Source organism: Bacteroides sp. AF20-13LB (assembly GCF_003603065.1).
Lineage (GTDB): Bacteria > Bacteroidota > Bacteroidia > Bacteroidales > Bacteroidaceae > Bacteroides > Bacteroides uniformis.
The window spans coordinates 134,543-192,213 of sequence record NZ_QTMH01000006.1 but is presented as its reverse complement, the minus strand read 5'-3'; the positions used below and the strand labels follow the sequence as shown (position 1 = coordinate 192,213).

The following is a 57,671-nucleotide window of genomic DNA, read 5'->3' as shown; positions in this document are numbered from 1 at the left end:
GTGTTATGGGAAATTCAACGCCAGACGGATTTTACTTTCATTTATAGTACAAATGACGTAAAGAATGTCAAGGTACGTAATTTGAGGGTCACGAATGGAAAAATCGCAGCAGTGCTGGATGAATGTCTTAAGAATAGCGGATTGGCTTATGTCGTAAAAGACGGGGCCATTGCTATCCGTCCAGCCAATGAAGTGAATGCTGTGAAGGCAGTAGAACAAGCTAATGTTATTTCCGGAACAGTGGTGGATGAGACCGGTGAGCCCGTCATTGGAGCCAATGTTTTGGTCAAAGGTACTACAAACGGTCAGATTACCGATTTGAATGGAGGTTTCTCTATCAAGGTGGAGCATGCATCGGCTACCTTGCTTGTCTCTTATGTCGGCTATGTTCGTCAGGAAGTGAAAGCTACTTCGGGTAAGATATTGAAGATTGTATTGGTGCCGGATGCAAATATGATGGAAGAGGTGGTTGTAACTGGTTACGGTACATTCAAGAAATCTGCTTATGCGGGTTCGGCTGCCAGTGTGAAGAATGAAAAGATTGCCGATGTGCCTTCCGTTTCTTTCCAGGATTTGTTGCAGGGAAATGCTACGGGTGTACAGTTTACTTCTGCTTCCGGCCAGCCGGGTTCTTCAGCTTCTTTGAGTATTCGTGGTATGGGCTCTTTCAATGCCTCCAACTCTCCGCTGTATGTTATTGATGGAGTGCCCGTTACTTCCGGTTCGATAAACTCCATCAGTTCGGATGGTGGTCTGGATGCCATGTCAACCGTCAACACTTCGGATATTGAGAATATTACGATTATCAAGGATGCCGCTGCTGCATCACTCTACGGTTCGCGCGCTGCGAATGGTGTGGTTCTGATTACGACGAAGAAAGGTAAAACCGGTAAGGCTTCTATCAGTTTGAAAGCCGATTGGGGATTCAGTGACTTTGCTATGGATTATCGTCCTACTTTAAGCGGAGCAGAACGTCGCGAATACATATACAATGGTATGGTGCTTGGACAACAGCGCAGCGGCAAATCGGATGCGGATGCCATAGCTTATGCTGATAAGAATATCGACAAATATGCTCCGGTTCCCTGGTGCGGCTATACGGATTGGGGAGATTATCTGTTCAAGAAAGGAAACCATTCCAGTTATGAGGCTTCCATATCCGGAGGAACCGACAAATTCAAATACTATTCTTCATTGTCCTATCTCAACCAAGAGGGCATTGTAAAAACATCGGGTCTGGAAAGAATTACCGGACGTTTGAATGTTGATTTTCAGGCTACGGATAAATTGAAATTCGGTGCCAACATCATGTTTACCAATCTGAATCAGGATGTATATAGTGAAGGAACCGGTTATACTGCTCCTTTCTACTCCAGCGTAAGCAAATTGACGCCTTCAGATCCGGTTTACAATGAAGATGGAAGCTATAACCAGGACTTGATTTCGTTGTCAAGAAGAAATCCCGTTCTTGCCCAGGAGTACAATTACCAGCGTGAGTATGTTACCCGTATGTTCAATACGATTAATGCCGAATATGAATTTATCAAGGACTTGAAGTTAAAGTCTATTTTGAGCTATGACTATAACATCAGTAAGGGTAAGGAATGGAAAGACTCCCGTACCTCCGACGGTGAGAAGAATAATGGTGGAGCCGAAAAGGCATATAGTGAATATAACAAGTTGGTGTGGTCAAACCAGTTGACTTACAAGACTACTATCCAAAAGGACCACAATTTAGATGCCCTTGTCGGATATGAAATCGATTCCAAGTACAATGATTTCTTGTCGGGATATGCTACTAACTTCCTGACTCCGATAAAGAATGACATTGCCAACGGGCAGACTTTGGAGAGCATAGATGGTTCTTCCAAGAGGTCAAGAATGGTTTCTTACATCACCCGTCTCAACTATGACTACAAGAACAAGTATTATCTGGGTGGGAGCTATCGTATGGATGGCAGTTCACGCTTGCACAGAGATAATCGCTGGGGAAGTTTCTGGTCTGTTTCAGGAGCATGGCGTATTATCGAAGAGGATTTCATGAAACCCACGTCCAAATGGCTGACCGATTTGAAACTCCGTGCATCCTACGGTGTGAATGGTACGTTGCCCTCCGACTTATACGGCTATATGGGCTTGACGAGCCTTAGTGGCGGCTATATGGAGAATCCCGCATTGATTCAGTCGCAGATTGAAAATAGGGATTTGGAATGGGAAACGAATTACAACTTGAATATCGGTCTGGACTTCGGCTTCTTCAGCCGTTTGAACTTCACTTTGGAGTACTATACCCGTACCACTAAGAACCTTTTGATGGACTGTCCCGTATCTATGACTACCGGTTTCAGTTCCTATCTGATGAATATCGGTGAGGTGAAGAACCAGGGTGTGGAATTGGAAATCAATTCCAAGAACATTGTGTCCAAAGACTTTGACTGGTCTACCTCTTTCACCCTTTCGCACAACAAGAATAAGATTGTGAAACTGGACGGCGAACAGACCCAGATTATCAGCGGCTCGCAGATTCACATGATTGGCAAGTCCTACCGTACATTCTACATGATAGAATTTGCCGGAATCAACCCCGAGACCGGTGCACCTCAGTTCTATACCAACGACGTGGACGAGAATGGAAACTATATCAAGGAAATCACAGAGAATAACAAGGATGCCAAAGCCATTCCTCTGAAGAAACATGCCGAGCCCAATGTGACCGGTGGTCTCTCTAATACTTTGCGTTACAAGTGGTTCGATTTGAGCTTCATGTTCTCTTATCAGTTCGGTGCTTATGGATATGATAACTGGGCACAGAAAACAGAACATGGCGGCAAGGACTTTACTCTTAATATTCCGGCCTATTATCGTGACAATTGGAAGCAACCGGGAGATATCAGTAAATATGAAGTGTTTATAGAGAAGCCGGCGGTAGCCATGAATGGCGTTACCACTACCCGCCGCTTGCACAGCACGGACTTTATCCGTCTGAAAACGTTGACTTTCGGTGTGACCGTTCCTAAAACATGGACCCGGAAAATCGGCGTAAACAGCCTGCGCCTTTACGCATCTGCCAACAACTTGTGGACTTGGGCCGCTTACGATTTCTATGATCCGGAATCAGTCAGTGCAGGTACAGCCGGCTGGGGAACACCTCCTTTGAAAACAGTAACTTTCGGTCTTAATTTGAATTTCTAACCTCATAATAAAGAAACACAATGAAAGCATTAAAATATATGATGATGGGGATGTTGGTCAGCCTGACCGCCTCCTGTGGCAATGACTGGCTTGATGTTGAATCCAGTACAAAGATTCCGACTGAAACCGCCATACAGAATCTGGATGATGTGGAATATAGCTTGAACGGTATCTACGACGTGATGCGCAGTACCAACTATTACTCGGGCCGTATGATTTATTACGGAGACGTGACGGGTGACGATACGCAGTCCATAAAGACCGGAAAGCGTACCACCAGCTACTATATGCTGGACTATACAAAGGATTCCGGTCCGTCTTCCCACTGGTCTTATGCCTATAAGATTATCCAGAATTGTAATATCATTTTGTCTCAAATAGACGGATTGGATGTCAGTGAGGATGATACGGAATACTTCAACGACCTGAAAGGCCAGACCTTGGCTCTCCGTGGATTTGCCTTGTTCGACCTGACCCGTTTCTTCGGCTATCCGTATGCCAAGGATGGAGGAGCTTCTTTGGGAGTGCCTATTGTGACCGAAGTATCCAATACGGAAAACAAGCCGTCGCGCAATACCGTTGCCCAGTGTTATGAGGCAATCATCAAGGATTTGAAGGAAGGTGCTGACCTGCTGGATGAAGAATTCAACAAGGGTAAGATTAATAAGTGGGCGGCAATGCTGTTGCTGAGTAGAGCCTATTTGTATATGGAAGATAATCAGAATGCCTTGATTACGGCTGAAGCTGCCATTGCGGGAGCGGAAAAGAATAAGTACCGTTTGTGGACCAATGATGAGTATGGCACGATATGGGGAACTGATTTTGCCTCTTCCGATCCGGGAGAAGTCTTGTTTGAGTTGGTGAATCTGACAGTGGACGGCGTTGGCAAAGAAAGTGTGGCTTACCTTTGTTGGCAGGCGGGTTATGATGATTATTGCCTGACCAGTTCTTTCTATGAACTGATGCAGGAAGATCCGGATGATGTCAGGAATCAGGCATATACGGTTGTTCCTAAGACAAAGAGAGCTTACATAGCCAAGTATCAGCCGCAAAGCGGCAAGGCTGTGGAAGATTCCAATATTCCAGTACTTCGTCTGTCCGAACTTTATCTGATTGCTGCCGAAGCGGCTGTAAAGCTCAATAACAATGACAAGGCTGTAAAGTATCTGGATGCTATTGTCAGCCGTGCCAATCCGGAAAAGACCGTGCAGGGTAAGACGGTGACGTTGGATGATGTTCTGTTGGAACGCCGTAAAGAGTTGTTCGGTGAAGGACACCGTTTCTTCGACGCCCTTCGTAATCATCAGACTATCGTGCGCAAGGAGTCGACCAAGGAATTTCCGGAAATAGCCGAGACTTCACATCTGAAGATGGTGGATGAGAGCGTATCTTTTGATTGGAACTATTATCGTGTAGTATTGCCCATTCCTAAGGCGGAGATGAATTCCAATCCGAATATGCAGCAGAATCCGACTTATGGTGATTAATTCCAAAAAAGCGAGAATATGAAGTATCAGACTACTATTGTAAAGTCTTTTTTTACTGTATTTATTCTAACCTTCATCAGTTCCGGCCTAAGTGCCGGAACTCTTGGTTTAGACGGTAAGAAGAAGGATAAGGAGAAGAAGGAGGAATTGTCGGCAGACGGACCTTATGTGATTTATGAACCGGACGGCAAGGTGCGCGTCATAAGCGTTACAGCCCAAGGGCAGATAGAAGATACGACTTATACGGTGCTTCCTCAGGATTTCACCCTTCATGTCACGGACCACAAAGGGCGTTATCCGTTTGATGTGAAGCTGCATCCGGTCAAACGTCCGGAATGGCAATACAGACAACCGGATAAAGTGTTTGTGATGTCTGACCCCCATGGCAAGTTGAATTGCGTGATGAGCTTGCTGCGAGGCAACAATGTCATTGATAAAGACTACCATTGGAGTTTTGGAACCAACCATCTGGTGGTTATCGGTGATATATTTGACCGTGGCAAAGATGTGCCGCAGATATTTTGGCTGTTCTATAAATTGGAGAAGGAGGCGGCAGATGCAGGTGGTCATGTTTCGTTTCTGTTGGGTAACCATGAACCGCTTGTGACGGCAAATGATTTGCGTTATACCAAAGAAAAGTACAAGACATTGGCCCGAAAACTGGGTATGGATTATCCGGCATTGTTCGGTCCGGACACAGAACTTGGCAAATGGCTTGGTACCCGTAATACGATGCAGACCATCGGACCTAATCTGTATGTGCACGCAGGTTTGGGAAAGGAGTTTTATGACCGTGACTTGAATATTCCCACAGTGAATGAGGAAATGAGCCGTGCATTGTTCATGAGCAAGAAGGAACGTAAGGCCTTATCGCCTCTCACGGCTTTCCTATATGGTAATAGCGGACCTATCTGGTATCGTGGATTGGTACGGACGGATGCAAAATGCCATCCATTGGCACAAGATTCCCTGCAACTGATGTTGAAACGTTATGACGTCGAACATATTATTGTGGGGCATACTATCTTTAAGGATATTTCCACTTTCTATGATGGACAGGTGATTGGAGTGAATGTGGATAACGAGGAAAACCGAAAGAAGAAACGTGGACGCGCTTTACTGATTGACGGGAATACCTATCTTGTGGTAGGAGATAAAGGAGCGATGCGAAAATTGTTCTGAGGCTGTTCTCTTTCTGATTATTTTTTAGGCGTGGAAGTACGTGGATTTCACGGAGAGACAAAGAAAAACTCCGTGTTTTTCGCGTAATCCGCGCCTAAAAAATATCATAATGTAAATATGCACTCTCGGATAACTGGGGGAGGGAGTGCCCTCTCAAAGAGCGGCGATAACGGCAATGTCCGTAGCATTGTCTACGATATGTGCCGGATGAAACTCTTCCAGTTCTGTGCGGGGACGGAATCCCCAGGTGACTCCGCAGGCAGTGACTCCGGCATTGGCGGCCGTCTGCATATCCACTCCGGAGTCTCCCACATATAGCACGTCTTCACGGGATATCCGGGTGATGTCCAGAATGTCATGCACCACTGTTGGGTCGGGCTTCACGTTGACCCCTTCCCGTTGTCCGAAGACGGCGGTAAAACGTATGTTGGGGAAATAATGTGAAATCAGCTTCACGGTAGCCGATTGATATTTGTTGGAAGCCACTGCCAATATCATCCCTTTCTCCTGCAACTGTTCCAGTAGTTCGGGGATGCCGGGGTAAGGGCAGCTTTTATCAGCATTGTGCACGTCATAATAAGGCACAAACTCCTTGCGGACGCGCAGGACGTTTTCTTCGCTCTTTTCCCCTTCCGGGAGGGCGCGCTCGAACAGTTTGTTGATTCCGTTGCCAACCATGAAGTTATAGGCCGATTCCGGGTGAGTGGGATAGCCAAGCGCTTGCAGGGCATGGTTTGTACTTTGTGCCAAATCGGCTATTGTATTCAGTAAAGTTCCGTCCAGGTCAAATATAATCAACTTCTTCATTGCCTTCTCTATTTTTTAGTTTGCTGCAAATATAGGGCTTTTTGCGCTCATGTTCAAATGCTGTCTCGGGTTTCATCAGGTATTTGCAGAATAGGAAGCCCTGGGCTGATAATCAGTGCGTTATTACTGCATTCCTGCTGCATGCGTTTTGCAGTAGTACTGCAGATGGAGTGCAGCGTTACTGCAAATATGTTTGCAGTGATACTGCAACTGTATTGCAGTGGTACTGCACAAGCGTTGCAGTAGTTTTGCAGTGGGTGATCGGTATATTTTTTGCCGTTCTTCCCTTTTCTTTGCACACTTTCGGGCTTTTTATGCAAAAACTTCCTATCTTTGCAGCCGAATTTTACTAAAAATAGGTATGAGTTACAATTTGTTGAAAGGAAAAAGAGGCATTATTTTCGGTGCTCTGAATGAGCAGTCCATTGCCTGGAAAGTAGCAGAAAAAGCAGTAAAAGAAGGTGCAACCATCACTTTATCGAATACACCGGTTGCTGTCCGTATGGGCGAAGTGTCCGCTCTTTCGGAGAAACTGAACTGCGAGGTGATTCCCGCAGATGCTACAAGTGTAGAAGATTTGGAAAATGTATTCAAACGCTCTATGGAAGTATTGGGTGGCCCGGTTGACTTCGTGCTGCACTCCATTGGTATGTCTCCCAATGTGCGTAAGAAACGTACATATGATGATTTGGATTACGATATGTTGGAAAAGACGCTGGACATCTCCGCTGTCTCTTTCCACAAGATGATACAAGCTGCCAAGAAACTCAACGCCATTGCCGACTACGGTTCAATTCTGGCTTTGAGTTATGTGGCTGCGCAACGTACGTTCTACGGTTACAACGATATGGCAGATGCCAAGGCACTGCTGGAATCCATTGCCCGCAGCTTCGGTTACATCTACGGACGTGAACACCATGTACGTGTCAACACCATTTCCCAGTCTCCCACGATGACCACTGCCGGTTCCGGTGTGAAGGGTATGGACAAACTGTTCGACTTCGCCAACCGCATGTCTCCTCTGGGTAATGCTTCTGCCGATGAGTGTGCGGACTACTGTATCGTGATGTTTTCCGACCTCACCCGCAAGGTCACTATGCAGAACTTGTTCCACGATGGAGGTTTCTCCAGCGTAGGTATGAGCCTTCGCGCCATGGCTACTTACGAGAAGGGACTGGATGAGTATAAGGACGAAAACGGAAATATCATTTACGGCTAATGGAACTCGCACTTTATCTTTTGCCAGTCACGCTGGGCGATACGCCTATTGAAACGGTGTTGCCGCCTTATAATAAGGAGATAATACTGGGAATCCGCTATTTCATCGTGGAGGATGTGCGCTCGGCACGCCGTTTTTTGAAAAAGGTGGACAAGGGAATAGATATTGATGCGCTGACATTCTATACGTTGAACAAGCATACGTCGCCCGAAGACATCTCCGGCTATCTGAAGCCGCTGGTGGAGGGGCATCCGATGGGCGTGATCTCCGAAGCCGGTTGTCCGGCTGTGGCCGACCCGGGAGCGGACGTAGTGGCTATTGCACAACGGAAAAACTTGAGAGTGGTCCCCTTGGTGGGGCCCTCTTCCATTATCCTCTCCGTCATGGGTTCCGGCTTCAACGGTCAGAGCTTTGCCTTCCATGGTTATCTTCCCATTGAACCGGCAGAGCGTGCCAAAAAGCTGAAAATGCTGGAACAACGCGTCTATAATGAACATCAGACTCAGCTTTTCATTGAAACGCCTTATCGCAATAATAAGATGATAGAGGATATTCTTCATAACTGCCGTCCGCAGACCAAGCTCTGCATTGCGGCGAACATTACTTGTGAAGGGGAGTATATCAAAACCAAGACCGTGAGGGAGTGGCAGGGCAAGACTCCCGACCTTTCTAAGATTCCTTGTATTTTTCTCTTGTATAAATAATAGCTTCCAGGTGCTCGAATTCATATTCTAGGCAACTGCTGAAGAAGTTCCGTCCCAGGTTGTGTTCCATTTGCTGGAACGTCCATAGCTTTCCCCCCTTGAAATTCTTATTGCATAGGATGGAGTCATCGTCCAGGTCTAGCGTGAAGAGATAGACCAGGCGGTTGGTGGCTTCATTCTCAAAATGATAGATGAAGTTGAAGTGCAAATGGTCTAATGGGGCGGTGGGAAGCGTTTGTCGTAAAATTCTGTGTGCGCCTTGTTCCAATGTTTCTCCATATATCAGGTAACCCTCCATCAGCAAGTCGATTTTATCTTTCTCGAAAACGTTGCATTTGGGGCGGGGGAGGAGAAACAGCATGCCGTGTGAGGCAACGGCAATCCGGATGACCGGATTGATATAGTCGTTTTTCCGGTTGATGGCTTCTGAGGCGATGGCTTTCCCCATGACATCTCCTTTGGTATTGACTATCGGTACGAAAACCGTGTGGTTCATCACTATATTGAAATAGAAAATGCCGAACTGATTGAACAGAATGCCTGATATAAAGACGAGGGGAGGCGCCACATAAAACAGAATGTGGCGGGTAGTGTCTCCCAAAGGGTAACTGACCAGAACCGCCAAGAAGATAATCAGAAAATGCAGCAGGCTTATGATAAGGATTACGCGTGAGGATACGATGGCGGCTTCTGCCCCTTGTGCAAAAAGCTGCTTGCAGCATTTCTGTGTCTGAGACATGTGGTAGTCCAGATATTTTCTCCTATTGAGGTAGATGACGAATGGGGGAATGATGGCACTGATTTCCAGCGTGAACGGAAGCATGAAACGGGGACAGTAGTTTACGAGGAATAGGGTTGTTACCGATAACAGCAGTAACATTCCGGTAGTACAGTAAAGTATGATTTGCGGAACATGCGTTCCTCTATGCCTCACCGAATAGATGCTAAACAAGAGTCCTACACCTGCACCGATGTAGATGGACATGTCCTGCGTTATAAACTCGCATAATATGATGGATATTATAACGGGGATGAATCCCAGCGACATATTGAATCTTGATGATAAAATTCTTTGATGGCTCATTATCCGTATTATGATTTTGTCGTTTACATCATAACAACTGGGAAATTTAAATGTTTCCTATTTTACTTCTTTTTTGTATAAAATGGATCTGTTTTTCCGCATGATAAGAGGAGCGTACCAATGGAGCGCTTTCCACTTGCTGAAACCCTTTTTTCAATCCTTTCTCTCTGTAGAGTGCAAATTGTTCGGGAGTAATATATGCTGCTACCGGATAATGCTTGTGTGTGGGTTGAAGGTATTGGCCTATAGTCAGTATGTGGCAGTCCACCCGGCGGAGGTCGTCCATCAGTTCTTCCACTTCTTCCGGAGTCTCGCCCAATCCCACCATAATGCCGGACTTGGTGGTAGTATTGCTTTCTGCAATTTGCCGCAACACTTCCAGGCTTGTTTCATACTTGGCGGCACTGCGTACGAGGGGGCTGATGCGACGGACAGTCTCCATGTTGTGCGAAATGATTTCCGGTTGTGCATCGATGACTTGTGCCACGAGTTCCTTTCTTCCCTGGAAGTCGGGAATCAGCACTTCGACGGTGGTGTCAGGGTTGAGCCGCTTGATTTCCCGGATGGTACGTACCCAGTGTGACGCGCCTAAGTCGGGCAGGTCGTCACGGTCTACGGAGGTGACGACTGCATGGGAGAGTTTCATCAAGGCAATGGACTCTGCCACATGTGTAGGCTCATCGGCATCCAGTGGCAAGGGCTTCCCGCTTGCCGTGTTGCAGAACTTACAGCACCGGGTGCAGATATTTCCCCCAATCATGAAGGTTGCGGTGCCTTTCCCCCAACATTCCCCCATATTGGGGCAACGGCCGCTGCTACAGATGGTATGTAGGCAATGCGATTCGACAATGCGTTTGGTCTCGGTATAGCGCTCGTTGGCACCGATGCTTATTTTGAGCCACTCAGGCTTACGTACTCTTTCGGGCATTATTTCAATTCTTTGTTGAAGAAGTTGGTCAACCGCGTGTATAGGTGTAACCGGGTATTTCCTCCGTAGATACTGTGGTTGCGGTTGGTGTAAACCTGCATATCGAACTGTTTGCCGAGTTGTACCAGTTGTTCGGCATATTCGGCACAGTTCTGGAAGTGTACATTGTCGTCTGCCATGCCGTGTACCAGCAGCAGGTTGCCGTGAAGCTTGTCGGCACGGGTAAAGGTGGAACTGGCCTTATAGCCTTCGGCGTTTTCTTTCGGTGTGCGCATAAAGCGTTCGCCATAAACGGTGTCGTAGTAGTTCCAGTCGGTAACGGCAGCTACGGCTACTCCGGCCTTGAATACCGGTGTTCCTTCACTCATACTCATAATGGTCATGTATCCACCGTAACTCCATCCCCAGATTCCGATGCGGTTTTTGTCCACATAAGGCTGGTTGCCCATGTAGAGGGCGGTTTCCACCTGGTCTTTGGCTTCCTTGATACCCAGGTTCAGATAGGTGCATTTGGCGAATTCGGCACCCCGTCCTCCGGTGCCACGCCCGTCTACGCAAACCACGATATAGCCTTGTGATGCCATGTAGGTTTCCCAGCTTACACTGAACTTGTCAAGCACTTGCTGTGAACCGGGGCCGCTGTACTGGTACATCAGTACCGGGTATTTCTTGCCGGCAGAGAAGTCGGCAGGTTTCATCATCCAGCCATTCAATGTGGTTCCGTCGGAAGTCTGGAAAGTGAAGAATTCCTTCCGTGGCATGTCATAGCCGCTGATTTCCTGCTTCAATGCCGCATTGTCCATCAGGGTGGCAAGAGTCTTGCCGGTATTGTCGTTCAGCGTAATGACGGTCGGAGTGTCCAGATTGGAATAACGGTTCATATAGTACTTCATGTTCGCACTGAACTGCGCACTGTTTGTTCCGGCTTGTGACGATAGTCTGGTCTTTTTACCTTTCCGGTCAATCTTGTAGATGGCACTGCGCATGGGGCTTTCCTCGTTGCTGCTGAAGTAGAAGCTTCCTTCTTCGGGGTCGTAACCCAGGAACTCCTGCACTTCATATTGTCCGGCTGTCACTTGTTTCAGCAGATTGCCGCCTATGCTATACCAGTACAGATGGTTGTATCCGCTCTTTTCGCTGACAAAACTGAAATTTTCCGGATAGAAGACGATGTTGTCGAATACATTCTCGCGGATATAGGTATCGCTTTCATCACGCAGAGCCAGTTTGGCTACCGTGCTGCGAGGGTCGGCAAAGTATAGGTCGAACCGGTTCTGATGGCGGTTCAGTGTCATGACGGCAAGTTTGTTGGGGTCTTGGGTAAAGCGGATGCGGGGAATATAGCCGTCTGCATCTACCGGCACGTTTATCTTGCGGGTCACTTTCGACTTGATGTCGAAGGTGTGTACGGACACTTTGGAATTTACTTCTCCCGTTTTAGGATATTTGTAAGTATACTCTCCCGGATACTTCTCGAAAGGGGTGAAGTGGGGGGCTTGTCCGGCAAAAAGAGGGAAAGAGTAGGAGGGAACATCTTTCTCGTCGAAGCGGATGAAAGCCAGCATCTGGCTGTCGGCACTGAATTCCAGCGCACGGTTGAAGGAGAACTCCTCTTCGTAAACCCAGTCGGGGATGCCGTTCAGCACCTCGTTCTGTTTCCCGTCTTCCGTCACCTGGCTTTCGCTGTTGCCGTAGAGCAGTTTTACAAGGAAGATGTTGTTGTCGCGTACAAAAGCCACCTGGTTGCCGTCCGGTGAAAATACGGGCACCTGTTGCGGGCCGCCGTCCGAAAGCTTTTCCACAATGTTGTTGATTTTACCGTCCAGATTGCGCTTTAGGCTGTAGATGTAATGCACAGCCGTATAGGAATGACGGTAGATGGGAGTTGTTTCGGTGGCAATGAGCAGCTTACTGCCGTCCGGAGCAAAGCTGTAGCTGTCGAATGTCTTGAACGTGCATTCGCGTGCGGTAGCGGCATCAAACAGCACTTCCACGGGTTTTCCCGTTTTGAAGGAGTACTTGATGATTTGTGTCCTGTCCGCATTCATCTGCGAATAATGTTCCCCGTCTCCCGGGATGGGGATAACGCCGGAAATATTCTTCGGAGTGAACTTGCCCGATACGATTTCTTTCAAATCGAGTGCCTTGCCACTTTGGGCGAAACCTGCCAGCGTACAGAGGCAGAGGAGAAGTGCGATGCTTATCTGTTTCATATCTATCTTTTATGCTTATCTGTTTCCATCTTTTTTCTGGGGAACAAATATACAACAAAGGGAAGATTTATCGAAGCAGTGGGCCGATTTTATTCTTTTTGAACAGAAAAAGCCCGTCCTGCTCCTTGGGGGCGAAGCAGGGACGGGCCTCCGTCACTCATAGATGATGATTGGATGAGATGATGATTGGAATATCTTTCGTTACAAGCACTTGACTTTTCTTTGATATTCTGCAATGGCTGCATCCAGTCGTTCGTGGGCGGTTGTGTCACCCGGAACGTTGTGCGACGGATGAATGTACAAGTGTACGCCACGGTCGGCAAGGATTTCGGCAACGGTAGTGATGGTCATCCATACCATGGTGACGAAACTCAATGTAGACAACGGACCTACCTTGTCGAAGTGGTTCTTCAAGGGTACGGAGGCGTCTACCAGGGGAACGCAGGAATCCACTACGATATCTGCCAGCTGGAAGAGGTTCTTTCCGCTGGAGTGGCGGCTGGCCTTGTCGCCCGTTTCGCTGGCCGAACCGTATACGATAACTTTCATGCCGCGCTTCTTGGCTTCCAATGCCATGTCTATATTGACGGCATTGATACCGGTATGTGAGAAAATCCACATACAGTCTTTGGAATCAAAATCATAATTCTTCATGATTTCCTGGCCGTAGCCTTCTGCCCGTTCCAGGAAGAGGAACTGATGAATACCCATCTGGCCGATAATCTGTGTGAAGAATGTCAGAGGCAATTCGCAAAGTGGGTGGAATCCTACAAAGCTGCCGATACGCGGATACATTTCTTCTACGGGAATTGTTGCGTGGCCGCAACCAAACGTGTGGACCCAACGACCGGCTTCGATGGAGTCTGCCATAACAGTGGCTGCTTTTTTGATGTTTTCCAACTGGGTAGCCTCCAGTTTTTCCATAATGCCATGGGCATTCTTTAACCATTCGAGTGCTAACATAACTTTTTTGTTTTTTAAGAAGTTAATAAATTTATTTGAGTGAGCGTTTATACAAAAGGAGCATGACGGCAAGTGAGGCAATCATCAGATAAGGATAAAGCCCGATGCCATTGGTGTATTGGGAAACCATTCCCATCAGGCCGTTCATTGCAGTCTGGCCAATGAGGGCTATGGCAAGCGCCACGCTGAATGCTGTTCCCGATAAGGACGGGTACCGGCTTCCAAGAATGCTGAGTATCACGGGATACGTGGCCGACAGCCCCATACCTACCAGCACCATGCCGACTGCCGCGCGTGCAAAACCCGGCGAGAACATAAGGAAACAGAAGCCTATGGCAGTGAGTGCAAGGCTGTAGGGCAGCACGGTTTCCGGTTTTATCTTCTTGAATATCGCAACTTGCATCATACGTGCCACGGTCAGTCCCGCTACCATGCAGGTCAGTGCAATCAATGCCTGATTGGCCGGAATATCCGTCATCTGCCCAAAGTAACTCGTGGACCAGTTGTTGCAGACACCCTCGATGCCGCTTTGGAAAAAAAGAATGAAGCTGAGTAGCAGTAAGCTGCTTTCTTTCAGCAGTCCCAATCCCTCTTTTACCGGGAAACCTTGCGCCTGCTTAGGGGCGGGGAAGCGTACGGGGATGCAGAATATAATGCCCGCAAGCATCACTACACCAATTCCCAGCAAGATGGTTTCGAATGAATAATGCCTGGAAAGGGAGCCCAGCAACATCGGTATGCCCAATGCGCCCAGTCCGTAGAACATGCCCAGAAAGCTGAGGCGTGAGCCTTTTTCGGATTCTCCTGAGATGTCGGATACCAATGCATTGGTTTCTCCGTTGAGGATGCCTCCGCCCAGGCCGATGCCGACGATGGAAGCTTGCAGCAGTGGCACGCTTTCAAAGAAGGCAAGCCCTTCCATCCCCAGCAGTACGATGATGCAGCTGGGCACCAGCAGGGCTTTATGTCCGAACCGGTCTACGATGGGACCGAAAATCAGGGAACCGGCCAGCATGCCCAGAGGCAGGAAAGTGACCAGTGAGGTTGTCTGCAACCCGCTCAGATTCAGCTTGGCTATGAGGGATGGCAGCACTGCTCCCAATGTAATCATGGAGACTCCGAAGAAACACATCCCGATGCACGCTGCCGTGAATACGAGATTCTTGTGATAACTGTTACTCATACAAGTGATTTTTGATGGCAAGAAACGCTGCTCCTATCAGTCCGGCATTACCGGACAACTGAGAAGGTACAAATTCCACCTGCTTGATGCTGAGCGGCTGCGCCCATTTGCAGGCTTCCTTGTAAATGTCATCTATAAAGATACCGGCAGGGCCGAAGACGCCTCCGCCCCAAATTATCTTCTGCGGGTTGAGTAGGCTGACCAGATTTGCGGAAGCCATGCCCCACATCTCGACAGCTTTGTGCAATACGGAGATGGCAATAGGGTCTTTTTCATTATAGGCACTGAACACATCATAGGTCGATATGCGACAGATGGGTTTCTGGCGCAGTTTTCCTTTATATGACTTGTTGGCGCGTACGGCATCGCGTACCCGTGCCCCGATACCATTGCCGGAAGCGTAATATTCGAAACATCCGCATGCGTCATACTCTTCCCGGTAGGGAGGTTGCAGGGCCATCCAGCCGGTGGCGCCGATAATGTCGTTGGCTCCGTGCAACACGTGCCCGTCGATGATGATGCCGGCACCGATACCGGTTCCCACGGCAATGAATATGGCACTGTGACATTCTTTGGCGGCACCTTGCCACATCTCTCCATACATATAGCAGGTACGGTCGCTGTCGATGTATATCTCGATGCCCGGAGGCGTTACACTGCGCAGCTCCTCATAGAGGGGGTAGTTGTCCCAGCCCGGTATGTTGGGGGCCCATACCCGGTTGGTTTGGGAGTAAACGATACCGGGGATGCAGACACCTATTCCGTCGACGTGTATACGGCTTCTGCGTGCTACGGTAAGAAGTTTGGCGAGGATATCCGCGGCGAGCTTGCCCACTTCGTGACCGGTTCTTCCTTTCAGGAGCCGTTTGCGGTTAAACATCATGCTTCCGTCCGGAAAGAAAATGGCGCTGGCTATTTTTGTGCCGCCTATGTCCAATGCGATTGTTGCCATGGTGTTATAGTATTTATAGGTTGATTCATTAAGGTTGTATGCAAAGCTATGAATTTATTTCATTCTTGAGGTGTATAAACTGAGGAAATTGTGTGTAAAAAGAGTGTCTAATCACTAAATTGTGTTTAATGTAATTGCGCTTGGATGTACTCTTTCTCAATTAATTAGTTATATATCAGTGGATGAAACATTTTTTAGTGCAGGTGGAAATTCTTTGTTTTATGTTCGTTAACAAATCGGGTGGAAAGTATTCTTGTTTTTGCAGGTTCATCCCACGGAAAAATCCTATATTTGCCACTTACATAAGGAATATGTATGGAAACCAAATCTACGCTCTATAATGAGTTCCCTCTTTTTCTGAAGCGATATTTTTCCTATAAGGTACAGAAAATATCGCTGAATGCCGGTTTTACGTGCCCCAACCGGGATGGAAACAAAGGAGTCGGCGGTTGCACCTATTGTAACAACCAGACCTTCAACCCCGATTATTGCCGTACGGAGAAATCCATTACCCGCCAGCTGGAAGAGGGCAAGCAGTTCTTTGCACACAAATATCCGGAGATGAAGTATCTCGCCTATTTCCAGGCCTATACCAACACGTATGGTGAATTGGAAGACTTGAAGCGGAAATACGAGGAGGCCTTGTCGGCAGACGGGGTGGTGGGCCTGGTTATCGGCACCCGTCCGGACTGTATGCCCGACAGCCTGCTGGACTATCTGGAGGAGATGAACCGGCATACATTCCTCTTAGTGGAGTACGGCATAGAGAGTACCGACGACAAGACACTTTGCCGCATCAACCGCGGGCATACTTTTCATGCCGCCGCCGATGCGGTGGAAAGAACCGCTTCACGCGGAATCCTGACCGGTGGGCATGTCATACTCGGACTGCCGGGCGAGACGCACGAAAGCATCGTGGCACAAGCCGGTGTATTGTCCCGCCTGCCACTCACTACCTTGAAGATGCACCAGTTGCAACTGATAAGGGGTACCCGCATGGCTCTGGAGTACCGGCAGCATCCTGAAGATTTTCATCTGTTTGATGTGGAGGAATATATCGGCCTCGTGATAGACTATATCGAGCATCTGCGGCCGGACTTGGTGCTGGAGCGTTTCGTCTCCCAGTCTCCTAAGGAACTGCTCATTGCACCCGACTGGGGACTGAAAAATTATGAATTTAATCATCGGGTTCAAAAAAGAATGAAAGAACTCGGTGCATATCAGGGAAAGAAGTATGAAATGTGAGAAAAAAGAATTATTTTTGCCGCAACTTTAAATATGGAATCAATCTAAATAAAGAATAATTATGAACCCAAAAACAGTGATAAAAGGAAAAATCCACTACGTGGGAGTGAATGACCGCAATAAGCATTTGTTTGAAGGTATGTGGCCGTTGCCGTATGGGGTTTCCTACAACTCTTACCTGATAGATGATGAGACGGTCGCTTTGGTCGATACGGTAGACATCTGCTATTTCGAGGTGTATCTGCGCAAGATAAAGAATATCATCGGCGAGCGCCCCATCCAATATCTCATCATCAACCATATGGAACCGGACCATTCGGGTTCTATCCGTCTGATAAAGCAGCATTACCCCGACATCATCATTGTGGGCAACAAGCAGACTTTCGGCATGATAGAGGGCTTTTATGGCGTGACGGGCGAACAGTACATGGTGAAGGACGAGGATTTTCTGGCTTTGGGACATCATAAGCTCCGTTTCTATATGACCCCGATGGTGCACTGGCCCGAGACGATGATGACTTTTGACGAAACGGAAGGAGTCCTTTTCGCCGGTGACGGCTTCGGCTGTTTCGGTACGTTGGACGGAGGGTTCCTGGATACCCGCATCAATCTGGACAGATACTGGGACGAGATGGTGCGCTACTATTCCAACATCGTGGGCAAGTACGGCTCTCCGGTGCAGAAGGCACTTGCCAAGCTGGGCGGTCTGCCCATTTCCACCATCTGCTCCACGCACGGGCCGGTGTGGACGGAGAATATAGCCAAGGTTATCGGCATCTACGACAAGCTGAGCCGTTATGCCGCCGACGAGGGCGTGGTCATTGCATACGGTTCCATGTACGGCAACACGGAGCAGATGGCGGAAGCCATTGCGGCGGAACTTTCTGCACAGGGCATCAGGAACATCGTGATGCACAATGTGAGCAAGAGCAATCCTTCTTATATCATTGCCGACATATTCAAGTATCGCGGACTTATCATCGGCAGCCCCACCTACAGCAACCAGATTTATCCTGAGATAGAATCCTTGCTCTCCAAGATTCTGGTACGCGAAGTGAAGGGACGCTATCTGGGATACTTCGGCTCCTTCTGCTGGGCGGGTGCCGCCGTGAAGCGCATGGGCGAGTTTGCCGAAAAGAGCAAGTTCGAGATTGTGGGCGACCCGGTAGAGATGAAGCAGGCCATGAAGGACATTACTTACGAACAATGCGAAAACCTGGCACGTGCCATGGCAGAGCGTTTGAAGAAGGATAGGAAGTAGTTGAAAATTACCCCTAATTTATTAACCTAATAAAACAATCACAATGAGACTAATCATTCAACCGGATTATCAATCCGTATCAAAGTGGGCGGCACATTATGTGGCTGCCAAAATCAAGGCCGCTCATCCGACACCTGAAAAACCGTTTGTATTGGGATGCCCCACCGGTTCTTCTCCGTTGGGCATGTACAAGGAACTTATCGACCTGAACAAGAAAGGCATCGTGTCTTTCCAGAACGTAGTGACTTTCAATATGGACGAGTATGTAGGTTTGCCCAAGGAACATCCCGAAAGCTACTATTCCTTTATGTGGAACAACTTCTTCAGCCATATAGACATCAAGCCGGAGAACACCAATATCCTGAACGGCAACGCTGCCGACCTGGATGCCGAGTGTGCACGCTATGAAGAAAAAATCAAGTCCTACGGCGGCATCGACCTCTTCATGGGCGGTATCGGCCCCGACGGACATATCGCTTTCAACGAGCCGGGTTCTTCCCTTTCGTCACGCACCCGCCAGAAGACATTGACTACCGATACCATCATTGCCAACTCCCGTTTCTTTGACAACGACGTGAACAAGGTGCCCAAGACTGCCCTGACCGTCGGTGTGGGTACTGTGCTTAGCGCCCGCGAGGTAATGATTATCGTAAACGGACACAACAAGGCACGTGCCCTCTATCATGCAGTCGAGGGTCCCGTGATGCAGATGTGGACTATCAGCGCCTTGCAGATGCACGAAAAGGGTATCATCGTTTGTGACGATGCGGCTACCGAAGAATTGAAGGTGGGTACTTACCGCTACTTCAAGGATATTGAGGCAGAGCACCTGGATGCGGAAAGCTTGCTGAAATAAGCAAACTAATAAAAGTTTTGCAATTCCACCCTCACCACCCTCACCGCTTGTCTGCATCTGCTTGTTCATCGGTGTTTCAGGGGTGAGTGAGAGCAATTTAAAAGGGTGAGGGCAAATTTTGCCCTCACCCTTTTTGTTCTCCTGATTTTGGTTGACTGTTTTCAGGACAGGGCGTTATGTGATGAAAACGGGCTCTGCTCCGCTGTAAGGCTTTGGGTGCCAATGTTAAAGATACCAAATACTCACTGCAAAACCAGTGCATCGTTTTTGCAGTGCCGCTGCAACATAGATGCAGTGCCACTGCAACTGTTTTGCAGTGCTACTGCAACGCCTTTGCAGTGTTACTGCAAAAGATGTGCAGTAGGTTTGCAGTGAGGGCTTGTGATGAAAAAGCCATGGGCGTGCTTTCTTTTTTGCGGAATATGTGCTATCTTTGTCATACTTGTAATTTAAACAGTAGCAGCTATGGAATTGAGTGGCAGACGCTATCCGATAGGGATACAGAATTTTGAGCAACTGCGTACGCGGAATTGTGTGTATGTGGATAAGACGGAGCTGGTGTACAAATTGGTGAATACAGACCAAATTTATTTCTTCAGCCGCCCCCGTCGGTTTGGCAAAAGCTTGCTCGTGTCTACGCTGGAGGCCTATTTCCAGGGGAAAAAGGAACTTTTCGAAGGGCTGGCTATGGAACGTCTGGAGCAGGAATGGGAGGTTTGCCCGGTGCTGCACGTTGATTTCAGCTTGACGAAATATACTGAGCTGCGTGACTTGACGGGGCAATTGAATTTGTTTTTATCCCGTTGGGAAGAAATTTACGGAAAAAAGGAAGAGGAAGAGGGGGCGGCAGAGCGTCTGCAAGGCATCATCCTGCGTGCCTACGCCAAGACCGGAAAGCCGGTTGTAGTGCTGATTGACGAGTACGATGCTCCTCTGCTTGACAGTAATTCCGATGCCCTTTTGCAACAACAGCTTCGCAACGAGATGCGCAAGTTCTTCAGTCCTCTCAAGGGGCTGGGGCAATATCTCCGTTTTCTTTTTATCACGGGTATCAGCAAGTTCAGCCAGCTGAGCATCTTCAGCGAACTGAACAATTTGCAAAATATCAGTATGCGCGATGACTTCAGTGCCCTCTGCGGCATCACCGAGGAGGAACTGCTGACGCAGTTGAAACCCGATATTGAGCGGATGGCCGAGGCTAATGATGAGACTTACGAGGAGGCATGCTTGCATTTGAAGCGGCAATATGACGGTTATCATTTCAGTAAGGCTTGTGCGGATATTTACAACCCGTTCAGCCTGTTCAATGCTTTCAATTCCAAAGAATACAAGAACTATTGGTTCTCCACGGGCACGCCTACTTTCCTGATAGATATTCTGCGCCATGCAGACTTCGATGTGCGTGCGCTGGAAGGTGTTGAGGCTACCGATGAGCAGTTTGATGCGCCTACGGAACAGATAACGAGTCCCATCCCGGTGCTCTACCAGAGCGGTTATCTGACCATTAAGGGCTATGACCGTAATTTCCAAATCTATCGTTTGGCCTATCCCAACGGTGAGGTCCGTAAAGGGTTCATTGAATCCCTGCTTCCCTCTTACGTGCACTTGCCTGCCCAGAACAACACCTTCTACGTCGTCTCTTTCCTTCGCGACTTGATGAAGGGTGATGTGGAGAGCTGCCTGGAGCGTACCCGTTCCTTCTTTGCCTCCATTCCCAATGATTTGGAGAACAAGACCGAAAAGCATTATCAGACCATTTTCTATTTGCTGTTCCGGTTGATGGGGCAATATGTGGAGTCGGAAGTGAAGAGTTCCGTAGGCCGTGCGGATGTGGTGGTGCAGTTGCAGGATGTCGTTTATGTCTTCGAGTTCAAATACGACGGTACCCCGGAAGAGGCGTTGGCTCAGATTGACAGCAAGCAGTATGCCATCCCTTACCGGGCGGACGGCAGGCGTGTGGTCAAGATTGGCGTGAATTTTGACAGTTCCACGCGGACGATTGGCGGGTGGAAAATAGCTAAAGCAGATTAGAAGAAGAAACTGTTTTGATTTTATATCCTTCTTTCTCAAGTCATTTTCCTTTTTTCTTTATATTATTGTTTAACTTTGGCGCTATTAAGCGGATGCCTCTTCGAGTGCATGGGTAGAAATGAATAGGCAACAGAAAGGAAGGAGTAGATGAAACGCTATAAGAAGATTCTTATGATATGGATATGTGCCATTGTAGTGGTGGCAGTGTCTGTGATAGTAGCATTATATGATAATGCCAACCAGGGACAAGATGTGGCTAAGGAGGTTGCTGTAGAAACTCTGCGGAAGGTTGCGGAACGGGTCGTGAATCGGGAATTTGATGGGCTGGGGATGTTCTATGCATCTGGGTCTGATGGTGGTAAGAAGCATACCAAAAGGAAAGCGATATCAGAAGATGGTGAATTTGAAGTGATAATAGATTCATTGAAAGAGGCACAAGGACTATTTCCGTTGGATGTCGTAGGGTTTAAAGCCGATATGTTGAATTATTATGGAAAATTTCCATTGGAAGAGATTTGTCTTGAGTGGAAAGCTGAGATGAATGATCGGTATGGCGGAGCCATGTGTGCTCTTTTTCTGAAGGTTAATCCGATGGGAAAGGGCATTGTGCAAGAATCATCTACTGGAGATGAAACTATAATTGCTTCACAGAATGATTTAGGTACTTACTATTTGAACGGTATGTACACAATGAGGTTGACAGCTTATATGCTGCCTGATTTTTGGCACTGTGTGGATTGGGCAGACCATGTACTGCAGATACTATCCTGCATTTTGTGCATTCTGTTATTGGGACTGGCGATTTATGTAGGGGGTCAACAGTATAGAAAGAGAAAAACGGCTGATACGTTGACAAAGAGCACTTACCGGTTCGGGAAGTATATATTTGATTCCGTCAACCATACACTGACTTATGAAGGTGAAAAAATATCTTGTACGCCACAAGCTGCGAAGTTATTACTTGGTTTTGCCAAGTCGTCCGAACTTTTCCTGACGAACGATGAAATAGCGGAAATTTGCGGTTGGCCATTGAGTGATTTGAATTTAGGCAGCCGCCGCAGAAAAGCAATAAGCTTATTGGGTAAACTCTTTGAGGCGGACGATTCCGTTCAGATTCTTCTTCTGCCGGAAAGGAAGGGGTATCAAATTGTTATCTCCAAGTAGATGAAATGTTAACCCATATTGGTGTGTCGGGTGTGAACTTTTTTTCACGCCCCAACTTTGGGCGTTTTCCAAATAAAGACTGGCAAAAGCCAAAATAATCCTTTTATCTTTGCTTGTGTAACAAAAAACAAAAACACTATGAAAAGCAAGGTGAAGTTATTAGGAGCTTTGGCAATTAGTGCCATTTCAGTTTTAAGCTATGTTCAAATTAGTCATTCGGAAAAGCTGGATGATTTACTATTGGAAAATATAGAGGCATTGGCTGCTGGTGAGAGTGGAAGTGACGGCCAATGTTTGGGGAGTGGTTCAATAGTTTGTCCTTTAACAAATCAAGGAGTAGCTCATGTGCAAATTTATTATAGCCTGCCTCATTAGCCTATCCGCACTATCCTTTTCCTCTTGTACGCAGAAAAAAGTAGCAACTTCTGTCGCTTACATGGATTTTCCGCAAACAATCGAGCTGAAGGCGAGGGTGCAGCCATTGGACACCGCTTTGTTCCGTTATCCGTTCCGCGTTCGGGTGCAGGGTGATAAGGCTGTGGTAATGGATTTGCATGGCACGGACTACTTTTGCCATGTTTTCCACTATCCGGGTTTCCGCTATTTGGCTTCGTTCGGCAAGCGGGGCGAGGCTCCCGAAGAGATGCTTTCTGCTGAAAATATCCGATGGCATGGTCAATCTCTGTGGGGACTTGATGCTGGTAAGTCCGTATTGACCAAGTATGATTTTACTTCGTCGGGTTGCTCAATCGTTCCTCAGAAAGTGATAAATATGGATGCTGACATGCTTCGCGTTTTAGACTTTGTGATGGTTGACGACTTTACCTTCATTGTTCCGGACGAATCTGGCAGCAGCCGCTTTTGCTGGGTAAACTATCAAGGGAAATTATTGCGCAGAACCGGTCAAATACCGTCAGCCAACGTGGAGGCTTTACAGAATGCCCGTCCTGCATTGGCTCAGGCATGGCGTAGCTTCATCGACTATAATCCCCGAAATGGAGTGCTGGCAGCAGTTACCCAGTTGGGCGAAGTACTTGAAGTCTTTAATTTGAAAGATAGTACGCATGTGGTACGCATCGGTCCGCACGGTGAACCGGAGTTTAAGATTTCTCAGGGTTATGGTATTCCTACGGGTATCATGGGATTTAGCGATGTCCAAGTGGCAGACAGTGCTATCTATGCGGTTTTTCATGGGCGCTCTTTTAAGGAAATTGCGCAAAATGTACAGCAAGGTGTCTATTTGCCGGATGGAGGACGGTATATCTATGTTTTTAGTCTGACCGGCGAACCTCTCTGCAGGTATGTGTTAGATCATTATGTTTATGGCATATCGGTAGATGAACAAAAAGGAATAATCTTGGCAACGGATGTGAATAAAGATGATCCGATAATAGAGTATAGTATGAAATAAAGTAAACTATAATATGGATGGAGAGGAACGGACGGTTCACGTTTGGTTGGTGCATCTCGTACCGTCCGTTCCATAACCCACCAAGAAAGGAGGTCGAGGCAAAGATAGTAATTTGAATTGAAAACAGAGTGTGTTTTCTGCCATTTCGATAGGTATGGCAAGAAAAGAGTTCTCCAAGATTTTTATATCTTGATTCTGGTACGCAAGCATTATGCTTGTGGTAAATGATAAAAAAGAATAATCTTATACTAATAAAATTGAAGAATAGTATGAAGAAAATGATTAAGATAGCTTTTGTTGCAGCATTTGTAGCGATTGCAGGATATGGTGTTTATACAAATCAGAAATCGGAGACATTGTCTGATTTAACATTGGCTAATGTGGAAGCATTGGCTGGTGGTGAAAGTGGAGGGTATTATTGCTGCAGTCCATATAGTTACGAGTGTTATCGCATTGTAGGTGGTGGTATTGTGCATGGACTGAGACTTCCTTTACCTTGTTAATAGAATAAAAACAAGTTCGATTAGAGAAATATATTTTCCTATAATTTCTCTTCTAAATCTACTAGTTAGATACTGATTTTATAGTATATATTCTTTTGAAATTAGAACTATAGTAGAGGATTTGTCTGGAATCTAATCCCATGTCATTCATGATGCTACAATACAATAAGTGTGCTTTGAGCCTTTTTGGGGGTCTCTAACTTAGTTGGGGATATATACAAAATCTTGAAGAATAATTATACTTTAGTTAAATGATGGCATGGGGTTGAAAATTCAGACACTAATATATTAAAAATAAACTATATGAATAAAATGAATAGATTCTTGTGGGGAGTATTGTACATCGTGTTTTTAAGTGCTTGCAATAATAAACCACCTCAAACAATTGGGGAATTATTTCCTGAAACGTTTTCCTTGAATCAAAGAAAAGAATGCCTAATCAGTGAAGATTCCTTAGGTCGTGTAGAAGGTATTGCATGTGACGAGGAAAATCTGGTTGTTTTTGATACACGTTCCAATCAATGTTTTACATTGTTCGATCAACAGTCGGGTAGACAGATTGGTCGTTTTGGAAATATAGGGCAGGGTCCTTTGGAAATAATGTTTGGTAGTAGTGGCTATTTAGAAAAAAAGTGTCTAGTGACATATAATGACCAAAGTAGAATAGTGATGAAATATAGCCTTGATTCTTTGCGGAGTGGTGTGGTTGATGGTGCTCCTACACGTCTGACGAAGCATAAAATATCGAATGCTCTAATATCGAGGCTTATTACTATTAATGATTCTATTTTTGTAGTAGGAGGAATGTATGAAGCGCGTTATCAGCATTTAATATTTGATGCAAACAATCGTGTGTTAGATTATGGTATAGATGTTTATAATGCTGCTGATAGTAGTTTCAATGCTATAACTAGATATCTTTCCAATCAAGGATGTATGGCAAAGCATCCGTATAAAAATGAGTTTGCCTATTCTGTTAATTTTTCGTCTAACTTGGATTTCTTTGAAATAGTTGATAATAAAATTAAACTTAAAAAAACGATGCGTTTAGGGAATCCTATATGTGAATCTGTAGTAGAGGATGGTGGGCAATTGTTTAGTACACGTCTAACCAAAGAAAGTATTCATGGTTTTATTGAAGTGTGCCCAACACCTAAGTATCTGTATGCTTTATATTCGGCTGGGAAAATATATGAAGTTCAAAGAAAATCGAAAACTGTATTTGTCTTTGATTGGGATGGTAATCCCATAAAAGAACTTCTACTTGATATGGATGTGTTTCATATTGCAGTTAATGAAAAAGATAAAAAGATGTTTGCTGTTGTAAAAAATGAAGAGGGTGGGTTTAATATTATATGTTATGTATTATAAATCTTTCAATGGTGTATGAACTGAAAAAATAAATTTCCATAGAGATGAAAAAAGGGTTTGTATTTACAATGTATATTATGGTATTACTGATTCTGTTCTCCTCTTGTCAGAACAAAACAAAGAATTATGTTATACAATTAGTGAGAGAGTGGGAAGGAAAAGAAATACAATTCCCTCCTAATTCTGTGTTTACTATTCAAGGGAAAGACACTATAAAGCATTCAGGAGATAACTGTGATTACAAAATAGTAACTTATATTGATTCTATAGGTTGCACGAGCTGTAAATTGCAGTTGCAAAATTGGAAAGATTTTATACTTAAGATGGATTCTCTAAACCATGATAAAGTATCATTCCTTTTTTACTTTTATCCTAAAGATAAGTCTGAACTACGTTTTATATTTCAACGTGACAGTTTTGAGTATCCGATTTGTTTGGATGAGAATGATAGTTTTAATAAGCTAAATCATTTTCCTTCAGATATGACTTTTCAAACTTTTCTATTGAATCGGAATAATAAAGTACTTGCTATCGGTAATCCTATTCATAATCCTAAAATAAGAGAGTTGTATGTTAAGATAATTCGAGGTGAGAGTATAGCAATAGAGAATGAAAGTAAGGATATTAAAACAGAAGTTGCCACGGACAAAGTTTCCATCTTGTTAGGTGTTTTTGATTGGCAGAAAGAACAAAAGGCAATTTTTACTTTGAAGAATATCGGAGATAACCCATTGGTTATACAAGATGTTGCTACTTCTTGTGGTTGTACTACCGTAGCTTATTCAAAGGAACCGGCATTACCGGGTAAGGAAATAGATTTGGAAGTGGTTTATAAAGCTGAACATCCGGAGCACTTTGACAAGACGATAACGGTATATTGCAATGCAGAAACTTCTCCGTTGGTATTGAAGATTAGCGGGGATGCAAAATAACTGATTGATGGGATGAAGGAGCGGCTGCAATTGAAAAAATGGTTGAATGGAATAACAAACGTATTATTCTGTCTGTGCCTGCTTGTTGTGATACTGATAGTATTGCAGGTGTTTGTGGTGACCTCCTTCAAGATACCGTCGGACTCGATGGAACCGTCGTTGCTGGCGGGTGATTGTATTCTGGTGGATAAATGTTCGGGTGGAGCACGCCTATTCAATGTGCTTGATGCCGTGGAGAAAAAGGAGGTGAGGATGCACCGTATGTCCGGATGGAGAAATTTTCAGCGGAATGATGTACTAGTGTTCAATTTTCCTTATCCGGGCAGGTGGGACAACATTGCGCTGGACGTGATGTTGTATTACGTGAAGCGCTGTATCGCCGTGCCGGGTGATACGTTGGAGATAAGGAATACACATTATCGTGTGTCCGGATTTGATGGTATCGCAGGAAATGTGCAGGCGCAGGAGGAATTAGGTAAATTGATATCTTCGGGCATGACGGAGGAACGGGGCCTTGTTCTTAAGAGCTTTCCCGATGGTGGCTGTAATGGGTGGACTATCAGCGAGTTTGGGCCTCTTTATATACCGGCCAAAGGCAGCGTGGTAGGAATGAATCCGGAAACACGGTTGCTGTATCGGAACGTGATAGAGTGGGAACAGAAAAAGAAACTGACATTGCATGGAGATTCGGTTCTGCTGGGGGACAGTGTGATACACAATTACCGCTTCTGTGAGAACTATTATTTTGTTTCGGGTGACAAGATGGTGAATTCAAAAGATTCCCGCTACTGGGGATTACTGCCGGAACCATTTATAGTGGGAAGGGCATGGCTGGTATGGAAGTCCGTCAGCCCGAATACTGGAAAAATGAGATGGAAACGTATCTTTAAAAGAATAGACTAAGATGAAAGTTCTGTTTAAATTGCTCTGGATATTATTGATTGCCGGGATATTGGAGGCTTGCAATGCTTCCGGCAGATTGGAGTACGCACTGGAGTGTGCTGCAACCAACAAAGGCGAACTGGAAAAGGTACTGGAACATTATAAAGATGAGCCTGAAAAATATAAAGCCGCTTGTTTCTTGATAGAAAATATGCCTTATCACTATGCCCTTGAAGGTGAAGAACTGGATTCTTTGAAAACAGTGCTGGCTTCGGCAGATGCTTATGGGGTGATGCTGAAGGATACTGCCGTACCGGATTGGGATTATTATACCCCTTCCGGATTGCAGAGAAAACCGGATGTACTGAATATAAGGGCTGAATTCTTGATAAATAACATTGATTTGGCTTTTGATGGTTGGAAAAAGCGTCCGTGGAATGCTTCCCTTTCTTTTGCAGATTTCTGTGAATGGCTGCTTCCCTATCGTATCGGAAATGAGACTCCGGACAACTGGCGGCAGATATACCATGACCGTTATTCCTTTTTGCTGGACGAGGTTTATACGGGTATCGATGTAGTGGAGGCGATTAGCGTAGTTTGGGAGTATTTGCAGAAGGAAGACCCTTACCGGTTTACATGGGTCTTTAACTATCCGCATTTGGGAGGAGAGTACCTGCTGCATAATCGTATCGGCAAGTGTCAGGATGCTTGTGATTTTATGATTTATGTGATGCGGGCCATCGGCGTCCCGGTAGCCTATGATTTCTATACTTTCAATGCGGAAACACGGAAAGGGCATGTGTGGAATGTGGTGAGGGATGTAACGGGTGTCTGCCTTCCTTTTACTTTCCCTTCCCGGAAGCCGAAACGGGGAAGTTTCTATATTGACAGTCGGCGCCCGAGCGTGGTTTACCGCCGGTGTTTTGGCAGACAATGGGACATGGATGGCGATTTTATGCGGAACCGGTCCGTACCGGCTGCTTTTAAGGATGTGTTTGCAAGAAAAGTGTCGGATAATTATTTTGATTCGAATCTGGAACTGCCGGTAGAAGGGATGGACGGGAATTATGTTTATGTGGGGTTGTTCAGTGCTTATGGGTGGCGGGGAATAGATTTTACTAAGGTAGAAAGTGGAAAAGCGCTTTTCAGGAATTTGGCTTCGAGGCAGGTTTATATATTGTTGGCATTCGCAAACGGGCAGTATCGCCCTATTGGAAATCCTTTTTATTTTGATGGCAAGGATATACATCCTTATGTTGCAGATACCTCCAAGTGCTATTCTGCTGAATTGTATCGGAAATACCCTCTTTCGGAACGTATCAGGAACTATATGGGAGGGATAAAAGACGGGCATTTTGAGGCGGCTTGTGATAAGGATTTTAAAAATGCGGAGTTGTTGTGTACTGTGAAAGATACGCCCGGTATCAATTATAATCACGTTATTCTTGAGAAACCGGTAAGGGGTCGCTATGCCCGTTTTTGTTCTTCGGCAGAGGGATATGCGGAAGTTGCCGAAATGCATTTTTATAAAGGAGAGGAAGAGATTGTCCCTATAGACAGTTGGGGAGATGCTCCAGCCACAGCAAATACTTTTGCCTATCAGGTCTATGATAATGAACCGTTGTCGTATTTCATTTCATCAAAACCCGGTGCAAGTGTAACGGTGGATTTTGGAAAGGTTGTTACTATAGACAATTTTATGTATATGCCCCGTAACGATGATAACTTTGTCAGGATAGGGGATTGTTATGAACTCTTCTATTGGGGAGAGGGCTGTTGGAACTCATTGGGGAAGAAAATGGCAGAAAAACCTTTTCTGCCATATGACGGGATACCATCGGGAGCTTTGCTCTATTTGCATGACAGTACCCGTGGAGAAGAAGAACTGATATTTCATATGGAAGATGGTAAGCAGGTATTTGTATCGGATTGTAAGGATTGATTGGATTGTCTTTCAGATTGGAATAGAAAAAAATGGAATAGTGATATGAAACATTGGTGTGTATGGGTATGGTTTACAGCAGGTCTGTTTATGGCTTGTTCTTCGGAAAATCAGTGGTTGGACACAGCTTTGAATCTTGCCGGTGATAACCGTGCGGAGTTGCAAAAGGTACTGGACCGTTACAAGGAAGAGGACGGTGACAAATATCGTGCTGCTTGTTTTCTGATAGAGAATATGCCTTTTCATGGTGCTTACGAGGGAAAGGCCTTGGAGAATTACAGGAAGTATTTCAGTGAATACGTTTCATTTCCTTATTCCAGGCATGTGCAAGAGTTGATTGATTCCTTGAAAAGAGCAGATGGAGAATTTTCTATAAATCAATTGACTTATAAGAGGGACATTATGACGGTGGATTCCGCTTTTTTGGTCAATCATATAGAATGGGCATTCAAAGTCTGGCGGGAGCAACCTTGGGGAAAGCATGTTGATTTTGATACTTTCTGCGAATATATATTGCCTTATAGAATAGGGGATGAGCCGCTTTCTCTCTGGCGCAAAGAAATTTATGAGTGCTATAGCCCGATTTTGGATGAATTCAGGAAGACAGATGAGGCTGATAATCCTAAGGTTGCCGCCCAGTTGTTGATGGATACGTTGCGGAAAGCGAACTACCGGAATACGGCTCTTTTTCCGGTGGGGCCTCATTTGGGACCGGATGTACTGAAATGGCATACGGGCAGTTGCCGAGAGTTTACGGATGCCATGATATATGTGTTGCGGGCATTGGGCATTCCGTGCGGAGTAGATAGGGTGATGGTATTAGGAGACAACAATGCCTCTCATTTCTGGAATTTTGTTTTGGATAAGGAAGGAAAGACATACATTGCAAATCTTCCTTATGAAGAAGTATGGAGCAAAGCGGAAGAATATAGCATTTCGAGGGGAAAAATGTACCGGGCAACCTATAGTATTGATAAGGAGGCGGTACGGAAACTGGGGAAATATTCCGATGTTTACCCGGCATTCCGACGTCCGTTCTTCCGCGATGTCACTGCACTTTATACCGGTAGCAGGAATTGGACTGTAGCTCTTCCGGATTCTTTGCTTTCCGGACAGTTTCGTGAGGGGGATATGGTGTATTTGTGCCTTGCCAACAGACTACAATGGCAACCTATAGGATATACTTTCTTTAAGAAGGGGGAGGCTCGTTTTGAGGATGTGGGAGGCGGGGCGGTCTTTACGCTGGCTGCCTGGAACGGAAAGGAATACGCTGCAGTATCTTCTCCTTTTCTTCTGGAGCGTGAAACCGGAAAGATACGGTTCATTGTTCCGGAAGCTGAAAAGCAGGAATTGGTCTTGTATAGGAAGTGCCATCTTACTTTGAGTGTTCTTTTCAATGACCGGATGATTGGGGGAGTAGTGGAAGGAAGCGACCGGGCAGACTTTGGGTGGAAGGATACTCTACTTTTGATAAAGGAGGCTCCGTATCGGCTATATACTGTGGCCCGGTTGAAGTCTGATAAACCGTATCGGTATATGCGCTATAAGGGTGCTGACGGATGTTTCTGTAATATCTCGGAACTGGCTTTTTATGAGAATACGGAAGATACCATACCTCTATATGGGGAAATCATAGGTACTCCGGGAAGTTTTGAAGACAATACACATGAATATTTGAACGCATTTGACGGTAATCCGGATACTTCATTTGATTATATACATCCGGATGGAGGATGGACCGGGATGGACTTTGGAAGTCCCCATCGTGTGGAGAAGGTGGTGTATACTCCTCGTAATGAGGTGAATTTTATTTATAAAGGTAATTTGTATGAATTGTTTTATTGGGGTGGAGGAAAATGGAATTCTGTCGGGCGGCAAATGGCTGTGTCAGATTCTATTGTCTATTCAGGGTTTCAAGGTGCTTTATTTTATCTGAAGAATCACACAGCCGGTAAAGATGAACGGATTTTTGAATATAAAGACGGGAAACAAATCTTTTGGTGAATTATAGAATACTATTGAATATTTGATAGATAGAATGAATAATGTACGTAATCTATTGACTGGAAGTTTGGTCTACATTGCTTGTATAGTTTTATTGTCTTTGGCATGTAACGTTTCTTCCGGACTTCCTGTAGCTGATGTTATAGGGCAATGGCTCTATTTCGATAAAAGTGCATTGGTAGTTGCAGGATGTCTGTTGATGGCTGGATTGATGATGGAAAAAAGGTATTTTCTTTTTATACCGGTTTCGTGGGTATTGGTAATGCTGGGGGGCATTGAGGCTGTTTGGGGATTGAGGCAGCTTTATGGTTATGCTGTGTCCAACCATTCCTTGTATGTATTGACAGGTTCTTTCTTCAATCCGGGGCCTTATTCCGGCTATTTGGCCATGATACTTCCGGTCTGTCTGCATCAATGGCTGACCAAGAGGGGGGAGATTCTCTGCTCTGACCGGAATGACGGGAAAGGATGGAAAAAGGTGATGGATAAAGTTGGAGCTATGGTCGCTGGTGGTGTGATGCTGCTTATCCTTTGTGTGCTTCCGGCAGGAATGAGCCGTTCGGCATGGTTGGCGGCAGGAGTTTCCTGTCTGTGTGTATATGCTTGGCATATGGATTGGACGGATAAGTTCAGATTATTATGGCAGCAGCAAAGGCAGCGTGTGGTGATGGTAGTGGTCGGTGGATTCTGTGTCTTGCTATTGGCGGGCTATTTACTGTTTGTCTTGAAACCCGATTCTGCACGTGGCCGTCTTTTCATGTGGAAGATAACTTGTCGTGCCATTGCAGAAAAGCCGTTGACCGGATATGGGATTCATAATTTCGCAGCAGCCTACGGAAATGCGCAGGAAACTTATTTTGCAGCAGGTGATTATGAACCGTGGGAGGAACGTGTGGCGGGAAGTCCGGAATATGCATTCAATGAATATCTGCAGGTTGCGGTCGAACTGGGTATTCCTTTGGCTGTATGTCTATTGGTTGTGGTCGTGCTGTGTTTGTATAGGGGAGTCCGTAAAGGACGTTATGGTATCTGTGGGGCCATTCTTTCCTTGATGATATTTTCTTTTTCCTCCTATCCGCTACAACTTCCGGTATTTATCGTTACATTTGGAGGATTGCTTGTGGCGTGCTTGTCCGGTGCCGACCGTTGGCAATGGTTGGGGCTGGCTGTATCAGTAGGCATCATTGGCGGTTTTCGCCTGAAGAATGACTTGCAAGTGGAGCAGGCCTGTCGGGAGTGGATGAATGCGCGGGTGCTGTATAATGCAGGTGCGTATCAATCGGCAGAGAAAGAGTACGGGCGCCTTTATCCTCTGTTGAGGGACCGGGCATCTTTCTTGTTCGAATATGGGCATGGATTGCACAAGCAGCAGCAGTTCAGTAAATCCAACCGTATTTTGAAAGAAGCTTTACAGCGTAGTTGTGACCCCATGATACTGAATGTGATAGGCAAAAACTATCAGCAGATGGGTGATTGCTTGTCAGCGGAAGACTGGTTTATCCGTTCCACCCATCGTTTGCCGGGACGTATTTATCCCTATTATCTGCTTGCGAAGCTTTATGCGGAACCAAGCTTCAGGCAACCGGACAAGTTTGAAAAAATGAAGTGGATGGTATTGACGAAAGAGCCGAAAGTGCATTCTACGGCAATACGACAGATGAGGGAGGAAATAAAAAAGATTCCGTATATTTGTTGTAATCAGGTAGGTTTTATTTGACTATCAACAGATTGGATAAAACTCACACGAGAACGGGCAATGGATAAGAAAAAGCCGGACTGTTCCGAACCGCCATATTTCTCATGCTTTCAAATAACTCTTTATCTCACCTGCAAAGATAACATTTCTTTCTGAAAAGGCCATATAAACGGCTGCAATCTTACGGAATAAAAACATATCGGGAAAAACGAGCATACCGTAGCCGAGTCCCCATAACCACAGGCAAAGGTAATTCGTGTTCTTCCTGTACAAGCAAGGCCAAGCCCTTCGGGTTCGTGGAAAAAATCATCCTCGCCCCGGAGGGCTTGCGGTATTTTTTCCCGAAGCCTTGCATGTACGGAACACGACCTTTTAAAGCCTGTAGTTATGGGAACTCCGGCCCCAGAAGCCGGACTAACAAAAAATCAAATGTTATGTTACAGGCAACAAAGAACAAGTACACGGTGGAAACACTCAAACCACTGAACATTCTGTACGATCATGAACACCGGCTGACACAGCAGGACGTGGATATGGCCAACGGTTATGTGGAACTGATAGAAAGGACACGCTCTGAAAAGATTCCACAGGTCGGTGACAGACTCATCTATGTGGACAGATACGGGAAATATTACGGCAACGCCCTCATCGAGAAACGCAAAAATACGGACGGACTGATTTCCATCTGTGAAATCCCCTATATCCCTTTCATATGGGAAGAGTATGACGGTATCGGTTTAAGTGTCAGCGGAGGATCCTTCCACCATATTGACCCCCTCCAGTTGAAGTTCGTCAGATGGACGGAAGGGATATTCCAAGACTGGGGCAACTGCGGTGCGTGCGCCAACGGTGCCGTCGCATTCACGGCAAAAGTGCCGTTATGGTCCTATTCCGAACCTGACCCTCTCTACGGCGATTTCACCACTGAGACATGGAGACAGTATTATCTGACAAAAAACACGGGTCCGGACGCACGTAACCTGTACCAAGGCTTCGACAAGGCTTTCAGGACCGAAGAGGACTTCCTACAGTTCCTGAAGGACTATGAAGGGACCGTGTTCAAGGGCAACCAGGAAAACCATATCGTTCTCTGGTGTTTCCGTCATGAGAACCGGTTCCTGCCGCAGCACGAGTGGGACAAAATAGATGTCCAGGCCGTGGAACGGCGTCTCAACTTTTATCCCGAACAGGTCAAGCTGGTCAAGGACATGGACAGCCACATCACCTACTGTTACCGTATCAAACCCGAAATTGACAATCTCTAAAACAATACAGTTATGCAGACAACAGCAACAAGAACAGCAGGCAGCCACACTGACCTGCTCACAGGTATCCTGAACGTGCAAGTAAGGAACGAGGACAAGATTACAGAACAGGACAGGCAGTATTGCCAGCTCCAGCAGGACCAGCTCTACAAGACGCTTGACCGTATCGACCGTTGGTATGCCATCTTCAAGGAAGAAGCGGAACGGTACCGGGAAATCAAGAGCTTCAAGTATGAGGATAACGGTAAGGTCTCCATACGGAATTTCTATTTCAACAACAGCGGGGAGGATGACTATACCCACAACGAATTCAAACCGTTTGACCTCATCAACGAGCTTGCGGACAACAACTGCAATGCCAACGCGAATTTCGCGAATCGCATCATTTCCTATTTCAACAGGACCTACAATGTAGACGTACCCATTCCTGTAATCGACGAGAAGGCCATGCGCATGGGATTCCGTCCGGTCTACCAGACTTACGTGGACATGGTCATTGAACACCTCGGCGGAAAAAGTTTCCGTGAGACCGCAGAGGAAGAACTGCTGACCCGTTTCCTGAAAACGGTACAGCCTTCCCGCTGGAGCAAGGTGAAGCCCGAACTGAAAAAGGACAAGATAACTTTCCCTGACATCGTGTCCTGGGACAGCATCCATCTGGAATACCACCGGGAATATGAGTTCTCGTATGACTGCGGAAGGAAAGTGGACATTTTCTGCGAAGGTATCGCATACGGGGCAGATGACGTGATAAACGGTTCAAGCGGTATGGTCATCGGCCTTGACAGACGCGATGTGGATATAACCGAATGGTACAACCTCACCCTGAGCAACGCAGAACAGATCAAGTTCTACAAGAACGGACGCATCGACGTACGCTTCAAGAACAGCCAGGCCGCAGAGAACTGCTACAGAAGGCTGCGGCTGGATGAAATCACACTCAGAGAAGAGTGATTCATGAAATACTTATTCAGACACCCCGTAAGACATCCTTGCGGGGTGTCTTCGTTTCCAACCATTAAAAAAGAAAAGACATGTATGCCATCATACCCCAACAGATACCCCAGGACAGGCGTGCCGAGATCAACGAGAAAATCCTTTTCGCCATAGACTCCGGCAAGGACCTCGTTCCGAAGGAAAGCATCTACAACTGCTACACGGGAATCGGAGGACTGCACAACCTCAGGCAGTCGGATTTCACCAGCTACCATGAATACGCCGAGGCCAAGAAGGAATTCGAGATGGGACAGTTCTTCACCCCGCACGACATATGCCGGAGCATGGTGGAGACCCTTTCTCCGACATCGGCGGAAATGGTACTTGACATGTGCTGCGGCATGGGCAACTTCTTCAACCATCTGCCCAACCTGCACAATGCCTACGGATTCGACATTGACGGCAAGGCGGTGGCCGTTGCCAGATACCTCTACCCGGAAGCTCATATCGAGAAATGCGACATACAGCTGTACAATCCCGAACAGCGTTTCGACATCATTGTCGGAAATCCGCCCTTCAACCTGAAATTTGATTACAGGCTGTCGCAGGAATTCTACATGGACAAGGCCTATGACGTGCTCAACCCTGCCGGAATCCTGATGGTCATCGTCCCTCTCTCCTTCATGCAGAACGAGTTCTGGGAAAAGACACGCGTGGCGAAAATCAACTCGAATTTCTCCTTCATCGGCCAGACCAGGCTGGAACATTCAGCCTTCTCTACGGTGGGCGTGCAGAATTTCGCAACAAAAATCATGGTATTCCTCCGCCGTTCCCTCCATATTGAAATGCAGCCGTACAACGCGGAAGAGTTTGTCAGCATGGATGAGCTGAAGAAACGCATAGCCGAAGTGCGGAAAATGAAACACCGGCTGCGCCTCCAGCTGATGCGGGAGTGCAACCATATAGACAAAGAAGAGCTGGAACAGTTCGAGTACAGGCTTGCCAAATACATGTACGAGCTGAAAGCCCATGCCGTGCTGAACAGGCATGTCGAAAAGGCGGAGGCGCTGGTGTCCAAATTCCGCAACCAGAAACCGCCGGAAAATGCCACCCGGGAACAGATAAAGGAATGGGAACGCAAGAAGCTGACCACCGGCAAGGTTCTCGGAATCATCCGCAGGTACATCACCTCGCAGAACGTGGTGCAGCGCAAGGAAGTGGCATTGGTGAAGACATCCTACGGCTTCAAGCTGAAGCAATATGCCCCGCGTCTGCTTGACAAGGTCACGCACAAGGCCGCAGGCATCAACGACCTCATACTCGGAAGGGCCGAACTCCCGATGCCAGAAAACGTCACAGAAAAGAACATGCGGCAGATCCGTGCCGCCAGTAAACTGATACGGCGCAAACAGAGGCAATACGAGACCCAGAATCTCCAGTTTGCGGATATGCGGGAAGATGCCGGCCTGAAGGAATACCTGGACCGCACCACATTCATCAACAAGGACGGTGAAGTCTGCGAATTCACGGACTTGCAGAAACACGACCTGAACCTCGTGTTGCAGAAACGCTACGCCCTGCTGAACTGGCAGCAGGGTTCAGGCAAGACTGCCGCCGTCTATCACAGGGCGAAATACCTGCTCAAGTTCAGAAAGGCAAAGAACGTCATCATACTTGCCCCGGCCATCGCCACCAACATGACCTGGATACCGTTCCTTACCATAAACAAGGAACGCTTCCGTACAATACAGACCGCCGGCGACCTCAACAACATACCGGAAGGGACATTCCTTGTCGTCTCCACCTCCATGCTCCGGAAACTGAAAAGAGGACTGATGCGTTTCGTGAAACGCACTTCCGGCAAGCTGTGCCTTGTCTTCGACGAGTCGGACGAAATCACCAATCCCACATCGCAGCGTACAAGAAACATCCTGTGCATATTCAGGAGGCTCAGGTACAAGATCCTCGACACGGGAACAACCACCCGCAACAACATCGCGGAACTGTACAGCCAGTTCGAACTACTCTACAACAACTCCGTAAACATGATATGCTGGAGCCCGCAGGTCTACCACGAAAACAGGGACCACGAGATAGAGGAAGAGAACAACCCGGATTACGGAACACCGTTCCCCGCCTTCAGGGGGCATGTCCTTTTCCGTGCCTGCCACTGTCCGGGGAAAGCCACTGTATTCGGCATCGAGAAACAGAACCAGGACGTGTACAACAAGGACGAACTCTCCGAACTTATCGGCAAGACGGTCATCACGCGTAAATTCAGGGACTTCGCAGGAGAGAAATACCGGATACGGACACATACCGTCCGTCCCTCGGAAGGAGAACACGAGGTATACCGTGTCATCATCGAGGAATTCTGCCGCATCTGTGAGCTGTACTACAACAGCACGGGAGACACGAAAAAGGATGCAGGACTGAGACTCATGAGGCAGATCAAGCTGCTTATCAAAGCCTGTTCGGTACCTCACCTGATAGAGGGATACTACGGTGACAGTTATCCTTCCAAGACCCGCTATATTGAAAGGCTCATAAGGACAATACCGGGTAAGGTTACCATCGGATGTACCACATTGGCGGCCTTCGACCTCTACGAGAGCTATATCCGGGAATATTTTCCCGACAGACCTGTATTTGTGGTCAAGGGAGATGTAGCCTTCAAGAAACGACAGAGCATCGTGACCGAATTCGACTCCACCATCAACGGCATCCTGATATGCACACAGCAGAGCCTGAGCAGCTCCGTGAACATACCTACCTGCAACGACGTGATACTGGAATCCCTGCAGTGGAACATCCCCCGTATGGAACAGTTCTACTTCCGTTTCATCCGTCTCGATTCCAAAGAAATGAAGGATGTCCACTACGTCACCTACGAAGATTCGGTCGAACAGAACCTGATGGCACTGGTACTGACCAAGGAGCGTCTGAACGAATTCATCAAGACCGGTGAGGTCAAAGAACAGTCAGAAATCTTCGAGGAGTTCGACATCACGATGTCTGTCATCGACAGCCTGCTCATCCGCACGCAGGACAGTGAAGGCAAAATACACATCAGCTGGGGAAGCCAGCGCATAACAGAATAAATATGAACCGTATGAAGAAGACCGGGAGTTCCATTCCCACCGACAAAGGTAAGCCGCGTCCCCATCGGCTGAGCAAGGTCAGGCCGCAGGCGGTTTTCAGGAAAATCATCCTCGCGGAGCTGCGGTATTTTCCCGAAAAACCCTGCACAGCCGGGACACGGCACCTTGTCGAGGTCGGTGGAATGGAATCCCCGGCATCCACATACATAAAAGACAAGTAATATGGATCTGAACAATGCAGAGATTGCCGTGACCACACAGCATCTCATTGACATAAAGGATTACAGGGACTACTGGCTGCACCTGTCCGACTACAGCGACATGGGCGAGTTCCTGAGTGCCTGTTCCGACCTGTTTCCCGGGGAAAAGGAACCGGAATACCGGTATCCGAAATGGGAAAACATTCCGGACACACTGATCAGCCGTGAATGGCTCTGTCCCAACTTCTTCGAGATCAGGGATGCCCTTGAAAGGCTCGAAGAGGAAGAAACGGAGTTTTTCATAAGCTGGAGCAGAAGTTACGGATATGACATCACCACGGATGACCCGCACATGATGGTATCACACTACCATGACCTGTACGGGGATACCGTCACGGAAACGGAAGAAGACGCGGACACGGGAGAAGATGCCCTGATATACACGGGCGTATCAAGCTACTACTGCGACATGCTTCCCTTCCGATACGAGATATTTGATGACAATTATGACTAAAAGACAAAAGATATGGAAATCAACTTCAAAGGACCTGTAATGCCTATCGACCCATACTCGCAGCTGGCATTCGTGGAAATACTGAACATACTACTGACGGCGGGACACATCGTGGACGTGAACCGCTTCCTCATAAGCAGGAATGTCAATCCGCAGTTCGGCTCACTGTCAGGCTATTTCAGATGGTCGTTCGCCGGAGACCATTTTACCCTCTGGCAACGCACGGACTACAATTCAACGCTATGTTTTAACCACAGGATACTCGATCTGCCTTTCGGTGTCCTGGCAGCAAAAGACAGCGGGAAAGACAAGGAAACGGCAAACTGAAAATGAAACGATATGGAAACTACGATAAAAATACCCAACCGGGAAATCGCGCTCGCGGCATTTGACAGGCTCCGCCGGGAAAAAAGGAAGGATGCCGCACTGAGGCTGGCCGGGTGTATGCTCAGAGGGACATACATATCCCTCGGCATCGGTGATACCGACTGGGAAATAGACACCGCACTGCACAAATGCGGCGGTGAGCCTAAAACCGGATACGGTCATATGGCACATTTCCACTTCGACGGCGAGACGGAAATGGAAACAGAGAAATATGAAAGGCTCAAGGAAGAGAACGAATGACAAGGGAGCGGCCGAAAGGTCGCTCTTCTCATTTATAAACGACATGTACGGGAAACAGAATCCTGCCGTACACAGGTAACAGAAATGGAAGAACAGGAAAGACTGACAATGGAATTCGTGAAATCGCTCATGGACAAGTCCTACACGCTGGTATGGGTGGACTACAACGACAATCTCGACAACTGCCGTGACACCATCCAGAAGTGTCTGGAAGAAAGGAGCTGTGAAAGTCTGTGGGAGAAAGTGGACGAATGGTACGGTGACGCCGAATGGGAAGCTGTCCGTGAAATCGTCTCAAAGCTGAAGGATGAATGTATCCGTTTCCATGATTTCGGGGAAGAGGAAGTGGACAAGTTCTTTCAAGAACACGAAGACGAAATCAGGGAAGAAATCTATGACAGAAACGACTCTGACACGCTGAAAGAACTTCTCAAAAACACGGATGACATCCCCGTGCGTGTCGAGATGCTGTCAAACTACGACTGCATCAATTCCAACTGGCTGGAATCGCAGGAAGGATACCGGTACAAGGAATCCTATTTCGGGGATATGATAGACGCGCTGAACCTCAATCCAGCCAAAGTGAAGAAAATGCTGGTGGAGAAAGGCTACACGGTATATGGCCGGTTCCCTGACAAAAAATACAGGGACGGCAAGGAACAGGTATCCTATGAACAGTTCTATCAGGAACTCATCAACTCCTGCTGCGGTGCCAACCTGCTGACCTATATCGGCAAGGTAAGCCTGCAGGAACTTTATGATGCCGGATTCTCGCTTGGGGAAGTCATTATTCCCAAAGGCAACTGCTGCGGCATCTTCAGCTCCATGTACGGCGGCGGAAGCCTCCTGGAAATGGAACTCCTGAAAGATGTCAGACTGAAACTGGAAGTCAGGGACTATCACGGATTCCGCTTCCGTCTTGACAGCGAGAACTCAAAATATGAATGCTCCATCAAGCATGTGTACGGGGTATGCGATTCCTTCTTCGGAGAAAAGATAGGTCTTGTCGCTTCATAAATCAAGTATGGTCACTTAAAGATATCAAATCATGGAAAAGAAATATGCAATCATCCTATTCAAGGGAAAAGAATACCTGTGCGGACACGAAGACGGCTGCCATTACGATGTGTCCTGCCCGGTGAGGACATTCACTGAAGGAGAAGACGACTTCAAAATTCAGGAATCCGGAAAAGACCGTTCAGAAAAGACATTCCGATATCATGGAAAGGAATTCAGGCTTGTCACCGGCTTCTACCCGAACGGATGGCCGGTTCTGAGTCTGGAATCACCGGACAACGGGGAACTATACACGGTGCTTACCGTCAATCTGGAAGACTCCCCGGCATTCGGGATTCCCGACCAGGCATTCATTGACATAAACAACAATCCGGAAGCGATGGAATTCCTCATAAGGAACAGCCTTGCCGAAGATACGGGATACAGACGCAAAAGCGGATGGGTGGAATACCCGATGGCAAGGCTGAACCTGGCTGAACTGTACCGGTTGTCACCGGAATCGTTCGAGAACAAGGAATAAGAATCAACAACAGAAATCATTAACCAAATCATAGGAGTTATGGCAAAATACGATGTAAGAGTAAGGTACGCCTTCGAGGGTACCTACAAGGTCGTTGCGGAAGACCGCGACGAGGCGGAAAGAATTGTAACGGAAGACTGCGGCCTGATACTGGGCGGCAACATCCACACTACCCGCGATGATGACGAGGTGACAGACTGGAGATTCAGCTCTCACCCCGACATGCAGATCCTTTCTTTCAGGGAACGGGTTGGCAAAGGCAAGGTCAGATACACATCCATGTGTTTCAGCGACAGGATTGAAGAACTGCGGAAGGACATAATCGAGGCCATCAGACAACTGCTCGATGCGCATGGCATGAAAGAAATCTCATTCAGTGACAGCAATGACGATCCGGTATGGGTCATCTGGTTCGGGAAAAACGGCGATCCGTATGAATGCCGGGTAACGAAACTTAAAGTTACGGAGGATAGTATGACAGTAATCGCATTGGAGAAGGAAAGCGGGGACGAAGTGGCCTGCTACACTCCCTACGACCTTGGAGCCAGCAACATTGATTGGCTCAATCAAATGTACGAAGCAGTAAGGCTTCAACTTGAAAATATAAACGGAAACTCTTGAAATAAAAGACGATATGGCAACAAAAATCAACATGGACAGGCATATTCGGGAAGGATGGACTGTCGGAGCGTTCATCAGGGAGCTGGCCCCGCAGGTGGAAATGATCATGAGCGGGCAAAGCTGGAGGGAACCTTTCAGAAACAAACAGGAACTGGCGGACTGGTGCAGGGACAACCAGCCCTATTACAAGAAAAGGATACCTGAAGTGAACAGCTATTTTGCAAGAATGTATAACCTCAAATAAGAACAACATTATGAAATATCAAGCGGAAAATGCAGTCTCCAGCTTCTTCTACTATATGTGGAATGCCTGGTGCGAGGAAGAGTGCAGGACAGTATTCAAGGAAATGCACCCACATTTCTGGGAAAAATGGTCTCTGATGACGGACAAGGGAATATTCGGAGCCGCCGAACGGTTCTATGCGGAACTGACGGACCGTTACAGGGAAAAGCTGGTGGAACGGGCCGTCAGCCTGTATGACGGCAAAGCCAGACGCAAACACCCGGACGATTCCGAAATCAAGGTGTGCAATGATTGCGGTTCAACGGAGATTGAAATCCAGGCATGGGTGGATGTAAACACGAATGAATACCACAGTGACGTGGACGATGACATCTGGTGTTCCCGGTGTGAGGACAATGTGGAGACCTGCTCCAAACAATCCTTTCTGGAAAAGATGCAGGAATGGTGGAAATCCAACAGCACCGATAACCTTGAATACCTGGCCGGATTCAAGACATCCGATTTCCCTTCAGCCAATTCCGGACAGACATTCGTCGAGGCCGCCGACGAATGGTGGAACGGCAAAAACTATGACGAGAAGAGGAACATATACCTGACAAACAATTAAAGACAACGGCTATGGCACGGAACATCATTGACCTGATCTGCAACTCATGCAGTTGCGGCAAGGAAGAGGCACAGGAATACCTGGACGACGAGATAAGAAACCTGCAGGAACTTCAGGAAGACAACGACCTGAGAAGCGAAGACTTCGAAATCGCGTGCAGCAACCTCGGACTCGACCAGGACTGGCAGATATATTTCATCAACCGTCTTGCGGGACTTTAATATCTACACTATGACTTATTTTCAGAACATACACTCACTGGCGGAGCTGAAAAAAGAATACCGCCGTCTGGCAATGCTTCACCACCCGGACAAGGGTGGTGACACTGCCCTCATGCAGCAGGTGAATACCGAATTCGGAAAGCTGTTCGAGGTCTGGAAAGACAAGCCTTGCGTTTCCACAACCCCGACAGGCTACGAACACGACTTTCAGGATGCCACCGCAAAGGAATACACCGAATACGTGTACAATGAATACCGCTGGAAAGGGCGCAACTACAACGGGCAGTCCGCGCCGGAAATCACGGAACTGGTCAGGGCATGGCTCAAGGAGACCTATCCGAGATACACCTTCTCGGTCCGCAGGGACGGATACAACTCAATCCTTATCCGGCTGATGAAAGCGGACTTCGAGGCTTTCACCAGAGAATCCGGCAAGGTACAGGGAGACATCAACCACTACAACATCCAGGCATCGGACAGTCTGACCGACCGGGCCAAGGAGGTGATGACAAATGTCAGGGACTTTGTCATGTCGTACAACTTTGATGAAAGCGACCCCATGACAGACTATTTCCACACCAACTTCTACCTAACGCTCGGAATTGGCAGCTACAGACAGCCGTACCGGATGGAACTGCCGAAGATTACGGGAAAAGACAGTCCTGAAGTGTTCCGCCATCCCGAAGGACCTGCACACAAGGCTATGCGCCAGGCACTGGGCAAGGCCCGGTTCGGCTTCATCGAGAGCCGGAGACATATCGGGGAAATGATACTCGGGGAAGACTTTTACGGCTCACAGGGCGAACATTATTTCTGGCCCAAGGAGTATTCAAGCGCGAAGACGGCACAGAAACGCATCGGAAAACTGGAGGCAGCCGGAATGCGCTGCGAACTGACTGGCTGCAACAGCGGATACATACGTCTGCTCGGATATACTCCGGAGATGGAAAGCAGTCTGGAACGGGAAAGGCAGGAATATGCCACGGCATACCGGAAGTGGGTGTCAGAACACGGCATATCCCCAAATACGGGAACAGTACACCAGAACATTTCAAATCCAATCAGACAGATACAATTATGACAAACAGGGAAATCATCAGAGAACTGAAACGCCGCGGCTACAGCCGGGTAGACATTGATACGGACAGTAGAGCCGCAAAGACTTTCTACACCTACCGTGGCGGGCTTCATATCAACGGTACGGGAAACCTGTCATTCCATATCGTACCGCCACAGGACAGTCTCGGACTGGGACGGTTTGCAATATGCGCCACCCGTAACGGGGAAAGCTCACAGCTGGGGACAGACGATGCCCCGTTCTTTTTCGGACGGCTGCTTGCCTTCCTCAAAGGTGAGAGAAAAGAGAAAGAGATAATAGATGAAATTGTATTATAAGATAAAGGTTTCTGTTTTATAAATGAAACAGAAACCTTTATCTTACCACAAGAACTTTTTAACATTTTTCAAATCATGTGCCTTTATAAAAGAGGCTATGTGAATCAAATCATTTTCTCATGATATGATATTATCCAAGGCTTATTTTTTCCAATTTGCTTAACAATCTCGCTCATGTAAGGCCAATCAATTTCATAAAACGAATGACCATAAACGATAACCCGTTCTATATTAGACAGACCTTTGAAAAAATCCTGATTTACATTTATAATATATTCACAATCCTTTACTAACTCATTCATCCATGCAATTATTTTACTCCACGTATCTTGAACAAAAGGATATTGCCCTTCATCATTATATACCTCATCCGTATCTCTTGGATTATCATGACCAATAATATAATTTTTCTCAGAAAGACGAGAACCATGGATGTGTAAAATGTTTGATTGTGAAATCCCATATATTTTTTCTAAAGTTTCTGTATAGTTGAATGTCAGAAATTTACTACATGATGGTAAATCACGGATTTTATCTCCTACAGTTATATCAATACTATCCACCCAATCGGTAAAAGCCTCAATAAATTCATCCAATACAGGTCTAAATATCCAATCAGGAGAATCTTCTATTGCAGCAATTGAACGTGTAGGATGATCATAATCAAACTCTTCATTCGGTTTGCAAAATTCAAGAATACTATCTTCATCATATTCGCCAAGAGCTTTTTCAATGTCCCCCCATACATCCCGTTTATTACTAAAAAAAATGTCCATAAGGTTGATTAACTGATGTCTTTTATTCAATATCAGCCATTGCTTAAAATTATAATAACTTGATTTGATACCACTGGCGAGATCAAACCCATTACCTATAACAAAAAGTGTATTCTGATCAACTCGTTCTAATTCAGGGAATAAACTATGCATATATAAAATACTTGTATCGTTTTTTTGCTAAAAATCAATTTTTAATAAACTCAATGATATAACATACATTATAGTTTTCTATTCAGTACCATCGCTAAGGGATAGATAAACTGGTTATAGACCTTGAGCTTCTTCAGATTCAGCACATACCCTGCATAGGGATTGGTACAATCCGAATAGAAAAACACGTCGGTAAAACCCGCATGTTCCTTTATGATTTCACCTTCCAGGGGAATCTCGTCCACATCAAACTCTTCCAGAGGCAGTTCCTCCAGGCGGGCATGTTCCCCATTGCCCAACACATTGAGGTTACGGTTGAACAGCACATATCCCCACTTACTGTAATCCACACGCATACCATACGGACGCTCCACAAGGAAAGCATCCGCAGCTTTCTTTATATAATCTTCCATGATTTTTCAAATTAGGATTTGCAAAAATACACCATTCCTTTGTCAAAGACGAACAAATCAATGGGTTTCTCACCGATATGCCTGCAAGAAAATACAACGACACATAACCTGTATATTTTATTTCCCTCCCTGCAAAGGTAGTCCCGTGTCCAACGTACCCGGACAAGGTCAGGCCCCTATGGGGTTGGCTGAAAGAAAATCATCCTCGCCGATGGCTGCGGTATTTTCTTTCGCCAAACCTTGCGAGTACGGCCACGGGACAGTCAGGCAGGCGAAAAATAAAAAATACCGGCTCCCGGAGCCGGACGTGTTTAACAGATAAAATACAATGAATCATGAAAATCCTGAATGAAGAACATTTCCAGAATGTAAAACGCTATGCCGAATCCATCGGTGACACATCACTCCAGAACTGTCTGGACAGACTGAAAAAATGGGAGGAAAATCCAGACCATCCAAGCGAAATCTCGCTCTACTATGACCATGCCCCGTACTCGTTCGGCTTCACGCAACGCTATCCCGACGGAAGCATCGGCATCGTAGGCGGTCTGCTCTATCACGGAATACCCGACCAATCCTTTGCCGTGACACTTGAACCGTTCCACGGATGGCAGATACATACCTAAAAACAGACAATCATAGTATTAACTTTATAAAATTCAAGATTATGGAAGCAATGGCAGTATTGGAAAAACAACAGCAGTTTGATTTTCAGAACAACGGAATCGAAGTAATGAACTTCGAGACTCTCCAGCGTACCTACAAGGAGAATGACATCTACGGCAAGCCTGTCCAGGGCATCTATCACTACCAGGTCCTGCAGCGTATGATGGACATTTGCGAGAAGTACAACCTCGATTACGAGGTGGAAGAAATCTTTGCGGCACAGAACAGGAACAAGACACAGCCGGGGGTGAGCATTCTCCCTCAGGTGGAACAGACACTTGGTGAAAAAGCAGTGGAAGCCCACATCCTCCGACGAATCTTCGCTACCATCCGGATCAAGGACTGGGAAACGGACGAGCTGACAACTACGCTGGTCGTCGCCTACCATCAGGATGGCATACAGGCAGCCATAGGCCCGTGCGTGAAAGTATGCCATAACCAGTGTATCCTCTCGCCGGAAAGAAGCATCTGCAATTACGGAAAGAACAAGGTGACAACGGAAGGGGTATTCGAGACGGTGGACGGATGGCTGGCCAACTTCGAGGTGAACATGAACGAGGACATCGCAAGGATTCAGCGACTGAAACGCAGAATCGTCTCACTGGAGGAAGTGTATATGTATATAGGGCTACTGACAGCATTGCGTGTCTCCCATGACAGTTCGGACAGGAACCTGTCATCCTCTGTGGAAACCTACCCGCTTAACCAGAGCCAGATTTCCATCTTCACGGAAGAGGTGCTGAAACTGGTCCGCGAAAAGGGACAGGTTACCGCTTGGGACTTGTATAATGTAGCGACTGAGATATATAAGCCGGGCAGAACGGATTTCCCGGCACTGATTCCGCAGAACGGAGCAATGGCGGAACTCCTGCTTTCCCGTCTGCCCTCAGAGGTGGAAATACAGGATGCCGTTCTGGTAGGCTGAACGGCTACAGAATGAAATATTCATATTATTTTTGCATAGAAACAAACCAATGACATATCAACAACCCGGACAGGCGTTCATAACCGACGCCTGTCTTTACTATATAATCTTAACAATATGACTTGGAAAAAAGCAAATATCATCATAGACGGCCGGAAGATGGAAATCCCGGCCCCCGACATCATATCGGCAAGCCGCAGCACGGACATCCCGGCATTCTATGCGGACTGGTTCTTCCATCGGCTCGAAACCGGCTATTCCGTGTGGAACAACCCGTTCAACGGAAAAAAGAGCTATATCTCTTACCGGAATACAAGATTCATAGTGTTCTGGTCGAAAAACCCCAAACCTCTTCTTCCTTATCTGCCGATCCTGAAAGAAAGAGGTATCGGCTGCTATATCCAGTTCACTTTGAATGATTATGAGGAAGACGGACTGGAAACCGGTGTCCCTCCGCTGACAGAACGTATTGAAACATTCAGGACTCTTTCCGATATATTGGGTAAAGAAGCCGTAATATGGCGGTTCGATCCGCTGATACTCACAGACAACATATCCGTGGATACTCTGATTGAAAAGATCGAACGTGTAGGAACGGAGATACACAATTGTACGGAAAAGCTGGTTTTCAGTTTTGCAGACATAGGCTCGTACAAAAAGGTCAAGGCCAACATGACAGACAGCGGAATCCCGTATCATGAATGGAATAAAGAAAAAATGGAGGAACTTGCCGGAAAACTGACGGTACTGAACCGTAACAGAGGATGGAATCTGGAGCTGGCTACCTGCGGCGAAAATCTGGATCTTGGCAAATACAGGATATCCCGTAACCGCTGCATCGACGGTGACCTGATAGCACGTTTGGCATGGAAAGACAAGGAGTTGATGTCCGCATTGGGAGTCACCATACAGAAAATGCCGTCTTCTGCCTTTTACGACATGAATGACCTTCCTTACGGTGCCGTGCTTCTACCTGGGAACAAATACTTCGTCAGCAATCACAAAAAGGATCCGGGACAACGTGCCTCATGCGGATGTATGGCAGCCAAGGATATCGGGGAATACAATACCTGCCCCCATCTCTGCGAATACTGCTATGCAAATTCAAGCAAAAAAACGGCAATCATGAACTGGGAAATGCACCGGCAGAACCCTATGGCGGAAACGATAACCGGAAAGTAGAACAACAGACGAGGAAGAAACTGACAGTCAAAAGACTGAAAGATTCTTCCTCGTTTTTTTATTCCTCGAAGAGCAGCATATATTCCACCTTCCTTCTCCGTTCAATGCTCGGAACGACCTTACCTTTGTAACACCGGAAAGAAACATACTCCTTATAGATATTCCTGTCACCTGCCTCCAGCTTCTTCAACAATTTGCTTTTGGGCATTTTGCCGTAACCTTTCAGACGGTATGCCCCCACATTATAGCTCAAAACAGCGGCGATCAATGAATCACGTCCCAGATAACTGAACATACGGCACAGCTTGCGTAAATCCGCTCTCAGGATTGAATCACCCTGTTCTTTTGTAATGTCATTGGTCAGCCTTTCCCCAGGAAGGACCTTATGCCCGTACCCGACATAAGGCCAGTGTCTTTTTTCTCCATGCCAGCCCTCGAACCGCTTGATGCACTCGACCGCAAGGCTGAACCTGTCCTGTTTCTCCTTTACCGGATTCTCCGCCCGCAACGGCATGCTCCCGAAGCAGGCAATGGCAAAAAACGCCGCAAACAATCTTGCTCTTATTCCCATAGGCAGGTCAGGTTCATTGTGATACGATGACGACAGGCAGTTCCTTGCCGCCGGAAGTAACCACGGTATCCTCGTCCTCTGTTTTATTGTTGAAATCGAAGGTCAGCTGGAAAAGCTGTGCCGGCTCGCTGTTGTCCTCAAAATAGATGTCAATGCTCTGCTGGTCCTCACACTCGGAGGTGTAATAAAGGCGGAACACTTCCCTGTCCAGAGGATAACGGTCGTTGGGCAGCAACACCATCCCGTCGTCCATGCGCAGCTTGCCTTCACCGTCCGGCTGGAAATAACGGATGGTATATCGGGCGTCGGAGAACCGTCCTTCACGTTTCAGTTCACAGCGGATTTCCACGGTTTCACCCTTCACAATACGTGTGGGAACCGGCATCGTCTCCACCGTAAAGGGATAGGACTGCTGCACGTCAAGGTCATCGCTGCACGAGGTCAGCATACCAAAGGTCAGGCCCATCAGGGCGCATACAAGGGCATACAGCCCTTTCTTGTTCATAATAGGTTTCATATTCATTTCCTGTTTTAACGGTTTATAAAAAAATTACTGTTCAGGCGGAAAATTACTTTCCAGGTATTCGTTCAGGTCCTTGCATCCGGCATACAGGTCGGAACAGTCGTCAATCCTGTCACCGTAGCGTTTCCGGAGGACGGCCAGCGTCCTTCTTCCGGCATCGTCATTGTCCAGGTAGCACCGGATCTTCCCGTAATTGTCCAGATAAGGGAACGAGCGTTCAAGCAGGGACACCGAATTGAGGACCAGATAATCCTCACCGCGGCTGATGCCGAGTACCTTCCATGAAAGAAAGTCGATGAAGCCCTCAAAAAGGTTGCAGGTAAGCGAGCCGCCCCCGATAAGGGAAATGTCCTTGGGCGGCAGACACCATTTCATGAACCTGGTCCGAAGCTCATAGCCTCCGCCCATATTCCTGAAACCGACGGCGAAATACCGCTTGCCGTACAGACGGAACCGTATTTCCTCGCACTCCGCACGGGCGATTTCCTCTGGAATACCGCGTCCCTTCAGATAGCCGAGCAGTGCATTACAACGTAAGGGACCGCAAACCACCTCCTCAAAGCGGGAAGACTCCTTGCGCTTTTCTGTCCTGACACTTCTCTTTTCTCTTTTCTGTCCGGCATATTCAGGTATTGTGCCTCCATAAACTCCGGCGATGAACCTCGCCTGTGCCATGAAGCCGTCACTTTCTGAAATTTCCCCCGCAAGGGTGAAGATGTCGCCCCCATGTCCGGTACCGAAGTCATGCCATACACCCTTACGGGTATTCACATGGAACGAAGGTGTCCTTTCCTCACGGCACGGGGAGAGATACCAGCATTCGTCGCCGTGCCTTCTGACGGGCTCATGTCCCAGACGGGACAGGAATTCCTCAATGGGAATGCCTCTTATCATTTCTATATCCATAGGCGTCTAATTGAAGATGAAACGGACTCCAAGCCCGAACTGTGTCGTGAACTTTCCCAAAGAACTGCCCCATAGCACTCGTTCGCGCACATGGGCAAGCAGCACGATACGGTCCGTCACATAGCTTTCCAGCTCCAGCGTCAGGGCTCCGCCATAGACGAAGGCATCCCGGTGGGAAAGCATGGAACCGTCATACAGAACCTTTTCTCCCCAGTTCAATGTCTCATATCCCACCAGGGCAGAACCGCCGACAGAAAGGAAGAATATCTTCGCCGGGTCGGACAGGAACTTTAAGTAATAGCCGCCCTCGGCAGTAAACTGGGCCCGTGGAACGAAGGTCCCGCGATAGCCGTAGTTCTTCAGCAGATATTCCACGCCAGCCACCCAATGGTTGGCCCTTTTCGTATATCCCGACACGGCAAAGCCCGTGTACCAGTCAACCGGTGATTTCAGGTTTCCGGCAAAGCCTCCCCTGAGTTCCACGCCCTTCATTCCCGGAAGGTAACGCTGGGCGTATGCCTGCCCCGATGACAGGGCAAGCGATACGCATACGGCAAAAAGAAACAAATACTTCTTCATGGTCATTTCACTTTAAGTTCATTGATCACCCTCGCTCTCACGATGTCCTCACTCTCCACGGTGAAGGTCTGGTGACGGCCTCCGCTCTTCTCGTGCATCTCCACCACCAGCATCTTGTCGGCGGGAATAGTGAACTTGTCAAAGACAAAGACAGTACGCTCATCCTTCTTTCCGGCGACAGCCGTGGCATAGTTGTAGGCACGCAGTGGAAATATCACCTGCTCCTGGATAGCCGTACGCTTGAGTACCTTCTTGTCCACAATCTTGAACGTCACGAAATCCACCTCATAAGGCACATTCGACGTGTTCTTCACCTGGGTGTGGAAATAGAGCAGCCCGTTATGGGTATAGAGCCCGCGCAGCAGGTACTGGATGCCGAACGCCTTGCTCCCGATATGCTTGATATGACGTCTGTTATCCTTGTGGATGGCCTTGGATATAAGGTGTACCAGCTTGGGCGACTCGCTGCCGAGTTCCTTCAGGTAGATGTCAAGGGCATTGTTCGGGCGGTTCACCTCGCTGCCGTCATGAACAAAATCGGCCATCTCGATGTTGAGCAGCAGAGGCTCATCGGCATACTTCACATTGAAGGTGTAGAAACTTCCGCTTTCGGTAATCACCGACATGTTGGTCTCCTCACGGAAGTTCTTTCTGGTAGCCTTTACCCTGATTACATTCTCTGAACCGTCCGCCTTGCCCGCAATCAGATTCGGAGAACCGAGATCCACGTAACGGACAGCCGAGGGAAAGATGATATGGGTCGTCTTGTCATACGTCACTTCCAGACCGTAAGGCGGAATCATCCGGTCAAAGGTGAGCTTTCTGGACAGCCCGTGATAGAGGTCGCCGTCCTCCTGCTGCGGATAGATATCCGCCTTCAGGGTCAAATCATTTACGGCCGTGGTATCAGCCGACTGTGCATGTGCACTTGCAACGCCGCCTGCGAGGGCAAGCATCAAAAGAATCTTTTTCATGTCTTTACTGTTTTAATGGGTTATTGATTGTTGTTCTGATAAAGCATCAGTCCGTAGCCTGATTTGAGGTGTACCTTCTCCTCGCGCATCTTTTTGGAGATGTACTGCGACACGCCCTGTATGGCCCCTCGTCCAAGCTCGGAGAGAAGCTGGTCGCCTGCCGACTGGTTGGTGATGGAGATGGTCGTGCCGAGATTCTGTCCCATGTTGGCGGCCACTTCCCTTACCGCATTCGCTTCCGTCGAACCGGGAATGAATATCCCGGCCTGTCCGTCACTGTCCAGCACGGTCAGTTCCACGGGAATGACATTGCCGTCATATTCGACCTGCAGGATTTCAATGCCAAGCCGCTCGCCCTGGATACGTCCCTCACCGGTCAGCAGGGTATTGCGGGGAAGCACATATCTTCCCACACGCATGGCCTCCAGCAGCCTGAGACGCACGCTTTGTCCGCTGATAATGGTCTGGTCGCCATGCACGCAGGCCCGTATGGTATTCCTCGCCATCTGTGTCCCGGCACTGCCCACAGCCGTATGGAAGCCGATATCAGCACCGGAAAGCAGCCTCGCGAACTGTACCGAATCGGTAAGAGGCTGAGGAAGGGACGACACGACCGGAGAGGACACCAGCCCGACGGGAACGGCTTTCGCCTTCCTCTCCCTTGAGGGACTTTCCGTCTCCTGACTGTCCGTTGTTCCCGTGCTGCCGCCCGAAGGCATATATTTGGCGGCAAGTTCATAGGACTTCTCCAGCAGAGCCACCTGTTCCTCGTAGCTCGGTCCGGCCGTCTGCGCTGCGGCAGCCTGTCTGAGCTGTTCCACCTCTGCTTTCAGGGCTTCCTTTTCCGGGTCTTCCTCAGGACTCTCGTAAAAACTGCCGAGAGTGGCGTTGATGTCGTTGTAAGCCGAGGCTGAAGAGGCGAAGGCTCCCGTCCTGCCGTTTCCTCCTGAATTGTACGCACGGCTTTCATTTTCACTTGCAATGTCCTGCGCCGGTTCTGTCTTCGGGACATTATCCTGTCTGTGTCCATCGGTCAGGGCGGAGAAGTCGGCCAGCGTACGCTTCTTCTCCTCCTGCCGGCGAATCATGTCTGCCTGCTCATAGGCAGCCATCTTGTCCGCCTCTATACCCGTACCTTTCGGATCGGGAAGTTCGGCATTGAAGCCCGTCTTCCTTTCCGCCTCCTGCCTGTCTTTTTCGGACGGGGCGAAAATTAGCCACATGCACCCGAGGAACAGCAGGAACATGCCTGTGAAAACCAGATATTTCCTGATTTTCTGCTTCTGTTTCAATTTTTCTGCATCTGTACTCATAATCTTACTTGTTGAACTGGTTAAAAAACTCTTCCATCTCACGGACTTTCATATCGGAGAGGGTATCCGCAGGCGCAAAGTCGGGAACCTCAAGCGGGGTTATCCTGATGATGTTCTGCCGGGCATCCTCCCGTCCGATGTCATAAATCGCACGGAAAATCATGTAGAAATTCACCAGCGCGAAAAGGGAAACCATCACGATGACGGCGATTGCCCTCTGACGGGGTGTGAGTCTGTCACAAAGGCCGCGCAGCCTGCCCCCGATACATTCCTTGAACTTTACATACATTTTTCTCATACATACATTGTTTTATCTGTCATACATTCTGATATCCCTGTTCTCCAGTACATGGAACCCTTCCAGGATGAACCCGTGCGGATTGTTGTCACTGCGGGTGGAATTCCGCAACCTGCCATGCGTGACAAGGCTGCGTTCCGTCACGCTCTTCTCACGGATAATGAAAAGGCGTGCGTATGTCATGACATCATACGGATAGGTGTTGAAGTCGCATTTCACGCTGTCTATCTCGATACGCTGGCTGACATTACCCGAAATTATTCTATTGTAATAACCCTGTTCGGCCAGATCCCCGTAATGGGAATAGGCGGAACGGTCACTCAGGAACATGGCACGCTGCACGTTCCCCTCGATGGCACTCTTGTCAGGGGCCAGCGTGAAGAACAGCTCATGGAAACGTCTGACATGTTCCCTTGCCTCTACGGGACGGTTCTGCTCCAGGTCCTGCGAGAGGGCGAGCATGAGCGACTTCCCCTCATCCAGCACATAGATCTTCTGGCGCTGGGCTTCGGCAAAACTGTATGCCTTCCACACGGAATAGCCCACAAGCAGGGTGCAGACACCCAGATAGACTATTCCGAACAGGCGCAGATGCCGGAAGCTGGTCTCGATATTTTTCAATGATTTGAATTCCATTCTTATTCGTTTTATGATTGTTACTTGATTAGTCTTCCGGCCACATTTCCTACAGTAGCACCTGCGGCACCGCCCACAATGGAGCCTGTCTTGGAAGCAGCCTGATTCACGTTCTTGCCGTAATTTCCTGCACCTCCACCGGCCTGAACAATCCAGTTGGCCACGGTCGGAATCGTGAAATACCCGATGATGCCGATAATCAGGAACGTGATGTACACGGCATTGGAACTGTCCGGAATGAAGTTGGGGTCGGACAGCTGCTCGATGTCCCTCTGAAGCATCAGGGTCTGTATGCGTGCCAGCACGCTGCTGAAAAGATCAGAGACGGGCAGCCACAGATAGATGCTGATATAGCGGACAAACCATTGGCTCAGCGAGGCCTGAAAGCCGTCCCAGCACGAAATGGCAAAGGAAATCGGTCCGAGAATGGAAAGGACAATCAGAAAGAATGTCCTTAGCGTGTCCACCACAAGCGCGGCCGCATTGAACATCAGTTCCAGCAGCTCACGGAAAAAATTCTGCACGGACTTCTTCATGTTGTACATGGCACGGTCCACATACATACCGCAAGCCTCGATAGCGTCCAGAGCTCCCAGTTCATCCAGTTTGTTGTCAAAAGCCTCCTTGTCCACCAGGTAGGCCGTCTCGGGATTCCTCCGCATTGCCTCAATCTCCAGCTTGTCCTTCTGCTGCCGATACTCATTCATGTCAAAGGTCTGCGTCTCCAGAATCCTGTGCGTTCCGGTCACGACGGGTGACAAAATGCTGTTGAGCGTACCCAGCACGATGGTCGGAAAAAACATGATGCAGATACCCAGAGCAAACGGACGCAGCAAAGGGAACACGTCAATAGGTTCGGCCCTGGCCAGTGACTGCCAGACACGATACGCCACATAAAAGAGGGCTCCCAATCCGGCAAGGCCCTTGGCCACGCCGGTCATCTGCGAACAGAGCGGCATCATGTCCGTGTACAGACTTTGCAGGATCTGGTGCAGATTGTCAAAATTCACAGCCAACAATACCATAAGCAATCCTCCCTGAAATTACCAGTAGCGTTCGTTGGGTGAACCGTACAGAGCCATCACACGGTCAAGATCATTCTGTTTCTTGGCACGCAGGTACGACACACCGATGTTCTTGTTGGTATAGTACTGCACCAGACTGCGGTATTGCAGCATGTCGGTATAACAGCGGTCGATGATGTCCATACGTTCCTTGTCGTTCATCGAAAGGCCGTTCTCGTTGACCACCGTCTTCAGGTCCGTCAGCAGATTGGCACTCTCCTCCAGCAGCTTCGTGTAGCCAAGGGCGATGGCACTCAGTTCCTCAGGGGTGAAATAAGGGTCACTGAGCATACGCTCATAACTGGTCACATAGATTTCCGTGATGTCGCCGACCATCAGGATGGTCTGCTGCACCTTGCGGGCATCGCGTACCAGATTCTTGACCTTCCTAAGGCCATCATAATACTCCTTGCCCTGCTTGTAAATCTTGACCGTCTCCTGAAAATTGTTGAGCATGTTGCCAGCCGTCGAGGACGTGTGGACGATGTTCTTGGCGGCATTGATGATGCCCTGGGCAAGATTCCCGGGATCGGTCACTACCCATTGGGCGTGTGCCCTGCCTGCCGAAAGGAGGCAGATACAGCATAAGGCTGTCAGAATTCTTTTCTTCATGTCGTTAATCTTTAATGGTTGATAAATCTTTTCCGTTAGTTCAGAGTCCCATCTTGCGGCCTTTCGGCTTAGGACGGACGTTGATGTGCGGTTTTCTCCGCAGTGTTGTTTCCGAGGAGACCGTGCGGGCAGGCCTGATATTCCTGAAGAACTCGTCCGCATAGGGACGTCTGCCGGTCATCCTGACAAATCGGGCATCCAGTTCCCGGTAAGCCTTCTCCGCCTGTTTCCGTATCACATCCTCCGGACTGCTCCTGTCAATGCCGTATTTCACGAGAAAATCCGGACGGATATGTATCGGGTCATGTACGGAACCCGGCGAGGCGGCAATACTGCCCAGCCTCTCCAGTTCCCCGTTCAGCTTGTCAAGGTATTCAGCCGGAGGACGGGGACACACACTTTCAAAAATCTTCTCCACCGCGTGTGTCAGTCTTGCATCCACCTCCAGAATGTCGGGTACTTCCCCCGTCTGCCTCTTCCGCAGGTATTCGTCAGGAGCCATCCCTTCAAGCTGATGGAACAGACGGTAATCCTCCGTGAGTCCGTAATACTCCTGTATGGAAAGAGGAATATTCCAGCCCTGCATCAGGGACCAGTAGAGGGATGACACGACCTCACGGCGTTTGCTTTCATTAGATTCCAGATCGCTATACATAGATTCAGAAGTTTAATGGGTTGATAAATGATTTCACTTTTTCCTCTTGCTCTCGGCCAGCTGCTTGATTGCCAGCTCGATATTGCCACCCAGCTTCCGGGTAAGCCGCATTACTTCAAGCTTTTCCGTTTCCTCGGTCGTATAGGTGTAGTACTCTTCCGGCGAGACCTCGGTGGCATAGACCGCCGACTGTGTTCCGCCAAGACCTATCCACACTTCCTTGTACTTGCGGGACGGGCTGTTGGCCATGTTGATGGAGAGAATCTGGGCACGTTCCTTATCGGTCAAACCCAGCAGGGACTGGATTTCATCGAACTTGTTGACATACTTCCTCTGGTCCAACAAAATCTTGCAGTCGCTGTTGTTGATGATGGTTCCCTTGACGATGGGTGACGAAATGATGTCTTCCACCTCTTGGGTAACGACAACAGCCTCTCCGAAAAACTTTCGGACGGTCTTGAGTAGGCTAAGCACCCGGCGCCTTATCATATTTCTATGGCAGGTTTCCAAATGCTCGCCTCCGAACCGGACTTACACCTCTCAGCGTATCCGGCTCTCCACTAATTTCAGTCTATCTTTCCGTCATGTATCTTCTTATGACAACTCCTGCACACTGCAATCGTCTTGCGTTTGCGGGCAATCATGTGTCGTTCCCAGCTTTCCTTTCCCTGCAAGTTCTTTAGCTTCCTTACATGGTGCATAACAAGGTCGTCTGTCGTTCCACATAGTTCACACTCACGGGCTTTCAGCCTTTCAACAAGACTTGTCCGTCCCGCAGTATAAATTGTTCGTGGCATAGTGTCACATTCCGATTTATAGGTGGGTTTCTTTCGTTTGAAGCCACCATCGTAAAAGAATCTTTCCTTTACACCTGTTTTAGTCATGTGTTTTATGATAAACCTACCGTTCTTACGATATTTTTTGTTTACCTCACGTGTACGGCAT

Annotated in this window: 57 protein-coding genes and 2 pseudogenes (1 of these 59 cut by a window edge); 37 read left to right on the top strand and 22 right to left on the bottom strand. The window is 47.6% G+C overall.

The features are described from left to right. The 3 genes in view from DWX62_RS08815 to DWX62_RS08805 are tightly spaced (at most 20 nt apart) and all read left to right on the top strand, a layout consistent with a single transcriptional unit that may run on beyond the window. Positions 1-3,192 carry the 3' portion of a TonB-dependent receptor gene (locus DWX62_RS08815; RefSeq protein ID WP_117688888.1) on the top strand. The gene continues 165 nt to the left of window position 1, outside the view, so only the last 3,192 of its 3,357 coding nucleotides appear in the window; its start codon lies beyond the left edge, outside the window; the stop codon is at positions 3,190-3,192. Positions 3,193-3,212: 20 nt separating this feature from the next. Next, positions 3,213-4,679 (top strand): RagB/SusD family nutrient uptake outer membrane protein, encoded by a 1,467-nt coding sequence (locus DWX62_RS08810; protein ID WP_005835238.1) that lies wholly within the window; start codon positions 3,213-3,215, stop codon positions 4,677-4,679. An 18-nt stretch (positions 4,680-4,697) separates the two neighbouring features. Continuing rightward, positions 4,698-5,861, top strand: coding sequence for a metallophosphoesterase (locus tag DWX62_RS08805; protein WP_117588654.1), 1,164 nt, complete (start codon positions 4,698-4,700; stop codon positions 5,859-5,861). 153 nt (positions 5,862-6,014) lie between these two features. Here DWX62_RS08805 and DWX62_RS08800 read toward each other — a convergent pair whose 3' ends face one another. After that, positions 6,015-6,668 (bottom strand): HAD family hydrolase, encoded by a 654-nt coding sequence (locus DWX62_RS08800; protein ID WP_117588653.1) that lies wholly within the window; start codon positions 6,666-6,668, stop codon positions 6,015-6,017. 361 nt (positions 6,669-7,029) lie between these two features. Here DWX62_RS08800 and DWX62_RS08790 point away from each other — a divergent pair, with 361 nt between their 5' ends. Both DWX62_RS08790 and DWX62_RS08785 read left to right on the top strand, forming a co-directional pair. Beyond that, positions 7,030-7,887 carry an enoyl-ACP reductase gene (locus DWX62_RS08790; protein WP_005823911.1) on the top strand — a complete coding sequence of 286 codons (858 nt, stop codon included), beginning with the start codon at positions 7,030-7,032 and terminating at the stop codon, positions 7,885-7,887. Then, positions 7,887-8,591 (top strand): SAM-dependent methyltransferase, encoded by a 705-nt coding sequence (locus DWX62_RS08785; RefSeq protein WP_005823906.1) that lies wholly within the window; start codon positions 7,887-7,889, stop codon positions 8,589-8,591. The genes DWX62_RS08790 and DWX62_RS08785 overlap by 1 nt, the downstream gene beginning before the upstream one ends. On the opposite strand, the gene DWX62_RS08780 is transcribed toward DWX62_RS08785, so the two are convergent. From DWX62_RS08780 to DWX62_RS08755, 6 genes are all read right to left on the bottom strand, one after another. Continuing rightward, positions 8,557-9,675 (bottom strand): hypothetical protein, encoded by a 1,119-nt coding sequence (locus tag DWX62_RS08780; RefSeq protein ID WP_120172751.1) that lies wholly within the window; start codon positions 9,673-9,675, stop codon positions 8,557-8,559. The genes DWX62_RS08785 and DWX62_RS08780 overlap by 35 nt on opposite strands. A 46-nt stretch (positions 9,676-9,721) precedes the next feature. Then, positions 9,722-10,603 carry a lipoyl synthase gene (lipA, locus tag DWX62_RS08775; protein WP_005823900.1) on the bottom strand — a complete coding sequence of 294 codons (882 nt, stop codon included), beginning with the start codon at positions 10,601-10,603 and terminating at the stop codon, positions 9,722-9,724. Continuing rightward, entirely contained in the window at positions 10,603-12,816 is a 2,214-nt protein-coding gene (locus DWX62_RS08770) for a S9 family peptidase (RefSeq protein ID WP_009037143.1), read from the bottom strand. Before DWX62_RS08770 ends, lipA begins: the two co-directional genes overlap by 1 nt. Positions 12,817-13,017: 201 nt before the next feature. Beyond that, complete coding sequence (locus DWX62_RS08765) at positions 13,018-13,779, bottom strand: sugar isomerase domain-containing protein (RefSeq protein WP_005823892.1); 762 nt, start codon at positions 13,777-13,779, stop codon at positions 13,018-13,020. Positions 13,780-13,810: 31 nt separating this feature from the next. Beyond that, on the bottom strand, positions 13,811-14,962 hold the full coding sequence (locus tag DWX62_RS08760) for an MFS transporter (protein ID WP_120172750.1): 1,152 nt from the start codon (positions 14,960-14,962) through the stop codon (positions 13,811-13,813). After that, positions 14,955-15,914 (bottom strand): ROK family protein, encoded by a 960-nt coding sequence (locus DWX62_RS08755; protein ID WP_120172749.1) that lies wholly within the window; start codon positions 15,912-15,914, stop codon positions 14,955-14,957. Before DWX62_RS08755 ends, DWX62_RS08760 begins: the two co-directional genes overlap by 8 nt. Before the next feature lie 315 nt (positions 15,915-16,229). Between DWX62_RS08755 and DWX62_RS08750 the strand changes: the two genes are divergently transcribed. From DWX62_RS08750 to DWX62_RS08605, 29 genes are all read left to right on the top strand, one after another. Further along, complete coding sequence (locus DWX62_RS08750) at positions 16,230-17,159, top strand: TIGR01212 family radical SAM protein (RefSeq protein WP_005823884.1); 930 nt, start codon at positions 16,230-16,232, stop codon at positions 17,157-17,159. 61 nt (positions 17,160-17,220) lie between these two features. Beyond that, positions 17,221-18,420, top strand: coding sequence for an FprA family A-type flavoprotein (locus tag DWX62_RS08745; RefSeq protein ID WP_057281993.1), 1,200 nt, complete (start codon positions 17,221-17,223; stop codon positions 18,418-18,420). Positions 18,421-18,463: 43 nt separating this feature from the next. After that, positions 18,464-19,276: a glucosamine-6-phosphate deaminase gene (gene nagB / locus DWX62_RS08740; RefSeq protein ID WP_005823882.1), complete on the top strand. Its 813-nt coding sequence runs from the start codon at positions 18,464-18,466 to the stop codon at positions 19,274-19,276. A gap of 465 nt (positions 19,277-19,741) precedes the next feature. Further along, positions 19,742-21,307, top strand: coding sequence for an ATP-binding protein (locus DWX62_RS08735; RefSeq protein WP_005823881.1), 1,566 nt, complete (start codon positions 19,742-19,744; stop codon positions 21,305-21,307). A gap of 147 nt (positions 21,308-21,454) precedes the next feature. After that, on the top strand, positions 21,455-22,471 hold the full coding sequence (locus DWX62_RS08730; protein ID WP_120172748.1) for a response regulator transcription factor: 1,017 nt from the start codon (positions 21,455-21,457) through the stop codon (positions 22,469-22,471). Between the two features lie 138 nt (positions 22,472-22,609). Further along, positions 22,610-22,846, top strand: a complete 237-nt coding sequence (locus DWX62_RS08725; RefSeq protein WP_207806022.1) for an NVEALA domain-containing protein — start codon at positions 22,610-22,612, stop codon at positions 22,844-22,846. Further along, the gene (locus DWX62_RS08720) at positions 22,815-23,882 is read left to right on the top strand and encodes a BF3164 family lipoprotein (protein WP_120172746.1); all 1,068 of its coding nucleotides are present in this window, start codon (positions 22,815-22,817) and stop codon (positions 23,880-23,882) included. The genes DWX62_RS08725 and DWX62_RS08720 overlap by 32 nt, the downstream gene beginning before the upstream one ends. Before the next feature lie 269 nt (positions 23,883-24,151). Further along, a complete protein-coding gene (locus DWX62_RS08715) occupies positions 24,152-24,385 on the top strand; it encodes an NVEALA domain-containing protein (protein ID WP_009037139.1) in 234 nt (77 codons plus the stop codon). A gap of 303 nt (positions 24,386-24,688) precedes the next feature. Continuing rightward, entirely contained in the window at positions 24,689-25,756 is a 1,068-nt protein-coding gene (locus tag DWX62_RS08710) for a BF3164 family lipoprotein (RefSeq protein ID WP_005823873.1), read from the top strand. A gap of 44 nt (positions 25,757-25,800) precedes the next feature. After that, positions 25,801-26,688: a DUF1573 domain-containing protein gene (locus DWX62_RS08705; protein WP_120172745.1), complete on the top strand. Its 888-nt coding sequence runs from the start codon at positions 25,801-25,803 to the stop codon at positions 26,686-26,688. A gap of 12 nt (positions 26,689-26,700) precedes the next feature. Then, positions 26,701-27,591, top strand: a complete 891-nt coding sequence (gene lepB / locus DWX62_RS08700; protein WP_005823871.1) for a signal peptidase I — start codon at positions 26,701-26,703, stop codon at positions 27,589-27,591. Position 27,592: 1 nt separating this feature from the next. Beyond that, a complete protein-coding gene (locus DWX62_RS08695) occupies positions 27,593-29,512 on the top strand; it encodes a hypothetical protein (RefSeq protein ID WP_005823869.1) in 1,920 nt (639 codons plus the stop codon). A gap of 45 nt (positions 29,513-29,557) precedes the next feature. After that, positions 29,558-31,516: a transglutaminase domain-containing protein gene (locus DWX62_RS08690; RefSeq protein WP_005823867.1), complete on the top strand. Its 1,959-nt coding sequence runs from the start codon at positions 29,558-29,560 to the stop codon at positions 31,514-31,516. Positions 31,517-31,550: 34 nt separating this feature from the next. Beyond that, on the top strand, positions 31,551-33,233 hold the full coding sequence (locus DWX62_RS08685) for an O-antigen ligase family protein (protein WP_120172744.1): 1,683 nt from the start codon (positions 31,551-31,553) through the stop codon (positions 33,231-33,233). A 413-nt stretch (positions 33,234-33,646) separates the two neighbouring features. Further along, the gene (locus tag DWX62_RS08675) at positions 33,647-34,477 is read left to right on the top strand and encodes a DUF4121 family protein (RefSeq protein ID WP_118686912.1); all 831 of its coding nucleotides are present in this window, start codon (positions 33,647-33,649) and stop codon (positions 34,475-34,477) included. A 12-nt stretch (positions 34,478-34,489) separates the two neighbouring features. After that, entirely contained in the window at positions 34,490-35,431 is a 942-nt protein-coding gene (locus DWX62_RS08670; RefSeq protein WP_120172743.1) for a hypothetical protein, read from the top strand. 80 nt (positions 35,432-35,511) lie between these two features. Beyond that, entirely contained in the window at positions 35,512-38,514 is a 3,003-nt protein-coding gene (locus DWX62_RS08665) for an N-6 DNA methylase (RefSeq protein WP_120172742.1), read from the top strand. Between the two features lie 11 nt (positions 38,515-38,525). Continuing rightward, positions 38,526-38,735, top strand: a complete 210-nt coding sequence (locus DWX62_RS08660) for a hypothetical protein (protein ID WP_225226238.1) — start codon at positions 38,526-38,528, stop codon at positions 38,733-38,735. Position 38,736: 1 nt separating this feature from the next. Next, positions 38,737-39,228, top strand: a complete 492-nt coding sequence (locus DWX62_RS08655; protein ID WP_055300431.1) for a hypothetical protein — start codon at positions 38,737-38,739, stop codon at positions 39,226-39,228. A 12-nt stretch (positions 39,229-39,240) separates the two neighbouring features. Then, a complete protein-coding gene (locus DWX62_RS08650) occupies positions 39,241-39,555 on the top strand; it encodes a hypothetical protein (RefSeq protein WP_005801751.1) in 315 nt (104 codons plus the stop codon). A 12-nt stretch (positions 39,556-39,567) separates the two neighbouring features. Then, positions 39,568-39,855, top strand: a complete 288-nt coding sequence (locus DWX62_RS08645; protein WP_055300433.1) for a hypothetical protein — start codon at positions 39,568-39,570, stop codon at positions 39,853-39,855. Between the two features lie 84 nt (positions 39,856-39,939). Beyond that, entirely contained in the window at positions 39,940-40,872 is a 933-nt protein-coding gene (locus tag DWX62_RS08640) for a hypothetical protein (protein WP_118327891.1), read from the top strand. 31 nt (positions 40,873-40,903) lie between these two features. Further along, a complete protein-coding gene (locus tag DWX62_RS08635) occupies positions 40,904-41,392 on the top strand; it encodes a DUF4313 domain-containing protein (protein ID WP_120172741.1) in 489 nt (162 codons plus the stop codon). A gap of 39 nt (positions 41,393-41,431) precedes the next feature. After that, positions 41,432-42,013 carry a hypothetical protein gene (locus tag DWX62_RS08630; RefSeq protein ID WP_120172740.1) on the top strand — a complete coding sequence of 194 codons (582 nt, stop codon included), beginning with the start codon at positions 41,432-41,434 and terminating at the stop codon, positions 42,011-42,013. A gap of 13 nt (positions 42,014-42,026) precedes the next feature. Continuing rightward, entirely contained in the window at positions 42,027-42,257 is a 231-nt protein-coding gene (locus DWX62_RS08625) for a hypothetical protein (RefSeq protein WP_029426912.1), read from the top strand. Positions 42,258-42,267: 10 nt separating this feature from the next. Continuing rightward, entirely contained in the window at positions 42,268-42,864 is a 597-nt protein-coding gene (locus tag DWX62_RS08620) for a hypothetical protein (protein WP_120172739.1), read from the top strand. 11 nt (positions 42,865-42,875) lie between these two features. Then, positions 42,876-43,085 (top strand): hypothetical protein, encoded by a 210-nt coding sequence (locus DWX62_RS08615; RefSeq protein ID WP_005801761.1) that lies wholly within the window; start codon positions 42,876-42,878, stop codon positions 43,083-43,085. A 10-nt stretch (positions 43,086-43,095) separates the two neighbouring features. Then, positions 43,096-44,166: an LPD29 domain-containing protein gene (locus DWX62_RS08610; protein WP_120172738.1), complete on the top strand. Its 1,071-nt coding sequence runs from the start codon at positions 43,096-43,098 to the stop codon at positions 44,164-44,166. After that, complete coding sequence (locus DWX62_RS08605) at positions 44,163-44,480, top strand: hypothetical protein (RefSeq protein WP_120172737.1); 318 nt, start codon at positions 44,163-44,165, stop codon at positions 44,478-44,480. The genes DWX62_RS08610 and DWX62_RS08605 overlap by 4 nt, the downstream gene beginning before the upstream one ends. Positions 44,481-44,584: 104 nt before the next feature. Here DWX62_RS08605 and DWX62_RS08600 read toward each other — a convergent pair whose 3' ends face one another. Beyond that, positions 44,585-45,409, bottom strand: coding sequence for a bacteriophage abortive infection AbiH family protein (locus DWX62_RS08600; protein WP_243636258.1), 825 nt, complete (start codon positions 45,407-45,409; stop codon positions 44,585-44,587). A 68-nt stretch (positions 45,410-45,477) separates the two neighbouring features. After that, a complete protein-coding gene (locus DWX62_RS08595; RefSeq protein ID WP_120172736.1) occupies positions 45,478-45,822 on the bottom strand; it encodes a hypothetical protein in 345 nt (114 codons plus the stop codon). A 335-nt stretch (positions 45,823-46,157) separates the two neighbouring features. On the opposite strand from DWX62_RS08595, the gene DWX62_RS08585 reads away from it, so the two are divergent. The 3 genes from DWX62_RS08585 to DWX62_RS08575 all read left to right on the top strand — a co-directional run bounded on the left by DWX62_RS08585 (position 46,158) and on the right by DWX62_RS08575 (position 48,595). Further along, positions 46,158-46,448 (top strand): DUF4120 family protein, encoded by a 291-nt coding sequence (locus tag DWX62_RS08585; RefSeq protein WP_055172636.1) that lies wholly within the window; start codon positions 46,158-46,160, stop codon positions 46,446-46,448. A gap of 41 nt (positions 46,449-46,489) precedes the next feature. Beyond that, positions 46,490-47,413, top strand: coding sequence for a hypothetical protein (locus DWX62_RS08580; protein ID WP_055172638.1), 924 nt, complete (start codon positions 46,490-46,492; stop codon positions 47,411-47,413). A 117-nt stretch (positions 47,414-47,530) separates the two neighbouring features. Then, complete coding sequence (locus tag DWX62_RS08575; protein ID WP_120172735.1) at positions 47,531-48,595, top strand: DUF1848 domain-containing protein; 1,065 nt, start codon at positions 47,531-47,533, stop codon at positions 48,593-48,595. A gap of 58 nt (positions 48,596-48,653) precedes the next feature. On the opposite strand, the gene DWX62_RS08570 is transcribed toward DWX62_RS08575, so the two are convergent. The 13 genes and pseudogenes from DWX62_RS08570 to DWX62_RS22240 form a co-directional block, all read right to left on the bottom strand. Beyond that, positions 48,654-49,166, bottom strand: a complete 513-nt coding sequence (locus DWX62_RS08570) for a hypothetical protein (RefSeq protein ID WP_057254222.1) — start codon at positions 49,164-49,166, stop codon at positions 48,654-48,656. Positions 49,167-49,179: 13 nt separating this feature from the next. Next, positions 49,180-49,671, bottom strand: a complete 492-nt coding sequence (locus DWX62_RS08565; RefSeq protein ID WP_243636259.1) for a DUF3872 domain-containing protein — start codon at positions 49,669-49,671, stop codon at positions 49,180-49,182. Between the two features lie 45 nt (positions 49,672-49,716). Next, positions 49,717-50,595 (bottom strand): toprim domain-containing protein, encoded by an 879-nt coding sequence (locus DWX62_RS08560; RefSeq protein ID WP_057254221.1) that lies wholly within the window; start codon positions 50,593-50,595, stop codon positions 49,717-49,719. Positions 50,596-50,601: 6 nt separating this feature from the next. Beyond that, positions 50,602-51,174: a conjugal transfer protein TraO gene (locus DWX62_RS08555; protein ID WP_120172762.1), complete on the bottom strand. Its 573-nt coding sequence runs from the start codon at positions 51,172-51,174 to the stop codon at positions 50,602-50,604. 2 nt (positions 51,175-51,176) lie between these two features. Then, complete coding sequence (gene traN, locus DWX62_RS08550; RefSeq protein WP_032944397.1) at positions 51,177-52,148, bottom strand: conjugative transposon protein TraN; 972 nt, start codon at positions 52,146-52,148, stop codon at positions 51,177-51,179. Between the two features lie 20 nt (positions 52,149-52,168). Then, positions 52,169-53,461: a conjugative transposon protein TraM gene (gene traM, locus DWX62_RS08545; protein WP_120172734.1), complete on the bottom strand. Its 1,293-nt coding sequence runs from the start codon at positions 53,459-53,461 to the stop codon at positions 52,169-52,171. A 4-nt stretch (positions 53,462-53,465) separates the two neighbouring features. Next, positions 53,466-53,759, bottom strand: a complete 294-nt coding sequence (locus DWX62_RS08540; RefSeq protein ID WP_120172733.1) for a TraL conjugative transposon family protein — start codon at positions 53,757-53,759, stop codon at positions 53,466-53,468. Between the two features lie 12 nt (positions 53,760-53,771). Continuing rightward, on the bottom strand, positions 53,772-54,395 hold the full coding sequence (gene traK, locus DWX62_RS08535) for a conjugative transposon protein TraK (protein WP_029426967.1): 624 nt from the start codon (positions 54,393-54,395) through the stop codon (positions 53,772-53,774). Positions 54,396-54,415: 20 nt separating this feature from the next. After that, the gene (gene traJ, locus DWX62_RS08530) at positions 54,416-55,420 is read right to left on the bottom strand and encodes a conjugative transposon protein TraJ (protein WP_032944415.1); all 1,005 of its coding nucleotides are present in this window, start codon (positions 55,418-55,420) and stop codon (positions 54,416-54,418) included. Between the two features lie 18 nt (positions 55,421-55,438). Beyond that, positions 55,439-56,071 (bottom strand): DUF4141 domain-containing protein, encoded by a 633-nt coding sequence (locus DWX62_RS08525; RefSeq protein WP_055172651.1) that lies wholly within the window; start codon positions 56,069-56,071, stop codon positions 55,439-55,441. Between the two features lie 40 nt (positions 56,072-56,111). Further along, positions 56,112-56,726: a hypothetical protein gene (locus DWX62_RS08520; RefSeq protein ID WP_118308768.1), complete on the bottom strand. Its 615-nt coding sequence runs from the start codon at positions 56,724-56,726 to the stop codon at positions 56,112-56,114. 33 nt (positions 56,727-56,759) lie between these two features. Further along, positions 56,760-57,185 (bottom strand): annotated as a pseudogene (locus DWX62_RS08515) (conjugal transfer protein TraG); the annotation flags it as partial. A 107-nt stretch (positions 57,186-57,292) separates the two neighbouring features. Beyond that, a pseudogene (locus DWX62_RS22240) lies at positions 57,293-57,671 on the bottom strand (group II intron reverse transcriptase/maturase); the annotation flags it as partial.

Coding starts and splice junctions, on each gene's coding strand:
- DWX62_RS08620 (WP_120172739.1), top strand. CDS start 42,268: ATGAAATATCAAGCGGAAAATGCAGTCTCCAGCTTCTTCTACTATATG.
- DWX62_RS08750 (WP_005823884.1), top strand. CDS start 16,230: ATGGAAACCAAATCTACGCTCTATAATGAGTTCCCTCTTTTTCTGAAG.
- DWX62_RS08605 (WP_120172737.1), top strand. CDS start 44,163: ATGACAAACAGGGAAATCATCAGAGAACTGAAACGCCGCGGCTACAGC.
- DWX62_RS08600 (WP_243636258.1), bottom strand. CDS start 45,409: ATGCATAGTTTATTCCCTGAATTAGAACGAGTTGATCAGAATACACTT.
- DWX62_RS08655 (WP_055300431.1), top strand. CDS start 38,737: ATGGATCTGAACAATGCAGAGATTGCCGTGACCACACAGCATCTCATT.
- traK (WP_029426967.1), bottom strand. CDS start 54,395: ATGGAATTCAAATCATTGAAAAATATCGAGACCAGCTTCCGGCATCTG.
- DWX62_RS08675 (WP_118686912.1), top strand. CDS start 33,647: ATGTTACAGGCAACAAAGAACAAGTACACGGTGGAAACACTCAAACCA.
- DWX62_RS08745 (WP_057281993.1), top strand. CDS start 17,221: ATGAACCCAAAAACAGTGATAAAAGGAAAAATCCACTACGTGGGAGTG.
- DWX62_RS08575 (WP_120172735.1), top strand. CDS start 47,531: ATGACTTGGAAAAAAGCAAATATCATCATAGACGGCCGGAAGATGGAA.
- DWX62_RS08645 (WP_055300433.1), top strand. CDS start 39,568: ATGGAAACTACGATAAAAATACCCAACCGGGAAATCGCGCTCGCGGCA.
- DWX62_RS08785 (WP_005823906.1), top strand. CDS start 7,887: ATGGAACTCGCACTTTATCTTTTGCCAGTCACGCTGGGCGATACGCCT.
- DWX62_RS08690 (WP_005823867.1), top strand. CDS start 29,558: ATGAAACATTGGTGTGTATGGGTATGGTTTACAGCAGGTCTGTTTATG.
- DWX62_RS08710 (WP_005823873.1), top strand. CDS start 24,689: ATGAATAAAATGAATAGATTCTTGTGGGGAGTATTGTACATCGTGTTT.
- DWX62_RS08755 (WP_120172749.1), bottom strand. CDS start 15,914: ATGGCAACAATCGCATTGGACATAGGCGGCACAAAAATAGCCAGCGCC.
- DWX62_RS08595 (WP_120172736.1), bottom strand. CDS start 45,822: ATGGAAGATTATATAAAGAAAGCTGCGGATGCTTTCCTTGTGGAGCGT.
- DWX62_RS08555 (WP_120172762.1), bottom strand. CDS start 51,174: ATGAAGAAGTATTTGTTTCTTTTTGCCGTATGCGTATCGCTTGCCCTG.
- DWX62_RS08520 (WP_118308768.1), bottom strand. CDS start 56,726: ATGTATAGCGATCTGGAATCTAATGAAAGCAAACGCCGTGAGGTCGTG.
- DWX62_RS08615 (WP_005801761.1), top strand. CDS start 42,876: ATGGCACGGAACATCATTGACCTGATCTGCAACTCATGCAGTTGCGGC.
- DWX62_RS08695 (WP_005823869.1), top strand. CDS start 27,593: ATGAAAGTTCTGTTTAAATTGCTCTGGATATTATTGATTGCCGGGATA.
- DWX62_RS08565 (WP_243636259.1), bottom strand. CDS start 49,671: ATGAACAAGAAAGGGCTGTATGCCCTTGTATGCGCCCTGATGGGCCTG.
- DWX62_RS08810 (WP_005835238.1), top strand. CDS start 3,213: ATGAAAGCATTAAAATATATGATGATGGGGATGTTGGTCAGCCTGACC.
- DWX62_RS08760 (WP_120172750.1), bottom strand. CDS start 14,962: ATGAGTAACAGTTATCACAAGAATCTCGTATTCACGGCAGCGTGCATC.
- DWX62_RS08525 (WP_055172651.1), bottom strand. CDS start 56,071: ATGAAGAAAAGAATTCTGACAGCCTTATGCTGTATCTGCCTCCTTTCG.
- traM (WP_120172734.1), bottom strand. CDS start 53,461: ATGAGTACAGATGCAGAAAAATTGAAACAGAAGCAGAAAATCAGGAAA.
- nagB (WP_005823882.1), top strand. CDS start 18,464: ATGAGACTAATCATTCAACCGGATTATCAATCCGTATCAAAGTGGGCG.
- DWX62_RS08780 (WP_120172751.1), bottom strand. CDS start 9,675: ATGAGCCATCAAAGAATTTTATCATCAAGATTCAATATGTCGCTGGGA.
- DWX62_RS08560 (WP_057254221.1), bottom strand. CDS start 50,595: ATGGATATAGAAATGATAAGAGGCATTCCCATTGAGGAATTCCTGTCC.
- DWX62_RS08660 (WP_225226238.1), top strand. CDS start 38,526: ATGAAGAAGACCGGGAGTTCCATTCCCACCGACAAAGGTAAGCCGCGT.
- DWX62_RS08540 (WP_120172733.1), bottom strand. CDS start 53,759: ATGAGAAAAATGTATGTAAAGTTCAAGGAATGTATCGGGGGCAGGCTG.
- traN (WP_032944397.1), bottom strand. CDS start 52,148: ATGAAAAAGATTCTTTTGATGCTTGCCCTCGCAGGCGGCGTTGCAAGT.
- DWX62_RS08610 (WP_120172738.1), top strand. CDS start 43,096: ATGACTTATTTTCAGAACATACACTCACTGGCGGAGCTGAAAAAAGAA.
- DWX62_RS08585 (WP_055172636.1), top strand. CDS start 46,158: ATGAAAATCCTGAATGAAGAACATTTCCAGAATGTAAAACGCTATGCC.
- DWX62_RS08770 (WP_009037143.1), bottom strand. CDS start 12,816: ATGAAACAGATAAGCATCGCACTTCTCCTCTGCCTCTGTACGCTGGCA.
- DWX62_RS08790 (WP_005823911.1), top strand. CDS start 7,030: ATGAGTTACAATTTGTTGAAAGGAAAAAGAGGCATTATTTTCGGTGCT.
- DWX62_RS08670 (WP_120172743.1), top strand. CDS start 34,490: ATGCAGACAACAGCAACAAGAACAGCAGGCAGCCACACTGACCTGCTC.
- DWX62_RS08720 (WP_120172746.1), top strand. CDS start 22,815: ATGTGCAAATTTATTATAGCCTGCCTCATTAGCCTATCCGCACTATCC.
- DWX62_RS08570 (WP_057254222.1), bottom strand. CDS start 49,166: ATGGGAATAAGAGCAAGATTGTTTGCGGCGTTTTTTGCCATTGCCTGC.
- traJ (WP_032944415.1), bottom strand. CDS start 55,420: ATGGTATTGTTGGCTGTGAATTTTGACAATCTGCACCAGATCCTGCAA.
- DWX62_RS08635 (WP_120172741.1), top strand. CDS start 40,904: ATGGAAAAGAAATATGCAATCATCCTATTCAAGGGAAAAGAATACCTG.
- DWX62_RS08730 (WP_120172748.1), top strand. CDS start 21,455: ATGAAACGCTATAAGAAGATTCTTATGATATGGATATGTGCCATTGTA.
- DWX62_RS08640 (WP_118327891.1), top strand. CDS start 39,940: ATGGAAGAACAGGAAAGACTGACAATGGAATTCGTGAAATCGCTCATG.
- DWX62_RS08805 (WP_117588654.1), top strand. CDS start 4,698: ATGAAGTATCAGACTACTATTGTAAAGTCTTTTTTTACTGTATTTATT.
- DWX62_RS08765 (WP_005823892.1), bottom strand. CDS start 13,779: ATGTTAGCACTCGAATGGTTAAAGAATGCCCATGGCATTATGGAAAAA.
- DWX62_RS08665 (WP_120172742.1), top strand. CDS start 35,512: ATGTATGCCATCATACCCCAACAGATACCCCAGGACAGGCGTGCCGAG.
- DWX62_RS08580 (WP_055172638.1), top strand. CDS start 46,490: ATGGAAGCAATGGCAGTATTGGAAAAACAACAGCAGTTTGATTTTCAG.
- DWX62_RS08725 (WP_207806022.1), top strand. CDS start 22,610: ATGAAAAGCAAGGTGAAGTTATTAGGAGCTTTGGCAATTAGTGCCATT.
- DWX62_RS08715 (WP_009037139.1), top strand. CDS start 24,152: ATGAAGAAAATGATTAAGATAGCTTTTGTTGCAGCATTTGTAGCGATT.
- DWX62_RS08800 (WP_117588653.1), bottom strand. CDS start 6,668: ATGAAGAAGTTGATTATATTTGACCTGGACGGAACTTTACTGAATACA.
- DWX62_RS08630 (WP_120172740.1), top strand. CDS start 41,432: ATGGCAAAATACGATGTAAGAGTAAGGTACGCCTTCGAGGGTACCTAC.
- DWX62_RS08625 (WP_029426912.1), top strand. CDS start 42,027: ATGGCAACAAAAATCAACATGGACAGGCATATTCGGGAAGGATGGACT.
- DWX62_RS08735 (WP_005823881.1), top strand. CDS start 19,742: ATGGAATTGAGTGGCAGACGCTATCCGATAGGGATACAGAATTTTGAG.
- DWX62_RS08650 (WP_005801751.1), top strand. CDS start 39,241: ATGGAAATCAACTTCAAAGGACCTGTAATGCCTATCGACCCATACTCG.
- lipA (WP_005823900.1), bottom strand. CDS start 10,603: ATGCCCGAAAGAGTACGTAAGCCTGAGTGGCTCAAAATAAGCATCGGT.
- lepB (WP_005823871.1), top strand. CDS start 26,701: ATGAAGGAGCGGCTGCAATTGAAAAAATGGTTGAATGGAATAACAAAC.
- DWX62_RS08685 (WP_120172744.1), top strand. CDS start 31,551: ATGAATAATGTACGTAATCTATTGACTGGAAGTTTGGTCTACATTGCT.
- DWX62_RS08705 (WP_120172745.1), top strand. CDS start 25,801: ATGAAAAAAGGGTTTGTATTTACAATGTATATTATGGTATTACTGATT.